The following is a 56,423-nucleotide window of genomic DNA, read 5'->3' as shown; positions in this document are numbered from 1 at the left end:
GCAAGCGACGGATGCCTCCGCGCTCGCCGCGGTGCCGGGCGGGGAGGCGCTCGTGAACCGGCTGCTCGATGAGACGTCGGCGTCCGGCGCGATGGATCCGCCCGACGTGGGCCCCCTGCGCTGGGGGCGGTTGGAGTTCACCACCGGTGATCGCGGCGGTGCGGTGCTGATCGTGCAGTACACGCAGGAGGCGCGCTCGCAGGTCGACGCGGGATTCGCCACGATCGCGTGGGTGGCGCTGATCGGGATCCTGCTCAGCTCCGGCGTCGCCTGGCTCGTCGCCGGGCAGATCCTGGCTCCCGTGCGAGAGGTGTACCGGGTCGCCCGCGACATCGGAGAGCACGACCTCTCGGCGCGCGTGCCGGTCGAGGGCACCGACGACATCGCGGCCGTGGCCACGACCTTCAACCAGATGCTCGACCGCCTCGAGGCCGTGCACGCGACGCAGCAGCGCTTCGTCGACGATGCGGGGCACGAGCTGCGCACGCCGATCACCATCGTCCGCGGTCAGTTGGAACTGCTGAGCGAAGACCCGGAGGAGCGTGCGGCGATCCTGCGTCTCGTCAGCGACGAGCTCGACCGGATGAGCCGCATCGTCACCGACCTGCTCGTGCTCGCGAGGGCCGAGCAGCCCGACTTCGTGCGGGTCGCGAACTGCGACACCGCCGCCCTCACCCTCGACATCGAGGCCAAGGCGCAGAACCTCGGAGATCGTCGCTGGCAGCTCATGGAGGTGGCCGAGGGGACGGCGGCGCTCGATCCCCAGCGGGTGACCCAGGCCGTGCTGCAGCTCGCGGCGAACGCGGTGCAGGTGACCGAGACAGGTGACCGCATCCTCATCGGCTCGCGCTTCGACGGCGAGGGGAGCGAGCGGCGGCTGCGGCTGTGGGTGCGCGACTCCGGTCCCGGGGTCGCCGTGGCCGACGCCGAGCGCATCTTCGAGCGCTTCGCCCGCGGCGACAGCTCTGGTGCGCGACGAGGGTCGGGGCTCGGGCTCGCGATCGTGCGGGCGATCACCGATGGACACGGCGGTTCAGCCTGGGTCGACAGCGTGTTCGGAGAAGGTGCCACGTTCGGCATCGACCTTCCGGCACCCACCACCACGCGGTTCGACACCGCGGCAGAGAGGAGCGAGTGAGATGCGCAGCATCCTCATCGCGGAAGACGACCCGCACATCACCTCGTTCGTCCGCCGGGGCCTGCGCGCGGCCGGCTACGAGACCGCCGAGGCGGCCGACGGCCACACCGCGCTGCTGATGGCCCGCAGCGGCATGTTCGATCTGGTGCTGCTCGACATCGGGCTCGGCGGCATGGACGGTTTCGACGTGCTCGCCAACCTGCGCGGCGAGGGCGTCGCGACACCGGTCATCATCCTCACCGCCCGTGACTCGGTCATCGACACGGTGCGGGGCTTGGAGAACGGGGCGAACGACTACGTCACCAAGCCGTTCCAGTTCGCCGAGCTCATCGCCAGGGTGCGGCTGCGGATCGGCGACGGCGAGGGACGCGCGGCCGGGCCCGTACTCACCCACGGCGATGTGCGGGTGGATGTGCGCGCCCGCACGGTCACGGTCGACGGCGACATGCGCGAGCTCACCTCGCGGGAGTTCGCCCTGCTCGAGGTGTTCCTGCAGAACGCCGGCCAGGTGCTGTCGCGCGACCAGCTGATCGGGCACGTGTGGGGGATGGACTTCGATCCGGCCTCCAACGTGGTCGACGTGTACGTTCGGGCACTGCGCGGCAAGATCGGTGTCGATCGCATCGAGACGGTGCGCGGGGCGGGATACCGATTCCGATGAGTGATCCCACCCATACCCATGCCGAGAACGCGCGCCGGCTGGCCGAGCCGTCGGCGGTCGAGCGCACGCGATTCTCGACGATGCCGCCGCAGCGCCCGACTCCGTTCCCCGGTCGCAACCCGGCCGGAGGTGGCTTCGCGGTGCGCCGGCTCGGGCGTGGGCGCATCCTCAGCCTCCTCGCCCTCGGACTCGTGCTGATCGCGGGGCTCGCCATGGCGCTGTCGTCGCTGTCTCAGGGCGCCGGCCCCGGCCGGGTGACCATGCCGATCGCCGTGACTCTCACCGTGTTCCTGCTCGCGGTGTGGGCGTGGACATCCACCGGCCTCGATGACACGCTCGTCGCCTTCCTCGCCGCGATCGCCCTGATCGTCACCGGCGTGCTGCCGGCGAGCGACTTCTTCGCCTCCCTCGGCGACGAGACCATCTGGCTGCTCATCGGCGCGTTCGTGATCGCCTCCGCAGTGTCGTCCTCCGGCCTCGCTCTGCGCGGTGCCTCGCATCTGCTGCGGTTCGCACGCGGGCCGCGGAGCCTGTTCCACCTGACGACCGTAGCCCTCACGCTCACCGCCTTCGCCGTGCCCGCCACCTCCGGGCGCGCCGCGCTCGCCGTCCCGGTGCACACGGCGGTCGCGGCCGCGCTTCCCGGACGCGAGCGGGTGATCCGCGCCCTCGCCCTGCTGATGCCGACCGTGGTCCTGCTCTCGGCCGTCGGCTCGCTGCTCGGCGCGGGGGCGCACATCGTGACGGATCAGCTGCTGCGGGCCGCGGGCGAGCAGGGCTTCACGTTCCTGAGCTGGCTCTGGCTCGGGCTGCCTCTCGCCACGGTCTCGTCGCACCTGGCCTGCGAGCTCATCCTCTGGCGCTTCACCTGCCGCGACGACCGCAGCACGCCGCTGCGGATGAGCGCGACGGATATCGGTCGCTCCGCATCGACCGCCGTGACCGGACCTCTCAGCACCATGGAGCGACGCGCTGGCGTGCTGCTGGGCGGCGTGATCCTCCTCTGGGCCACGGAACCGCTGCACCATCTGTCGCCGGCATTGGTCGCCCTCATCGGAGCCGTCGCCGCCGTGACGCCCGGGATCGGCTGCCTGACCTTCCCCGCTGCGATCAAGCGCGTGCCGTGGTCGCTGCTGCTGTTCCTCGCCGCGACTCTCGCGCTGGCATCCGCGCTCACCAGCACGGGCGCCGCCGCCTGGTTGAGTTCGTCGGCGCTCGCCCCGCTCCGGGGGCTCGGCGCCGCGGGAGCCGTCGCGTTCGTGCTCGTGGTCATCGCGATCTCGACCGCCGCGCACCTGCTGATCCCGTCGCGGTCGGCCCGCTCCGCCGCGATCGTCCCGGTCGTGATCGCGCTCGCTCCCGCACTCGGCGTCTCCCCGATGGCGGCGGCGTTCGCCTCGACCGCCGCGGCCGGGTTCTGCCACACGCTCCCCAGTTCGGCGAAGCCGGTCGCCATGTTCGCCGACCCCGACATCGTGAGCGGGGGCTTCACCCCGCTGGACCTGCGCCGGCTCTCGGTGCTGCTGGCACCGGCGATGTTCGTGCTCGTGGCCGTCTTCGCCCTGTGGGTGTGGCCTCTGATGGGGCTGCCGCTGCTGCTCTGATCCGCGGCCCCGGCCCATCCCACACCCGCTTCACTCCGCGTGCACCGCCGGTGCACCGGTGCTCGTCGTGCCCGCACACCGGGCGCTCGTCGCCCGTCTCGGGCGCAGAAGGAGGAATCATGTCGATCCACACCCCGCAGCGCATCCTGGTCGCACCCAGTGGCTTCAAGGAGAGCCTGAGCGCCGAGGCCGTGGCCCAGGCGATCGCCGCCGGCGTTCGTCGGGTCATCCCCGGCGTGCAGGTGGACGAGTACCCGGTGCCGGACGGCGGAGAGGGCACGGCCGCCGCGCTCGCCGCGGCGACCGGAGGCGAGCTCATCCCGGCACGGGTGACGGGCCCCGTCGGCGACCCGGTGGACGCGCATTGGGCGCGGCTCGGTGGGCACGCCATCGGGACCGCCATGGTCGAGATGGCCTCGGCAGCGGGTCTGCGGCTCGTGCCGCGCGATCGCCGCGACCCGGGGGAGACGACGACGCGTGGCGTGGGCGAGCTGATCGCCTCTGCGCTGGACGCCGGTGTGGAGCGGATCGTGGTCGGCTGCGGCGACTCCGGCACGAGCGACGGCGGTGCCGGAGCGCTCGAAGCGCTCGGCGTGCGCATCCTCGACCGCGACGGTGTGCCGATCACCGCGGGCGGGCGGCATCTCCGCGATGCGGTGCGCCTCGATCTCGCGGGTCTTCATCCCCGCATCGGCGAGGTCGAGATCGTGCTCGCCTGCAACATCCACAACGTCCTGTGCGGACCGCGCGGCGTGGCCAGGGTGTTCGGTCCGCAGAAGGGAGCGACGTCCGAGCAGGTCGAGGAGCTCGCGGACGCCCTCGACGTCTGGGCCGGTCTGCTTGAGGAGCAGAGCCCGTTCGGAGCGGCGATGGATGTGCGCACCGGCGGCGGCACCGGCGCCTCTGGCGGGCTCGGGGCGGGTCTCGCCGCCGTGCTCGGTGCGCGTCTCGCCCCGCGTTTCGAGGTGCTCCTCGACAGCGGGCTGCTGCCCGAGCCCCTCGATGAGCTGATGGCGGTGGCCGATCTCGTCATCACCGCCGAAGGGGCGATCGACTTCCAGACGCCTCGGGGCAAGGTGCCGGCCGAGATCGCGATGCGCGCCCGAGTCGCCGGCGTCCCGGTGCTCGGCATCGCCGGATCGCTGGGTGTCGGCGCGCCGACCGTGCATGACATCGGCATCGACGCGATCGCCTCGATCATCACCGTGCCGATGCCCCTCGAACAGGCGGTGGAACACGGCGAGGCACTGCTGCGCGACGCCGCGGAGCGCAGCATGAGGATGGTGCTGCTCGGATCGGCGATGTCCGCGCGTGCGGCCTGAACTCCCGGGAGCCGACCCGCGGCCTGGGTCGCCGCCACCCCTCGGTAGGATCGAAGGGTGGCAGTGAACCAAGATCTGGTCGGCCGGGAGTTCCCGCCGACGGCCCCGTACCTCGTCGGCCGCGAGAAGGTGCGCGAGTTCGCTCGTGCCGTCTTCGCCGACGCCCCGCAGCACACCGACCTGAAGGCGGCCCGCGCGGCGGGCTTCTCCGACGTCGTGGCGCCGCCGACCTTCGCGATGGTCATCCAGGACCTCTCGCTCCAGCAGCTCCTGGGGCAGGAGGATTCCGGCATCGTGCTCGCGCGCACCGTCCACGCCGAGCAGCGCTTCACCTACACGCGCCCCATCGTCGCGGGCGACGAGCTCACCGCGCAACTGCGCGTCACCGGCATCCGGATGATGGGCGGCAACGCGATGATCACCAGCGAGGCCGAGATCACCGACCCCGCGGGTGCCCACGTCGTCACCGCCACCAGCGTGCTGCTGGTCGGTGCCGAGCCGAGCGCGGATGAAGGAGAGGCCGCCTGATGGGCTACACCGTCGGAGACGTGCTCGCCGAGCGCACCGTACACCTGACCCGCGGGTCGCTGGTGCGGTACGCGGGAGCGTCCGGAGACTTCAACCCGATCCACTACCGCGATGATGTCGCCGCGTCCGTCGGGCTTCCCGGCGTGCTCGCGCACGGCATGCTCACGATGGGCATCGCCTCGTCGGCGGTCGTCGCGGCTCTCGACCCGGCCACGCGCATCCTCGACTACGGCGTGCGCTTCACCAAGCCGGTCGTGGTCGACCCCGACGAGGGCGCTGATATCACCGTCGTCGCCACGGTCGGCGCCGTCGACGACGAGTCCGCGCGCATCGACCTCAAGGTCACGTTCGGCGACACCACCGTGCTCGTCAAGGCGCAGCTGCGCGTCGCTGTCTGATGAGGGCGAGCTGATGCGGGAGATCGAGCCGGTCCGTCTGGCGGAGCTGACCACGCTGCGCACAGGAGCAGCACCGGAGCGGATGTTCGAGGCGACGACGACGGCGGGTCTCGTCGATGCTCTGCGTGAGACGTGGGCGCGCGGCGACGAGTGGTTCGTCCTCGGTGGCGGCTCCAACCTCTTCGTGGGCGACGAGCCGTTCGAGGGCACGGTCATCCGCGTGCGCACCGAGGGCATCGAGGAGCTGCCGTCCCCGCACGCTGGCCGCATCCGTCTGCGCGCGCAGGCCGGCCACGGGTGGGACGACCTCGTCGCCTATGCCGTCGCCCACGGGTATGCGGGCCTCGAGGCCATGAGCGGGATCCCCGGCACGGTCGGCGCCGCCCCCGTGCAGAACATCGGGGCGTACGGGCAGGAGATCCAGGAGACGCTGGTCGAGGTCGAGCTGATCGACGAGTCGACCGGCGAGATCTCGACGGTTCCCGCTGCCGAGCTCGGGCTGGGTTTCCGCACCTCGGTGCTCAAGCATCACCATGGCAGTGTGCCGCTGCGCCGTGCCGTGATCCTCTCCGTGACCGTCGACCTGCTGATCGCGGGCGAGCGTGTGGTGCGCGGTGAGCAGCTGCGTCGGGCACTGGGTCTGACCGATGAGACACCGGTTCCGCTCGGCTGGGTGCGCGAGCGCATTCTCTCGACTCGCGCGTCGAAGGGCATGCTGCTCGACGCGGATGACCCCGACACCCACGGCGTCGGCTCCTTCTTCCAGAACGCGATCGTGACGGCGGCGGTCGCCGGCTCGTTGCCCCCGGAGTGCCCGCGCTGGCCGGTCGCCCCCGATCTGGACGCCGTGACCGTGATCCCGTTGGCGTCTTATGACGGACAGGTGCCGCTGTCGAAGCCCGCGGCGGTCTCCGACGTGAAGGTGAGCGCGGCGTGGCTGATCGAGCAGGCGGGCATCCGCAAGGGGTTCAAGCTCCCGCGCTCCCGCGCATCCGTGTCGACGAAGCATGCGCTCGCGCTGACCAACCGTGGCGGGGCGACCGCGGGTGAGGTCGCCGAGCTCGCCCGGTTCATCCAGAGCAGGGTGCACGCCGAGTTCGGTCTCGTGCTGCAGCCGGAGCCGGTTCTCGTCGGCGTCGAACTCTAAGGCGTCGAACGCCAAGGCGTCGAACCGCAAGGCGTCGAACCGCAGGACACGTCGGCTGTCGCGGCTACACTCGCGGCATGAGCGGATTGATCCCGTACCTGCTGTTCCCCGGCAACGCCGCGGAGGCGCTGCGTCATTATCGATCGGTGTTCGGCGGTGAGCTCCAGCTGCTCGACTACGCCACCGCAGGGAGGCACGACGGCCCCGGCGATGCGATCGCGCACGGGCAGCTGAGCGGACTGGTCGAGATCGCCGGAGCGGATGCCGGAGCCGATGACGATGCCGTGCAGATGGGCGGCATGTTCCTCTCGCTCCTCGGCACGGCCGACGCCCTCACTCTGACCGACTGGTACGACGAGCTCGCCGCCGGCGGCCGCGTGATCGACGCACTGCAGAAGCGACCCTGGGGTGACTTCGACGGCACGCTCGTCGACCGTTACGGCGTGCGCTGGCTGATCGGCTTCCGTCCCGAGGACTGAGGTGTCCCGCTGCCGAAGTAGGAACGAGACGACGGCAGGAGGATCAACACGACCGCCGCCGTGGTGACGGCGAGGGCCGCGATGGCGACCCAGAACTCCCAGATCGGGGCTGCTACCGCCGGAACATAGAGCGCGAGCGGGAGCGGGAACAGCAGGGTCGCGTATCGGGCCCACGACTTTCGTCTGATCACGAGCACCGTGATGGTCGCGTAGACGACCACCGGTACGAAGGCGAGCGCACTGAGCCACTGACGCGACTCTCCTCCCCAGTACCAGAGGAAGGGAGCGACTGCGAGGGAGAGGAAGAAGACCAGCACGGTCACCGTGATCAGGATGGGGAATGCCACCCGCAGAGTCACCGGCATCCGCTCATACTCCCGCTCGCCGTTCGTCATGCCTCCAGTATCGCTGACCCTCGCCTGAGGGCAGGAGACGTCGTGACGAAGGCCCCTCCCATCTGCAGACGGGAGGGGCCTTCGTCGGGTTCCGCGGGTCAGGCGAACAGACGCTGCAGGCGCTGCACGCCCTCGAGCAGCTGCTCGTCGCCCAGTGCGTATGACATGCGGATGTAGCCGGAGGGACCGAAGGCCTCGCCGGGGACGACCGCGACCTCGGCCTGGTCGAGGATGAGATCGGCGAGTTCGAGCGAGGTGGTCGGGGTCACGCCGCCCCAGGTGCGGCCCAGCAGGCCCTGCACGTCGGGGTACACGTAGAACGCGCCCAGCGGGTTCGGCACGACGAGGCCGTCGATCTTCGACAGCTCCGAGACGATCAGCTGGCGGCGACGGTCGAAGGCCTGGCGCATCTGCTCGGCCTCGTCCTGCGGGCCGGTGAGCGCGGCGATCGCGGCCTTCTGGGCGACGTTGTTCACGTTGCTGGTGAGGTGCGACTGCAGGTTGCCGGCGATCTTGATGGCATCGGCCGGCCCGACCATCCAGCCCACGCGCCAGCCGGTCATGGCGTAGGTCTTCGCGACGCCGTTGACGAGGATCGTCTGGCCGGCGACCTCGGGCACGGCGTCGACGATCGAGGTGGCCTTGACGCCCTCGTAGGTGAGGTTCTGGTAGATCTCGTCGCTGATGATCCAGATGCCGTGCTCGAGCGCCCACTCGCCGATGGCCTTGGTCTCCTCGGCGGTGTAGACGGAGCCGGTGGGGTTCGACGGGGAGACGAACACGAGGGCGGTGGTGCGGGCGGTGCGTGCGGCTTCGAGCTGCGCGACCGTGACCTTGTACTCCTGGTCGGCCCCGGCGAAGACCTCGACGGGGGTGCCGTCGGCGAGGCGGATGGCCTCGGGGTACGTGGTCCAGTACGGGGCGGGCAGCAGCACCTCGTCGCCGGGGTTCACCACGGCCTGGAAGGCCTGGTAGACCGACTGCTTGCCGCCGTTGGTGACGATGACCTGGCTCGGAGACACCTCGAGTCCGGAGTCGCGGAGGGTCTTCGCCGCGATCGCCTCGCGCAGCGCCGGGAGGCCGGGAGCGGGCGTGTACCGGTAGCTCGCCGGGTCGGCCAGAGCCTCGGCCGCCGCATCCACGATGAACTGCGGCGTCGCGAAGTCGGGCTCGCCGGCAGCGTACGAGATGACGTCCTTGCCTTCGGCCTTGAGGGCCTTGGCCTTGGCATCGACCTTGAGGGTCGCGGACTCGGCGATGGCGGACAGCTTGCGGGAGAGGGGAGCGCGTTCGGTCACGATTACGAGCGTACTCGGGTCGGCGCGGCAGGAGAGGTGTGGGATGCCGCCAAGATCCGGAGTTCTTTCGGGTTCGGAAGGTCAGTCGGTCGTGAGTCCGTGCGCCTGTGCGACGGCCGGAAGCGTGATGCGTCCGCCCTGCACGTTCAGACCCGCGGCCAGCGCGGCGTCGTCGGCCGCCGCCCGCTCCCAGCCCTTGCCGGCGATCGCCGAGACATAGGGGAGGGTCGCGTTCGTCAGTGCACGGGTCGCGGTCTCGGGAACCGCGCCCGGCATGTTCGCCACGCAGTAGTAGATCGAGTCGTGCACCGCGAATGTGGGGTCGTCGTGGGTGGTCGGGCGCGAGCCCTCGAAGCACCCGCCCTGGTCGATCGCGATGTCGACGAGCACGGACCCCGGCTTCATCGCGGCGACCATGTCGTCGGTCACGAGCTTGGGGGCCGCGGCACCGGGGATGAGCACGGATCCGATCACGAGGTCGGCGGTCTTGAGCTCTTCGGCGATGTCGTAGCGGCTTGACGCACGGGTCTCGAGGGCGCCGCCGTAGCGGTGCTCGAGCTCGCGCAGACGCGGTAGGGAGACGTCGATCACGGTGACCTTCGAGCCGAGTCCGAGGGCGTTCGCCGCGGCGTGTTCTCCAGCGACGCCGCCGCCGATCACGACGGTTTTGGCGCGCGGCGTGCCGGCGATGCCGCCGAGCAGCATTCCACGTCCGCCCTGGGAACGCAGCAGCGAGTACGAGCCCATGGTGACCGAGAGGCGTCCGGCGATCTCGCTCATCGGCACGAGCAGCGGCAGGCTGCGGTCGGAGAGCTGCACGGTCTCGTACGCGACGGCGGTGGTCCCCGCCTCGACGAGGGCCGTCGTCAGCGCGCGGTCGGCAGCGAGATGCAGGTAGGTGAAGAGGGTGAGGTCGTCGCGCAGGAAGCCGTACTCCTGGGCGATCGGCTCCTTGACCTTGATGACCATATCGGCCTCGCCCCACGCGTCGGCGGCGGTGGCGACGATCTCTGCGCCGGCGGCCCGGTAGTCGTCGTCGGTGATGCGCGAGCCGAGCCCGGCCCCGGACTGCACGAGCACCCGGTGGCCCTCGTGCACCAGACGGTCGGCGCCGGCGGGAGTGAGGGAGACGCGGTTCTCGTTGTTCTTGACCTCGGTGGGGACGCCGATCTTCATTGATCCTCCAGGTTCGATGCGGTGCGGCACCCAGGATCGCAGAAACATCGACAGAACAACAGAATTGGTGAAGATGATTCGTGTGATGCGGAAATCCTGAATAATGCTTCGTATGGAGACCACCTCAGAGGCCCCGGAGCCGAACACCGTTCGGGCCCCCGCCCTGGATGCGATCGACGCCAGGATCGTGCAGCTGCTCACGGCCGACGGGCGCATGACGAATGCCGAGCTCGCCGGGCGTCTGGGTGTCGCGCCCTCGACGGCGCACACCCGGCTGCGGGCGCTCGTGGATCGTGGCGTGATCACGGGCTTCCACGCGAGCGTGGACGAGCGGGCGCTCGGCGCGGGCCTGCAGGCGATCATCGGCGTCACGCTGCGTCCGAGCGGACGCCGGGAGAGCATCGTGGAGTTCGCGGACCGCGTGCGCGTGCTGCCGCCGGTGATTCAGCTCTTCTTCCTCGGTGGCGACGACGACTTCCTGCTGCACATCGCGGTCGCCGACTCGTCGGAGATGCGCGAGTTCGTGCTCGAGCATCTCTCGGCGCAGAGCAGCGTCGCCTCCACACGCACGAGCATCGTGTTCGACTACCACCGCAACTCGGTGGCCGCTTCCTTCCGCTGAGGGCTGCCGCGGGTCAGGCGCCGTAGGACGCGGGCAGTGCGCAGTAGTCGGCGAACCGCCGCGTCGGGTGCGCGGGGTCGGTCACGTCGACGATCGCACCCGCGACCGTGTGCGGTGGCTCGTCGCCGGCCAGCTGCCACACCGCGTAGTTCCACATGCCCCTGGTGCGCTCGCCGAGCAGAGTCGCCGGTCCGGAGACGAGCAGGATGTCGCCGCTCTTCGGGCCTTCGCGGAACGCGGTGACCACGGAGCGGAGCTCGGCCTCGGCACCGTCCGGTGAGTGGTCGCGGATGACCGGCTGCCCTGACGCCGTCAGCGCGGCCGCGAGGTCGTCTGCCGCCTGTCGCGAGCGCCCGGCATCCGCCCCGGCCACCGCGAGCAGTCGTCGGCCGCGCGGGTAGAAGTGCAGGAACTCGGAGGCGATGTCCGCCCAGACGTCGGTCATGCGTCCAGGCTACGCCCGGGGAGGGGTATGGGAGCGGGAACAGAGGGAGCCCCCGGGACCACGGCGGATGCCGCAGTCCCGGGGGCTCCCTCGTCTGCTCAGTCCTCGTCGATCAGGAACCGGCTGTAGGCGCCCAGTGTGAGGAAGGTGGGGAACTCCTCCTGGAGGGCGACCTCGCGGAAGATCTCCGCCGCGTCGTCGTACCGGTCGCCGTGGCTGCGCGTCGCCTGCGCGAGCACCTGGGCGATCAGACCCTCGATGTACTCCGCCGTGATCGGGGTGCCGTCCTGAGTGGTGCGGTCCTGGTGGATCCACTGCCACACCTGCGAGCGGCTGATCTCGGCCGTCGCGGCATCCTCCATCAGGTTGTCGATCGCCACGGCCCCGAGTCCGCGCAGCCAGGCCTCGAGGTAGCGGATGGCGACCGACACGTTGTCGTGCACGCCCTGTGCTGTGATGGGCCGGCCGATGTGCAGGTCGAGCAGGTCGCGGGCCTCGACGTGCACGTCGTCACGCTGGCGGTCGACCTGGTTGGGGCGGTCGCCCAGCACGGCGTCGAACTCGGCCTGAGCCGTGGGGATCAGGTCGGGGTGGGCCACCCAGGTGCCGTCGAACCCGTCGCCGGCCTCGCGCTTCTTGTCGGCGGTGACCTTCTCGATCGCGCGTGCTGTCACCTCGGGGTCGCGGCGGTTGGGGATGAACGCGCTCATGCCGCCGATCGCGAAGGCGCCCCGCTTGTGGCAGGTCTGCACGAGCAGATCGGTGTACGCCCGCATGAACGGCACCGTCATCGTGACCTCGCTGCGATCGGGAAGCACGAAGCGCGCCCCGCGGCCGCGGTAGTTCTTGATGATCGAGAAGATGTAGTCCCAGCGGCCGGCGTTCAGGCCCGCGCAGTGGTCACGCAGCTCGTAGAGGATCTCGTCCATCTCGAACGCCGCCGGCAGGGTCTCGATCAGCACGGTCGCGCGGATCGTGCCGTGCGGGATGCCGATGTACTCCTCGCTGAACGAGAAGACGTCGTCCCACAGCTTCGCCTCCTCGCTGGACTCCAGCTTGGCGATGTAGAAGTACGGTCCGCGACCGCCGTCGATCAGCGCCCGCGCGTTGTGCAGGAAGTAGAGGCCGAAGTCGACCAGGGAGCCGGATGCCGAGGTGCGACGACCGGCGCGGTCGATGAAGGCGATGTGCTTCTCGGGCAGGTGCCACCCGCGAGGGCGCATCACGATCGTCGGCGTGCGCTCCGCCGTGACGCGGTACTCCTTGCCGGGGCCGGATTCAGAGGCGGGCGATGTGAACGACAGCTCGCCGCGGATGGCGTCACGGAGCGACAGCTGCCCCTCTATGACGTTCTTCCAGGTCGGGCTCGTGGCATCCTCCTGGTCGGCGAGCCACACCCGCGCGCCGGAGTTCAGCGCGTTGATCGTCATCTTCGGGTCGGTCGGTCCGGTGATCTCGACGCGGCGATCCTCGAGGCCGGGCCCGGCACCGGCGACCCGCCAGTCGCGATCCTCACGGATGTGGGCGGTGTCGTCGCGGAACTTCGGGTCATGACCGTTGCCGATCTCGAAGCGACGGCGCATGCGGTCGGCGAGGCGGTCGTGGCGACGGGAGGCGAAGCGGTGGTGCAGCTCGGTGAGGAAGGCGACCGCTTCGGGGGTCAGGATCTCCGCGTAGCGGTCGCGGAGGGGACCGGTGACCTCGATCGCGGGACCCTGCTGGGTCGTCTGGATCGGAGCCGTGGTCGGGGGAGCGGTGGGAGTGGTCATGATCGTGAGTCCTTTGAGTCGTGTCGAGTACTGCGACGAATGCGTCGAGCACCGCGACGAAGAGGGGCCACGCGCCCGGAGGCTCCGCGCGGCGCGCCAGCGCCGTGTGGAGGGGGCGTGGGGATCAGTGGAACTGCGCGGCTTCGGTGGAGCCGGCGAGGGCGAGTGTCGCGCTGTCGGGGTTGAGCGCGGTGGAGATGACGTCGAAGTAGCCGGTGCCCGCCTCGCGCTGGTGCTTGGTGGCGGTGTAGCCGTCTGCTTCTGCGGTGAACTCGGCTTCCTGCAGCTCGACGTATGCGCTCATGGCGCGATCGGCGTAGCCGCGGGCGAGGTCGAACATCGAGTAGTTCAGGGCGTGGAAGCCGGCCAGCGTGATGAACTGGAACTTGTAGCCGAGGTCGGCCAGCTCCTGCTGGAAGGTCGCGATCTCGGCGTCCGACAGGTGCTTCTTCCAGTTGAAGCTCGGCGAGCAGTTGTACGCCAGGAGCTTGCCGGGGAACTGCTCGTGGATCGCTGCGGCGAACGACCGGGCGAGCTCGATGTCGGGCTCTCCCGTCTCGACCCACAGCAGGTCGGCATAAGGGGCGAAGGCGAGGCCGCGGCTGATGACCGACTCCAGTCCGGGCCGGATCCGGTAGAACCCCTCGGTGGTGCGCTCGCCGGTGGTGAACTGCTGGTCCCGCTCGTCGACGTCGCTGGTGAGCAGGTCGGCGGCGAGGGCATCGGTGCGGGCGATGATGACGGTCGGCACTCCGGCGACGTCGGCCGCGAGGCGGGCCGCGTTCAGGGTGCGGATGTGCTGCTGGGTGGGCACGAGCACCTTGCCGCCGAGGTGGCCGCACTTCTTCTCGCTGGCCAGCTGGTCCTCCCAGTGGATACCGGCGGCACCGGACTGGATGAGCGACTGCGCCAGCTCGTAGGCGTTCAGGGGCCCTCCGAAGCCCGCCTCGGCGTCGGCGACGATCGGCGCGAGCCAGTCCTGCGTGGTCTCGCCCTCAGCGTGCTCGAGTTGGTCCTGGCGGATGAGCGCGTTGTTGATGCGGCGCACGACCGCCGGCACCGAGTTCGCGGGATACAGCGACTGGTCGGGGTAGGTCTGGCCGGCGAGGTTGCCGTCGGCGGCGACCTGCCATCCGGAGAGATAGATGGCCTTGAGTCCCGCCCGCACCTGCTGCACGGCCTGGCCGCCGGTGTAGGCGCCGAGCGCACGGACGTAGTCCTCGGTGTGCAGGAGGTTCCACAGATTGTCGGCACCGCGATGGGCGAGCGTGGCCTCTTCGCGGACCGAACCGCGGATGCGGATGACGTCTTCGGCCGAGTAGGTGCGCTCGACGCCGTCCCAGCGGGGGTCGGTGTCCCAGATCTCCTGGAGCTCGGCGGCCGTCTGAACCTGGTCGCCGGCTCGCAGACCGGCGGGGCGGGGCGTCGGGGTGTGGGCGGTGTTCGTCATGGTGTCTCCTCGGTGGATCCGGCGGCTGTGCCGGTGTGGCGTGGTTCCACTGTGCGTGAAGTTCGGAGGGCTGATCGACCGAATGTGAGGAGAAGATCGATAGAAATTCTGTTTCTGTGACAGAATCGGCCGCATGAGCACCATCGACGCTGCAGAAGAGGCCGACGCTCTCACGATCGGCCGCCGCATCCGCCAGCTCCGCACGGCGAAGGGCATGACCCTCGACGACCTCGCCTCCGCCGTCGATCGGGCGCCGAGCCAGATGTCGATGATCGAGACCGGGAAGCGTGAACCCAAGCTCACGCAGCTGCAGGCGATCGCCCGGGCGCTCGGGGTCACGATCGACGCCCTGCTGGAGGGCGAGCCGCTCGATGAGCGCAGCGCGGTCGAGATCGCACTCGAGCGGGCGATGAAGGGGCAGACGTTCCAGGCGCTGGGCATCGAGCCGTTCCGCATCGCGAAGAGTCTGCCGACCGACGCTCTGAAAGCACTGCTCGCCCTGCACGGCGAGATCGACCGGCTCAAGGATGAGCGGGCCGCGACACCGGAGGAGGCCCGGCGGGCGAACGTCGAGTTGCGGCACCTGATGCGTCGGCAGGACAACCACTTCGCCGACCTCGAGGCGAAGGCCGCCGAGATCCTCTCCGCGGTCGGTCATCCGGGTGGTCCGCTGACCCAGCGCACGGCGTCCGAGATCGCGGCCTACCTGGGCTTCACCCTGCACTACGCGCCCGACCTGCCGCAGACCACCCGGAGCGTCGCCGACCTCGCGAACGGCCGGCTCTACCTGTCGAGCAGCGTGCCCGCGAAGGGCGATGCCCGCACCGCGGTGCTGCAGGCGCTGTCGAGCCGTATCCTCGGGCACTCCGAGCCGCGCAGTTACGCCGAGTTCCTGCGTCAGCGCGTGGAGACGAACTACCTCACCGGTGCGCTCCTCATCCCCGAGGCGCATGTGGTCCCGGCGCTGAAGGATGCCAAGCAGCGTCGGGCGATCTCGATCGAAGACCTGCGCGACGCCTACTCGGTGTCGTACGAGACGGCCGCGCATCGGTTCACGAACCTCGCGACCCGGCACCTCGACATCCCGGTGCACTTCCTCAAGGTGCATGAGTCGGGCACGATCACCAAGGCGTACGAGAACGACGACGTGAACTTCCCCACCGACCGTCTCGGGGCCATCGAGGGGCAGATGTGCTGCCGCCGGTGGACCTCGCGTGTGGTGTTCGACGAGGACGACCGCTTCAACCCGTATTACCAGTACACCGACACCGGGAACGGCACCTACTGGTGCACCGCCCGGGTGGAGTCGTCGAGCGAGGGGCTGCACTCCGTCAGCGTGGGCGTGCGCTTCGACGACACGAAGTGGTTCGTGGGGCGCGACACCTCGCATCGGGGCGTCTCGAAGCACTCGGTCGAGGTGTGCTGCCGCCGGGCGCCGGCCGACCTGGAGGACCGCTGGCGAGACAACTCCTGGCCGAACGTGAAGACCCCGCGCACGCTGCTGGCGACCCTTCCTACCGGGGCCTTCCCCGGCGTCGACACGACCGACGTGTACGAGTTCCTGGAGGCGCACGCCCCCCGCTGACCCCGCCCCGCCCGTCCCCGCCGTCCGCCCCCGCTCCCGCCCGCTCCGCCCGGCGTTCCGGTCGCAGTTGCTGCCGCCCGGGAGCGGCGAAGGCGACAGGAAGTGCGACCGGAGCGGATGGATCGACTCGCGCGGGCATCCTGCGCAGGCTACGGAGCGGACGGAAGCGGGGGTTGAGCCAACACTGAACACCTGTTAGGTTTTCGCGTGTGGAGTGGCTCCGGTCAGCGGCGCCCGTTCTCGATGAGGAGACGTGATGAAGCGATGGATGAGCACACTGGCCACGGTCGGACTGGTCGTCTCAGGCCTGGCCCTGGCCGGACCGGCGGCGGCGGGAGGCGGCCGTCAGGGCGACGCCGAGCTCACGCGCTGGGCACAGGACACCTGGGGCTCCCTCGCGGCGATGACCGATGAGGAGACGGGCCTTCCGGCCGACAACATCACCGGCGACCTGCAGACCCCCAGCGCATACACTTCTCCGACGAACATCGGCGGATACCTGTGGTCGACCGTCACGGCGCGAGACCTCGGCATCATCGGCGCCGACGAGGCGCGCAGCCGCATGTCCGCCACGCTCGACACCCTCGAAGGGCTCGAGCGCAATGACGCGAGCGGCATGTTCTACAACTGGTACTCGCCCACGACGGGGGAGAAGCTGACGACCTGGCCCGACTCCGGCGATCCGGTGCACCCGTTCCTCAGCACGGTCGACAACGGGTGGCTGGCCGCCGCCCTGCGTATCGTCCGCGAGGCGGATCCTGCCCTCGCGGTGCAGGCGGACGCCCTCTACGACTCCATGGACTTCGCCTCGTTCTTCGATCCCGCGGGTGCCGCCGGCCTCCCCGCCGGCACCAACCGCGGCGGTTTCTGGGACGAGGTGCCGCCGGACTGCAGCGTCGCGGCCCCGATGTACAACGGATCGGGCGAGACCGCCTACTACACCTGCCACCACTACGACACGACCGTGAGCGAGAGCCGCATCGCGACCTATCTCGGCATCGCCAACGGCCAGATCCCGGCGACGGCGTTGTACGGCACGCATCGCACGATGCCGCCCGGCTGCGACTGGGCCTGGCAGGAGCAGCTTCCCGAGGGGGAGTACCGCACCTACGACGGCGTCGAGGTCTGGGAAGGCGCGTACAGCTATGACGGTATGTCGTTCGTCCCCAGCTGGGGCGGCAGCATGTTCGAGTCGCTGATGCCCGACCTGCTCGTCCCGGAGACGAAGTGGGGTCCGAAGTCGTGGAAGCTCAATCATCCGATCACGGTCGCCGTGCAGAAGCAGCACGGGCTCGACGAGGCCGGATACGGGTATTGGGGCTTCTCGCCCGCGAGTGATCCCTTCGGCGGATACGCGGAATACGGCGTCGACATCGCGGGCATGCGGTCTGACGGCTACACGTCCGACATGGAGAAGACCGACGTCGATGTGGACCGTCCGGGCTGTGCGGTGGGCACGAACCCCGCTCCCGAGTTCGGCGACGGCGTGATCACGCCGCATGCGGCCTTCCTCGCGCTGCCCTTTGACCGCAAGGGTGTGCTGCGCAACCTCGAAGGCATCGAGGAGGATCTCGGCGCCTATGGCCCCGGTGGGTTCTACGACGCGGTCGCCGTGAAGAGCGGCACGATCGCCGAGCGCTACCTGTCACTCGACCAGTCGATGATCATGGCGGCGATCGGCAACGAACTCACGAAGGATAAGCTCAAGGACTACTTCGTGGATCGCGAGATGGAGAAGCTTCTGCGCCCCGCGATGCGACAGCAGGAATTCAGCTCGTCGTGGGGTGCGGGTGGCAACGGCCACCAGGGCTGAACTGCCGCTTCCCTCGACGAGGGATGGGAGTGGGCAGTGGGAACGGACGGCCAGCCGACAGCGGGTCGTGGCCCCCGTGGCTCCTACGCCACGGGGCAGGCGCGACGGCAGGCGATCGTCGACGAAGCGCTGGTCGTGTTCTCCCGGACCGGATTCCACGGCGGGTCGCTGCGGGAGATCGCGAAGCGCGTCGGCGTGACGCCTGCCGGCCTCCTGCATCACTTCGCCGACAAGGAGGAGCTGTTCGCCGAGGTGCTGCACCAGCGCGACGAGAAGGTACGAGCGGCCGCGGGCGATCCCGCGGAGCACACCCTCCTCGAGCAGGCGAAGAGAGTCGTCGCCCACAATCAGACCTCGCGCGGCCTCACGTCGTTGTACGCGATCGTCTCGGCCGAGGCGACCGATCCGGAGCATCCGTCGCACGCCGAGTTCGCCGCCCGCTACCGGGCACGAGCCGACGAAGCCGTGGAGATCCTCCGCCGTGGGCAGGAAGCCGGTGAGGTGCGCGACGACATCGACCCCGCGCTCGCCGCACGCCTGATCAGCGCCGTCATGGACGGGATCCAGCTGCAGTGGCTCCTCGACGAATCCGTCGACATGGTCCCGCTCTTCGACGAGTTCGTGCGCCGCTACCTCTACCCTGCCGCTCCTCCTCAGTCCTGACGGCACGCGCTCCGCCCGCGCTCCCGCTCTGTATCGCCGAGTGCACGGCTTCCTGCCGAGTGCACGGCTTCTCGACGTCGACAAGTCGTGCACTCGGCGAGTTCGCGTGCACTCGACGCCCGTCCAGCCCCCGTCCGTGTCGTGCCTGTCGTCAAAAGTTAGTTTGATCTTGCTTAGTCAATCTTGACTATGTTATTTTCATCGAGCCATCAACGACGAACGGCCGAGAAGGGACCCTCATGGCTACTTCCTCTGCGGAAACCCGATTCCGCATCACTGCCACCCTGACGTGCGTTCTCGCCGCCACGCTGACGCTCGGAGCATGCTCCGCGCAGACGCCAGGCGGCGATACCGCCCCCACGAGTGCGAGCGACACCGACGCCTGCAAGCGGAATCAGGATGCCGGCACCATCACCTACATCTCCGGCTACGGCTACTCCGCCAGCGCCGGCCAGCTCGACGTGTTCCTCGCCGAGGAGCTGGGCTACTTCGACGACCTGTGCCTCGATGTCGAGATCAACGCCTCCGGGGCGAACGGGCAGCAGCTCGTGGCATCGGGTCAGGCCCAGTTCACCGCTCTCGGTTCTGCATCCGACGTGATGCTGGCGGCGGCGAACAGCAAGAACCTCACGGCGGTCGCCACCTACGGCACGACCCCGCCGTTCTCGATCTTCGGCAACGAGAAGCTCGAGAGCCTGAAGGACCTCGAGGGCGGATCGCTCGGATACTTCATCAACCTGACGCCGATCGCCTCGGCCATGCTCGACGAGGCCGGCGTCGACGTCTCGAAGGTCGAGATGGTCAAGATGACCAACTACGACCCCACGGTCGTCGTCCGCGAGCAGGTCGACGCGATCGTCGGCTACGCCTCCAACCAGCCGCAGTCGCTCAAGGCTCAGGGCCTGCCGTTCAGCGAGTTCCTCCCCGCCGATCTCGGCGTCGAGGGTACATACAACGTGATGGAGGTGAATTCCCGATTCCTCGACGAGCACCGCGAGGTCGCCGCCGACTTCATGCGGGCGAGCCTCAAGGCGCTGCAGTACTGCCTGGACGAGTCGGATGCCTGCATCGACAAGCTCGCGAAGCTGGCCGAGGACAGCGGTCAGGGCGCAGCGTTCCCCCGCGACCAGCTCGCCCGCACGTGGGAGGTGGAGTCCGCGTGGGTGCGCGAGAGCGCCGGCGGGAACCCCGGCGTGCAGAACGAGTCGATGTGGGAGCCCGAGTACGCCCTCGTGAAGAAGTACGGCGACGTCAAGGAGCTGCCCGCGATCGCCGACATGATGGACGCCGACCTGGTCGCCGACCTCTACGACGGCGACACCCTGATCTGGCAGGAGAAGTGATGACGGTCGCACACGGCGCCGGCGTCGAGGTCAGGAACGTCTCGAAGTCGTTCGGCGTCGACGGCGCGAAGGTCACCGTACTCGATGATGTGAGCCTGACGATCGGCATGGGCGAGTTCGTGTCGGTGATCGGCCCGAGCGGCTGCGGCAAGTCCACACTGCTCAAGGTCGTCGCCGGCCTTCTCGACGCCGACTCCGGAACCGTCACGATCGACGGCGAGAGCGTCACGGCGGCTTCGCGCGACAAGAAGATCGGTCTCGTGCCGCAGTCGCCCGCACTGCTGCCGTGGAAGACGGTGCGCGAGAACGTCGAGCTGCCGGTGCGGATCAACGCCAAGGCCAACGCCGGGCGAGCGCTCCGTGATCCCGCGGAGCTGCTGGCCACCTTCGGGCTCGGCCAGGCGATGAAGAAGTACCCCGGACAGCTGTCGGGCGGCATGCAGCAGCGTGCCGCGATCGCGAGGGCGTTCGTGTTCGACCCGGCCATCATGCTGATGGACGAGCCGTTCTCGGCGCTGGACGAGATGAACCGCGACCTGCAGCGGATCGCGCTGCTGGAGTTCTGGCAGTCCAACCGCAAGGCCGTCATGTTCGTCACGCACTCGGTGCCGGAGGCGATCATGCTCTCCGACCGCATCGTGGTGATGGCCGCGCACCCGGGGCGCATCGCCCAGGTGATCGATGTGAACCTGCCGCGGCCGCGCACCGAAGAGGCCTACGCGACGGACGAGTTCCGCGAACTGGAAGCAGTCGTGCGCGGTGCGCTGCGCGCGCAGACGGAGAAGGCCCATGTCTGAGCTGACGATGAGAGACACGACCGCCACCCTCGCGACCGCCCGCCTGAAGGCCCAGCCACGCCGGGGAGTTCCTTCCTGGCTGCGCTGGGGAGCGTGGGGACCCACGTTGATCACCTTCGTGATCGCCGCTCTCCTCTGGCAGGTCGTGGCCTGGACCAACCCGTACGTGCTGCCGACGCTGGAGGCGATCGGCGCCAGCCTCGTCGATGACGCCGGCATGTACTGGTCGAACTTCCTCGTCACGCTCCTCGAGGTGGTGGTCGGCGCCGCCGCCGGTATCCTCGCCGGATTCCTCCTGGCGGTCGTCATGGCGGAGTTCCAGATCATCGAGCGGGCGGTCATGCCGCTGGTCATCATCGTGATGGTGACCCCGATCGTGGCGATCGCCCCCGCACTGGTCGTGGCCTTCGGCTTCGGCATGGTGCCGAAGTTCATCGTGACGGGGCTCGTGGTGTTCTTCCCGATGCTCGTGAACTCGCTCGCGGGTCTGCGCGACGTCGATCAGAAGGCGCTCGACGTCTTCAAGACGCTGCACGCCTCGCGGTGGGAGATCTTCCGCGAGCTGCGCTTTCCCGGCAGCATGCCCTACGTGTTCGCAGGGCTCCGCATCGCCCTGCCGCTCGCGGTGGTCGGCGCGGCGGTCGCCGAGTTCGTCGCGGCGGGACAGCAGGCCGGTCTCGGCTCGCTCGTCACCACGTCTGCGGCTCAGGCGAACCTCGCGGTCACCTGGGCCAGCATCGCTCTGCTCTGCCTGCTCGGTGTGCTCCTGATCATCGTCCTCGCCCTGGTGCGCAAGCGCGTGCTCTGGTGGAGCGACGGCGAGGTCACGGCCAAGGGCTGACGCGGCACCCTCATCCCGGGACGGGTGCCCCCCAACCCGTCCCGGGGTTCCTCCGGCGTGCCCGGAACCACTCCAGAACCGCTCCGGAACCAGCAGAACGACTCCGGAACCAGCAGAACGAACCACCCACAAGGAAGGCACCCGCACATGACCGATCAGAACACCGTCAAGCAGTTGCGTCTCGGCCTCTTCGAGAACGCCCAGGCGAACGACTCCGGCACCGCCACGTGGCGGCACCCCGACAACGGGCGCTACCTGTTCGACAAGCTCGAGTACTGGCGCGACACCGCGCGCATGGTCGAGGACGCCGGGTTCGACTTCCTGTTCCTCGCGGATGCCTGGGGGTGGGCCGACGTCGCCGGCGAGCGTCCCGACATCTGCTCCCTCGAAGGTCTCGACCTGCCGCGTCTGGACCCGGCGATCATCCTCGCCGCTCTCATCCCCGAGACGACGCGCCTGGGGCTCGTCGCCACCGGCTCGACGCTGCTCGAACCGCCCTATTCGTTCGCGCGACGGATGGCGACGCTCGACATCCTCTCCGGCGGCCGCATCGGCTGGAACGTGGTCACCACCGGCACGGCGGACACGGCTGTGCAGGGCTTCGGCGTGCCGATGGTCGGCCACGACGAGCGCTACCTCATGGCCGACGACTTCATGCAGGTCGTCTACAAGCTGTGGGAGCAGGCGTGGGAGGAAGGGGCTCTGGAGCGCGACAAGTCCGGGCGCTTCGCCGACCCGTCGAAGGTGCACCGCATCGCCCACGACGGCCCGTACTTCCGATCGCACGGCTACGGCAACACTTCGCGCTCGCCGCAGGGTACCCCGGTGCTTTTCCAGGCCGGCGCATCCCCCGCGGGTCGGGAGTTCGGGGGCAAGCACGGCGAGGCGATCTTCGTCGGCAGCGGCTCGGTCGAGCAGCTGCGTGCGCACTCATCGGCGATCCGCGAAGAGGCCGTCAAGAACGGCCGCGGAGCCGACGAGGTGAAAATCATGTCGGCATTCGCCGCGATCGTCGGCAGCACCGAGGAAGAGGCGCAGCGCAAGTACGCCGAGGTCGCCGACGCGCAGAACCCCGACGTCACCGTCGCCTCCTACGCATGGTTCACCGGCCTCGACCTCTCGGCCTATGCGCCGAACACGCCGATGTCGGAGCTGAGCACCGAGCTGTCGCAGACCCAGGTCGCCCGCTTCGCCGACAAGACGGTCGGCGATGTCCTCGGAGATTGGCACGCGCACGGCGTCGGCGCCCGCCCGATCGTCGGCACCCCCGAGCAGGTGGCAGACCGGATGATCGAGCTCGCCGACGGCGCCGACCTGGACGGATTCCTGTTCGCTCCCGTCATCCCGCCGGCGTCGACGGTCGACTTCATCGAGCACGTGCTGCCGATCCTCAAGGAGCGCGGTGCGATCGCCGAACCCTCGGCCGAGCCGCAGTCGCTGCGTGAGCGTCTGATCGGCACGCCGACGCCGGCGCTCGCCGACTCGCACACCGGCTCCCAGTACCGACGGACGATGTCGCGTGTCTGACACCCTCACCGGTGTCGCCGTCGTGGGGAGCGCGAATCTCGATCTCGTGGTCGAGGTTTCGCGCCCTCCCCGCGTCGGCGAGACCCTACTCGGTCGGGCCGGCGGCCGCTTCGCCGGGGGCAAGGGGCTGAATCAGGCCGTCGCCTCCGCACGCAGCGGGGCTCCGACCCGGTTCTGTGCGGTGGTCGGAACGGACGAGGCCGCCGACGTGCTGCAGCAGACGCTGGCGGATGCCGGAGTCGCGGCGGCCCTGCGCCGGAGTGCCGCCGTTCCGACGGGCGTCGCCCACGTGCTGGCCTTCGACGACGGCGACAACAGCATCATCGTCGCGGCCGGTGCGAACGCCGAGCTCGATGTCGACGACGCGGTCGCCGGGATCGCGGGCGCGGCGGTCGTGCTCGCGCAGCTGGAGGTTCCGCTCGCGAGCGTGGCGGCCGCCCTGCGCGCGGGCCGGACGGCCGGAGCCCTGACGATCCTGAACGCCGCGCCCGCACATGCCGAGGCGGTCGAGATGCTCGGCGACGTCGACGTGCTGGTGGTCAACGAGACCGAGTGCACCGCGCTCGGCGGCATCGACCGGCTGCACGCCGCCGGAGCCCCGGTCGTGGTTCTCACCCGGGGTGCCGGGGGAGTGGTGCTGCATCGCGCGGGGAGCGATCCTCTGCAGGTCGACGCGTTCCGGATCGATCCGGTGGATACGACCGGCGCCGGCGATGCGTTCTGCGGAGCCCTGGCCGCCGCGCTCGCCCAGGGAGAAGCAATCGAGACGGCGCTGATCCGGGCCTGTGCGGCCGGCGCCGTGGTGGCGCAGCATCGGGGTGCGACGACGTCGGCCCTGTCGCGCGCGTCGATCGACGCGCTCGTCTCGTCGCGCTGACCTCAGGCCGACGAGGCCGCGTCGGCCGACGCTGCGCCCTCGGTCGTCTCGCCGGCGAATGTGTACTCCCCACCGCGCAGACGTTCCAGCAGGTCGAGCAGCCACTGCTTCTCGGCCGTGAGGCGGGCTGTGGAGAGGTCGAAGATCTCCCGCACGTACTTGGGCGTCGTCTCGGAGCGCAGCGTGTCCTGCACGTCGAAGCCGTTCTGCGTGATGATCGCGTCGCTCTTGATGAGGCGGTGCTCGAGGCCGGCGATCACCTCCTGCCGACTCAGAACGAACATGAACGAGGCCACGGTCATGATGGCCTGGGTGTCGAAGGCTGCGACGTTCCAGAGGTTCTCGCGCAGCATGCGCTGCAGTTCGACCTCGCCGGCCGGGGTGATGCGGTAGGTGGTCCGCGCCGGGCGCTTGCCCTCGGCCTCGGTGCCGCTTTCGGCGATGTAGCCGTCGACCTCGAGGGCGCGCAGGGCGTTGTAGATCGATCCGGGTTGGATATGCGCCCACTCGTCGACGTGCCAGGTCATGAGTTCGCGACGGAGGAAGTACCCGTGCACGGGCTGGAACTGCTTCACGGCGCCGAGGACGACGAGGCGGGTGGTCGACATGCCCCTCATGCTAACGGCTGGCCTTCGCCTTTCCTGTTGTTTGCATGATCAAAGTTGCCTATTATCAAAACTAGTCAAAGTTGACTAACGAAAGGAAGCCGAAATGACGACTGTCGTGACCGACGCGCTGACGAACGATACGGTCCCGCGCGACCTCGCCCTCCGCCGGGCCTTCTCGGTATACCCGACCGGCGTCGTGGCCCTGGCCGCGCACGTCGACGACCGTGCCGTGGGAATGGCGGTCAACTCCTTCACCTCGATCTCGCTCGAACCGGCGCTGGTGGCGATCAGCGCCGCCCGTACGTCGAAGACCTGGCCGGTGCTGCGCACCGTGCCCGAGCTCGGCATGAGTGTGCTCGCCGCGCACCACGAGCCGCTCAGCCGCTCGCTCTCGGCGAGGGAAGGCGACCGGTTCGGCGGCCATGAGTGGCGCCGCACCGATGGCGGAGCCGTGCTGATCGCGGACGCAGCGCTCTGGCTCACGTGTCGCCTGCACAGCACGTTCGACGGCGGCGACCACGAGATCGCGCTGTACGAGATCGCCGACATCACGCTGTTCGACGACGTCGAGCCACTGGTCTTCCATCAGAGCCGCTACCGCTCGATCGCCGCCCCCGAGAACGCGTGAGCGCGTCGCCGCCCGGGACGATCGTCGGACTGGTCGTCCCCGGCGACGGTCGGGGTCGCGAGCTCGGCTTCCCGACGGCGAACCTGGCGCTCGACCACGAAGATCTGCCCGACGACGGGATCTACGCGGCGTGGGTGCGGATCGACGACGACCTGCTGTCGTGGGCGGCGAGTGTCAGTGTCGGGATGAACCCGACCTTCGATGGCGATCGCGAGCGACGCGTCGAGGTGCACCTGCATGATGCCGACATCGACCTCTACGGTCGGCGCCTGTGCGTGACCCTCGTCGCGCGCCTTCGCCCGACGCTGCGGTTCGACGGCGTCGAGGCGTTGATCGCCCAGACTGCCGATGACGTCACGCGGTGCCGGGCGGTGCTGGCTGCGGGAGCGCGCATCCACTCCTGACCCGCTCTTGGCCCGATGTTGGCCCGCTGCTCCGGTTGCAGTTCCTGCCGCTCAGACGTCGCGGGGGCGGCGCGAAGTGCGACCGGAGCGTTCCCGCCGCGCGGGGTGCGAGCAGGAAGCACGTGGATGCTCGGGAGCGTGCAGCCGCCCCGGCTCAGTCGCGGGCGGTCTGCAGGATCGTCCAGAGCTCGGCGCGGGCGGGGAAGGTCGACAGGTCGACGTCGAGCAGCGCGCCCGCGTGGGCGATGCGGGAGCGCAGGGTGTGCCGATGCACTCCGAGCGCGACCGCGGCGGATTCCGCTTTCGCGTCATGCTCCAGCCAGGTGCGCAGCGAGCGTTCGAGCTCGGCGCCGGTACGGGCGTCGTGCTCGCGCACCGGGGCCAGGCGCGATTCGGCGACGAGGCGCGCCTCGTCGGTCGCGAGGGCCGTGAGGATGCTCGACCCGACGGTGTCGGAGTAGCGGGCGACCCCGTGGGTGCCCTGCTGACGCAGCGCCGTGAGCGCCTGCGCGTGTGCCCGGGCGAACGAGTCGTACCCTTCGGGATCGGAGACGCCGATGCGGATGCCGAAGCGGGCGGCGACCTCGTCGAGCAGGGCCTCGTCTCCGGCTGAGACGCACATCGTCACCCCGTCCTCGGATTCGGCGAGGAAGATCGAGGTCCCGTGCTCGGCGCGGTGCCGCTCCCACCAGTCGGCGAGCGGCCCTGCCGGCGCGTCGGCGGCGACGGCCACGAGCACGGGTGCGGTGGGCAGGCTGCCCAGCACCCTCCTGGCCAAGGTGGGGTCGTCGGCGAGGAGCGATCTGAGGAGCTGCGCGTGCAGGCGACGACGGCTGCGGGCGAGCTGCTCGCTCTGCTCCATCGCGAGTCCTGCCATGGCGATCACCGAGGTCACGACCGACCGGGCTTCGGGATCGAGCGTATCGACGGCGAGGGCGATGACGCCCCGCAGATGGCCGCCGCGGCCGACCGTGAACAGCATGAACGAATGGTCTTCGATGCTGAGCGACTGCCCCGCCTCGAGTCCACGGGTCAGGATCTCCACCGCGCGATTCCCGAGCTCGTCGAGCACACGGGCCTCCACCGTTTCCCGAGGGTGGGAGAGGGTGAGCGCTCCGGCGGCGTCGAACATCCCGGCCCAGACGCCGATTCGCCGCCCGAGTTCGGCGATCGTCGCATCGAGGCCGTGCGGACGGAGGGCGGCGAGAGCGAGGGCACGCTGCGTGTCGAGGGCCCAGGACCGTCGGGCATACGCCTGAGCCGCGATCGCCTCGGAGTGCGCGCGGGCGACGGCGATGAACGGGGTGCGGTACGGAACGGCGAACAGCGGCATCCCGTGCGCGGCGCACGCGTCGACGAGCTCTTCCGGGATGCCGGATCGGTGCACCTCGGTGCCGAATCCCAGACCGATCACCCCGCGGTCCGCGAGCCGCCCGACGTACGTGTCGATGCTGACGGCTTCGTCGAACTGGGTTCCGGTGGTCAGCAGCGCCAGGTCTTCGGACAGGAACGGGGTGGGGTCGGCGAGATCGGAGCTGTGCACCCAACGCAGCGGGCGGTCGAGTGCCCCATCGGGGATGTCGCCTTCGCGGGGGATCAGAGAGAGCCCGAGGTCGCGACGCTGCAACAGGGCGCGCAGGGTCGGCTGGGCGGTGACGACCACGGTGACCTCCGGCGAGTTGTACGAGCGGGCGATTTGCTTCTCCAGATTGTACAGACCGGTGAGTGCAGCCGGCTCGGTGGCCGCCGTACGCTCGCGAACATGGCACTCCTCGACACCGCAGCCCCCGCAGTCCCTCTCGGCGGACCCGACCTCCCCCAGGAGCGTCGTCTGGTCACGGATCTTCCCGGCCCCCGTTCCGCCGAGATCCTCGCGCGCAAGGCGGATGCCGTGGCAGCGGGCGTCGGACACACCGTTCCGGTCGCCGCTGTCGCCGCCGGTGGCGGCGTCGTCGTGGACGCCGACGGGAACTCGCTCATCGACCTCGGCTCCGGCATCGCCGTGACCACCGTCGGCAACGCGCACCCCAAGGTCGCCGCGGCCGTCGCCGCTCAGGCCGCGCAGTTCACCCACACCTGTTTCATGATCTCGCCCTACGAGTCGTACGTCGGCGTCGCCGAGGCGCTCAACCGCGTGACCCCCGGTGACTTCGCCAAGAAGAGCGCCCTGTTCAACTCGGGCGCCGAGGCGGTCGAGAACGCGATCAAGATCGCCCGCAAGCACACCGGTCGCCAGGCGGTCGTCGCCTTCGACCACGGCTACCATGGCCGCACCAACCTCACCATGGCGCTCACCGCCAAGTCGATGCCCTACAAGAGCGGTTTCGGCCCCTTCGCGCCCGAGGTCTACCGGGCGCCGATGTCGTACCCGTTCCGCGACGGACTCGATGGACGTGAGGCCGCGGCCCGCGTCATCCTCCAGCTCGAGAAGCAGATCGGCGCCGACAACCTGGCCGCGGTCATCATCGAGCCCATCCAGGGCGAGGGCGGCTTCATCGTCCCCGCCGACGGGTTCCTCCCCGCGATCGTCGAGTGGTGCCGCGCGAACGGCGTCGTGTTCATCGCCGACGAGGTGCAGACCGGCTTCGCCCGCACCGGGCACATGTTCGCGAGCGAGATCTTCGGCATCGAGCCCGATCTGATCACCACGGCCAAGGGCATCGCCGGCGGCCTCCCGCTCGCTGCGGTCACCGGTCGCTCCGAGATCATGGACGCCTCGCACTCGGGCGGCCTCGGTGGCACCTACGGGGGCAACCCCATCGCCTGCGCCGCAGCCCTCGCCTCGATCGACGTGTTCGAGAACGACGGCGTGATCGAGCGGGCGCGCGAGATCGGCACGATCCTCATCGACCGCCTCACCGCGATCCAGCAGAACGACCCGCGCGTCGGCGACGTCCGCGGCCACGGTGCGATGATCGCCGCCGAGTTCGTCGACCCCGAGACCAAGGCGCCGAACGCCGCTCTCACGGCCGCCGTCGCCAAGGCGTGCATCGCGCAGGGCGTCATCGTCCTCACCTGCGGAACCTACGGCAACGTCATCCGCTTCCTCCCTCCGCTCTCGATCGGCGACGACCTGCTGAACGAGGGACTCGACATCGTCGCCGCCGCCCTGGCCGCCGCCGAATAGCATCCGGGCCGCACTCCCGTGCGGCCCGACCCCCTGTCCGGTCGCGACCCCAATCGGGGGATTTCGGGTCGCGACCGGCACTACTTCCCCCAACGAAGGAGTTGCAGATGTCTGAGATCACCCGCGACGTACTCATCATCGGCGCCGGAGCCGCAGGGCTCACCGCCGCGAACGACCTGCGCAAGGCCGGCCTGTCGGTCGCCGTGCTGGAGGCCCGCGACCGCGTGGGCGGACGCCTGTGGACCGACGTCATCGACGGCGCCATGCTCGAGATCGGCGGTCAGTGGGTCTCGCCCGATCAGGATGCGCTCAAGGACGCCATCGAAGAACTGGGCCTCGAGACCTACAGCCGCTACCGCGAAGGCGACAGCGTCTACGTCGGCCCCGACGGGAAGACGCACCGTTTCACGGGGGAGATGTTCCCCGTGTCGCCGGAGACCGAGGCCGTGATCGCCCGGATCACGGGCATCCTCGACGCCCTGGTCGCCGAGATCGACCCCGATCAGCCGTGGGCGCACCCGAACGCCGAGGAGTGGGATTCGATCACCTGGGACGCCTGGCTGCGCTCGCAGACCGATGACGACGAGGCCGTGCGCAACCTGGCCTTCGCCACGGGATCGGCGATGCTCACCAAGCCCACGCACTCGTTCTCGCTGCTGCAGTCGCTGCTGATGGCCGCATCCGCCGGTTCGTACTCGAACCTCGTCGACGCCGACTTCATCCTCGACAAGCGCGTGGTCGGCGGTCTGCAGCAGGTGCCGCTGCGTCTCGCCGAGCGCCTGGGCGACGACGTGCTGCTGAACCAGCCGGTCCGCAGCCTCGAGTGGTCGGACGCGGGGGTCGTCGCCACCACCGACGAGCTCACGGTCCGCGCCCGCCACGCGATCCTCGCGCACGCGCCGGTACTGTACAGCCGTATCTCCTTCGATCCGCCGCTGCCGCGTCGTCAGCACCAGCTGCACCAGCACCTCTCGATGGGCTTCGTCATCAAGGTGCACGCGGTCTACGATCGTCCGTTCTGGCGCGAGCAGGGTCTCAGCGGCACCGCGTTCAGCCCGTACGAGCTGTCGCACGAGGCGTACGACAACACGAACCACGGCGACGAGCGCGGCACCCTGGTGGGCTTCGTCTCCGACGCCAACGCCGACGGCGTGTTCGAGCTCTCTGCCGAGGAGCGCAAGGAGCGCATCCTCGAGTCGCTCTCGCACTATTACGGCCCCGAGGCCAAGAACCCGGTCGTCTACTACGAGAGCGACTGGGGCAGCGAGGAGTGGACGCGTGGTGCCTATGCCGCGAGCTTCGACATGGGTGGCCTGCACCGTTACGGCGCGGACCTGCGCACGGCGGTCGGCCCGATCCACTTCGCCTGCAGCGACATGGCCGGAGCCGGGTACCAGCACGTCGACGGTGCGATCCGGATGGGACACCTCGTCGCATCCAACATCGTCGATGCGAGCCGCGAGTCCGGCGCTGTCGAGAGCAGCAGCTGATGACCGGCTCGGTCGTCGTGGGGTACACGGCGACGGATGCGGGAGCGGATGCCGCGGCGCTGGGCGCGCGCATCGCCCGCAGCCTGGGCGCGACCCTGCACCTGGTGATCGTGCTGCCGAACGAAGGAACACGCAACGCCGCGGTGCCGCCGGAGCGCGCCTATGAGGAGCACATCCGGTCGCAGGCCAGGAAGTGGCTCGCCGACGCCGTCGTCCGGCTGCCGCAGGAGTTGACCCGCAGCGGTCATGTCCGGTTCTCCGAGTCGTTCGCCGAGGGGCTCATCGCCGCTGGCGAGGAGTTCGGCGCCCGGGTGATCGTGATCGGTGCGGCGGGCGGGGGCATCTTCGGACGCCACCGGCTCGGCAGCGTCGCCTCCGAGCTGCTCCATTCGTCGACCATCCCGGTCGCACTGGCTCCGGTGGGCACCGCCCAGCAGGACGACCACGTCATCCCGCGCGTCACGGTCGCCGTCGGATCGAGGCCGGGCGCCGATGCGCTGCTCGACGAGGCTGTCGCCCTCGCCGGCGACAGCGGCGTCGACCTGCGCCTCGTGTCCCTCGTGCCGTTCGATGTGCCCCCGGGGCTCGATACGGGCGCGATCCGCACGGTCGGTGACGACCACGGGCAGGAGGTCCTCGCGATGGCGACAGAGCTGCTCCCCGACGGGCGCACCGCCGCCGTCGAGAAGGCTCCGGGCGACACCGTCGAAGATGCGGTCGCGAACCTCTCCTGGCTTCCCGGCGAGGTGGTCCTGGTCGGCTCCAGCAGGCTGGCGCAGCCCCGTCGTCTCTTCCTGGGCTCCACGGCGGCGAAGATGCTGCACGAGCTGCCCGTCCCCATGATCGTCGTCCCGCGCACCCGCAACGAAGCAGGAGAACGCTGATGAGCAGCACCAACCGGGCGACGGAGCCCGAATCCGGTGTCACGACCGGGATCTCCACCAAGGGCCTGAGCGCCGGAACGGTCGGCCTGATCGGCGCGGTCGTGATCGGCATATCGTGCATCGCACCCGCCTACACCTTCACCGCCGCCGTCGGCCCTGTGGCCTCCACGGTGGGGTCGCAGATCCCCGCGATCATCCTGGTCGGCTTCATCCCGATGCTCCTGGTCGCCTTCGGGTACCGCGAGCTCAACAACCGGATGCCCGACTCCGGCACCTCGTTCACCTGGGCGGCCCGCGCTTTCGGTCCGTGGGTGGGCTGGATGGCGGGCTGGGGCCTGGTCGTCGCCACGATCCTCGTGCTGTCCAACCTCGCGGGCATCGCCGTCGACTTCCTCTTCCTGCTGATCTCGCAGATCACGGGCAACCCCGACATCGCCTCCCTCGCGAGCGTCACCTGGATCAACATCGGCGTGTGCCTGCTGTTCATGCTCGGGGCGACCTGGATCTCGTACCGCGACATGCAGACGACCCAGAAGCTGCAGTACTGGCTCGTCAGCTTCCAGATCCTCGTCCTGCTCTTCTTCGCCGGTGCGGCGATCGTGCAGGCCGTCAACGGCAACGGCTTCGACTACCAGCCCTTCGATCTGAACTGGTTCAACCCGTTCGCGATCTCGTCGTTCAGCGCCGTCGCCGCCGGACTCTCGCTGTCGATCTTCATCTTCTGGGGCTGGGACGTCACCCTCACCATGAACGAGGAGACCAAGGACCCGGAGAAGACCCCGGGTCGCGCGGCCACCGTCACGGTGCTGATGATCGTCTCGCTCTACCTGCTGCTCGCGGTGGCGATGATCATGTTCGCCGGTGTCGGCACCGGTGCGCTGGGTCTCGGGAACGAGGACATCCAGGAGAACGTGTTCTTCCACCTCTCCGGCCCGATCCTCGGCCCGCTCGCCTTCCTGGTGTCGCTCGCGGTGCTGACCAGCTCGGCGTCGTCGCTGCAGTCCACGTTCGTGGGACCGGCGCGCACGCTGCTGGCGATGGGGCACTACGGCGCCCTGCCCAAGTCGTTCGCGAAGGTCAGCCCCCGCTTCTTCACCCCGGGGTACGCGACCATCATCTCCGCCATCGTCGCGTCGGCCTTCTACGCTGTGATGCGCGTCGTGAGCGAGGACACGCTGTGGGACACCATCCTCACGCTCGGCATGATGATCTGCTTCTACTACGGGATCACCGCCTTCGCGTGCGTCTGGTACTTCCGCAAGCAGTGGTTCGACTCGACGAGGAACTTCTTCTTCACGTTCCTCTTCCCGCTCGTCGGCGGTGCGATCCTCGCGGTGCTGTTCTTCACGACGCTGATCGACTCGATGGACCCGGCCTACGGCTCGGGTTCTCAGATCGGCGGCGTCGGCATCGTCTTCATCCTCGGAATGCTGATCGTCGGCGTCGGCATCGTCGTCATGGTCTGGAACGCCATCAGACGGCCGGCGTTCTTCCGCGGTCAGACGCTGAGCATCGACGCACCTCCCAGCCGACGCACGCGCTCCTAGCCCTCCTCACAGAAAGAGAATCATGAGCACTCAGACCGAACAGGCGCTCCTGGACAGCATCCCCACCGGCCTCTTCATCGGCGGTGAGTGGATCGACGGCGAGACCGGCGGCACGTTCGACGTGCAGGATCCCGCGACCGGTGCCGTGATCCGCACCATCGCCGACGCGACGCCCGCAGACGGCATCCGCGCCCTCGATGCGGCCGTCGCCGCGCAGGACGCGTGGGCCGCGACGGCTCCGCGCGTGCGCAGTGAGATCCTCCGCCGGGCATTCGACCTCGTGCAGGAGCACAAGGAGGACCTGGCGCTGCTCATGACGCTCGAGATGGGCAAGCCGCTCGCCGAAGCGCGTGGCGAGGTCGGCTACGGCGGCGAGTTCCTGCGCTGGTTCAGCGAGGAGGCCGTGCGCATCAGCGGCCGCTACGGCATCAACCCCGAGGGCACCGGTCACATGGTCGTGTCGCAGCGCCCGGTCGGACCGTCGTTCTTCGTGACGCCGTGGAACTTCCCGTTCGCGATGGCGACGCGCAAGATCGCTCCGGCACTCGCGGCCGGCTGCACCGTGGTGATCAAGCCCCCGGCACTCACGCCGCTGACGACGATCTACTTCACGAAGCTGCTCGAAGAGGCCGGCCTTCCCGCCGGTGTCGTCAACGTCGTGCAGACCTCGAAGTCGAGCGCGCTGTCGGCGCCGATCATCGCCGACCCGCGTCTGCGCAAGCTCTCCTTCACGGGCTCGACCGAGGTCGGACGCAAGCTCATCGCCCAGGCGGCGGAGGGCGTGCTGCGCGTGTCGATGGAACTCGGCGGCAACGCCCCGTTCGTGGTGTTCGACGACGCCGACCTCGACAAGGCCGTGGACGGTGCGCTGGCCGCGAAGTTCCGCAACATCGGACAGGCCTGCACGGCGGCGAACCGTTTCATCGTGCACAAGGACGTCGCGGGCGAGTTCGCCAAGCGTGTCACCGAGCGCGTCAACGGCATGAAGATCGGCCGTGGCACCGAAGAGGGCGTGGCGATCGGACCGCTCATCGACGCGGATGCCGTCGCGAAGGCCGGCGAACTCGTCGACGATGCGGTCGGTCGCGGTGCGACGCTGCTCGCAGGTGGCAAGGCTGTGGAGGGCACGGGCACGTTCTACGAGCCGACCGTGCTGACCGATGTCGTCGCGGGAAGCGCGATCCTGCGCGAGGAGATCTTCGGACCGGTGCTCGCGATCGCGACCTTCGAGACCGAGGAAGAGGCCGTGCGCCTGGCGAACGACACCGAGTACGGACTCGTGTCGTACGTCTTCACCGAGAACCTGCAGCGCGGTCAGCGGATGATCGACGGGCTCGAGACCGGCATGATGGGTCTCAACGTGGGCGTTGTCTCGAACGCGGCCGCACCCTTCGGCGGCGTCAAGCAGTCCGGCGTCGGCCGCGAGGGCGGCTTCGAGGGCATCCACGAGTACCTGTCCACCAAGTACACGCTGATCCCGGTCTCCTGATTTCCGATGCGGGGCCCGCGCGTCGGGCCCCGCACCACCACACGAGAGGACATGTCATGACCGACTACGCCGTCATCAACCCCGCCACCGGAGAGACGCTGGCGTCCTTCGACACGTTCACGGATGCCCAGATCGATGAGGCGGTCGCCGCCGCCGACGAGGCCCACCGCGAGTGGTCGCGCTCGTCGACGGTCGCCGAGCGCGCGGCCCTCGTCCGGCGTGCCGCCGAGCTGCACCGCGAACGCCGCGAAGAGCTCGCCGACATCTTCGTGCGTGAGATGGGCAAGCCCCGCGAGGCCGCCCTCGGCGAGGTCGACTTCGCCGCCGACATCGCCGAGTACTACGCCGACCAGGCGGAGTCGATCATGGCCGACCAGCCGATCGCGATCCTGGGGGAGGGGTCGGCCATCATCCGCCGTTCCTCGCTCGGCCCGCTCGTCGGCATCATGCCGTGGAACTTCCCGGCGTACCAGATCGTGCGCTTCGCCGCTCCCAACCTGATCGTGGGCAACACGATCCTGCTCAAGCCCGCCCCGCAGTGCCCGGAGTCGTCGACCGCGATCGAGAAGATCTATCACGATGCCGGATTCCCGAAGGGCGCCTACCAGAACGTCCTCGCGACGAACGAGCAGATCGCGACGATGATCGCCGACCCGCGCGTGCAGGGCGTCTCGCTCACCGGATCCGAGCGCGCCGGTGCCGCGGTCGCCGAGATCGCCGGACGCAACCTCAAGAAGGTCGCACTCGAGCTCGGCGGCTCCGACCCGTTCATCGTGCTCTCCACCGACGACCTCGACGCCACGGTGCAGGCCGGCGTCGATGCGCGCCTCGACAACAACGGGCAGGCCTGCAACGGCGCGAAGCGCTTCATCATCGTCGACAGCCTGTACGACGCCTTCGTCGAGAAGTTCACGGCGGCGATGGCGGCCGTCGAGGCGACCGATCCCATGCTCGACGACACGGTCCTCGGTCCGGTGTCGTCCGAGACGGCTGCGGTCAACCTGCAGAAGCAGATCGACCAGGCGGTCGAGCAGGGAGCGACGCTCCTCACCGGCGGCACCCGTGACGGCGCGTTCTTCGCTCCGACCGTGCTGGCTGACGTGACGCCCGAGATGAACGTCTACCGCGAGGAGCTCTTCGGCCCCGCCGCCGTCGTCTACCGCGTGGCGGATGAGGACGCGGCGGTCGAGCTCGCGAACGACACCACCTTCGGTCTCGGCTCCTACGTCTTCACGACGGATGCCGCGCAGGCCGAGCGCGTCGCCGACAAGATCGAGGCGGGCATGGTCTACGTCAACCTCGTGCTCGCCGACAGCCCCGAGCTGCCGTTCGGCGGCGTCAAGCGCAGCGGCACGGCCCGCGAACTGGGTCACCTGGCCGCGGACGAGTTCGTCAACAAGAAGCTCATCCGCATCGGCTGAGCGCACGATGAACGGCCCCTCGCAGAACGCGGGGGGCCGTTGTCGCATCCACCACCGAATGCGGGACGGATGCCCTGTCGGTGGGGACATCGAGTGGGAGACAATGGCGGCATGAGCGCGCACACCGACCCCATCGAGATGCTGACCACCGACCGGAGCCGGGAGCTGCTCGGCACGCAGGAACTGGGAAGACTCGTCACCCACGTCGGGGACACGATCGACATCTTCCCGGTGAACTACGTGGTCGACGGCGACGGCATCCTGTTCCGCACGGCGCCGGGCAGCAAGCTGTTCGAGCTGACGGTGAACACCGAGGTGCTGTTCGAGGTCGACGATCATACCGACACGGACGCCTGGAGCGTCATCGTCCGCGGGCACGCGACCGCTCTGGAGGCGGATGCGGACGTGCACCGCGCGGATGCCGCGGGCCTTCGCCCCTGGATCCCCACCCTCAAGCGCGTCTACGTGCGCATCGACCCGACGTCGGTCTCCGGGCGGGCGTTCCGTCGCAGTGCAGAGCCGGACCGGGATGGTGCTCAGGAGTACTGAGCGCCGCTCGTCGCCCTCAGGCGGAGAAGAGCTTCAACTCCTCGGAAGTGAAGTAGTTCTGGGTCACGTCCGTGATGCGCACGAGGTACTTTCCCCGCTTCCCGTCGATCGAGACGACGGTTCCGACATTGCCGGTCATCGTCGGTCCGGTGATCTGCACGGTGTCTCCGATGGCGAAGTCGCTCATTCTGCATCCTCTCGTCGTGCCGTGACCCGGATGAACCGGCGAGCGTCTCGGCTTCTTCTGATGCCTCGAGGCTAGATCGCGCGCCGAAGCGCGGACAGTGTCGGATGTCGGCAGTTCGAGTGACATCTGTCACGGTCGTCCGACGAGCCTCAGCCCCCTGCCTCGGGCGTAGGGTCGAAGCATGGCAAACGTCGCTGAGAACATCGTCAAGACTCTGCACGCCAACGGGATCGACCGTGTCTACGGCATTCCCGGGGACTCGCTGAACGGCTTCACGGATGCGCTGCGCAAAGACGGCACGATCCGATGGGTGCATGTGCGGCACGAGGAATCCGCCGCGTTCGCCGCCGCCGCCGATGCCGCAACCACCGGCGAGCTCGCCGTCGTCGCCGGATCCTGCGGGCCCGGGAACCTGCATCTGATCAACGGCCTCTACGACGCCAACCGCTCACGTGTTCCCGTGCTCGCGATCGCCGCCCACATCCCCACCACCGAGATCGGAACCGGATACTTCCAGGAGACGCATCCGCAGGAGCTCTTCCGCGAGTGCAGCGTCTACGTCGAGTACGTCGCCGATCCGAAGCAGATGCCGCGCCTGATGGAGATCGCCATGCGTGCTGCCATCGAAGAGCGCGGGGTCGCGGTGCTCGTGATCCCCGGTGACGTCGCCCTGGCAGACATCGCCGACGACCGTGCCGTCGTGATCGAGCGCACCCGCCCGGTGGTCGTGCCCAATCCGGCGGAGCTCGAGAAGGCGGCGACGCTGTTGAACGCCGCGAAGAAGGTCACGATCCTCGCGGGAGCCGGCGTCGAGGGCGCGCACGACGAGGTCATCGCGCTCGCCGACACACTGGGTGCTCCCATCGTGCATGCGCTCCGCGGCAAGGAGTTCATCGAGTACGACAACCCCTTCGACGTGGGGATGACGGGGCTTCTCGGCTTCGCTTCGGGCTTCCGGGCCATGGAGGCCGCCGACGCGCTGCTGGTGCTGGGCAGCGACTTCCCGTACGAGCAGTTCTACCCCGACAACGCGACGACGATCCAGGTCGACATCCGTGGTGCCCAGCTCGGCAAGCGGCATCCGCTCGATCTGGGGCTGGTCGGCGATGTGCGTGCCACGGCGGACGCACTGCTGCCTCGACTGGCGCGCAAGGACGACCGCACGCACCTCGACGATGCCACCGCGCACTACCGCAAGACTCGCAAGAAGCTCGACGAGCTGGCGGTGCCGGCCAAGGGCAAGCGTCCCATCCACCCGCAGTACCTCGCTCGTCTCCTGGACGAATACGCGGCCGACGATGCGATCTTCACGGCCGACGTGGGGTCGCCGACCGTGTGGGCGGCCCGATACCTCTCGATGACCGAGAACCGGCGACTGATCGGCTCGTTCACGCACGGCTCCATGGCCAATGCGCTGATGCACGGCATCGGGGCCCAGGTCGCACACCCCGACCGTCAGGTCGTGGCGCTCGCGGGTGACGGCGGCCTCTCGATGATGCTCGGCGAGCTGCTGACCCTGACGCAGAACAAGCTGCCCGTGAAGACCGTCGTGGTCAACAACTCATCGTTGAACTTCGTCGAGCTCGAGATGAAGGCCGCCGGTTTCGTGACGTACGGGACGGGGCTGGACAACCCCAGCTTCGCTGCGATCGCCGAGGCGATGGGGATCTTCGCACGCCGGGTGGAGCGGAGCGAGGACCTCCCCGACGCCGTCCGCGAAGTGCTGGCCCATGACGGTCCCGCTCTGCTCGACGTGGTCACCGAACGGCAGGAGCTCTCCATGCCGCCCGCGATCGAGGCGGCGCAGGTCAAGGGCTTCGCGCTCTACGCGATCCGCACGGTCATGTCCGGGCGCGGCGACGAACTCCTCGATCTCGCGAAAGCCAACTGGCGCCAGCTCTTCTGAGACGGCGCCCCCAGCGACGGCGCCGTCTCGCCGGCCCTGCGCTCAGCTCTCCAGGTGCGCGCGGATCTCGGCGGCTTCGCCGTGACGGCCGAGTGCCTCGAGCACGTTGCCGAGCTCGAGGGCCGACACCTGCAACAGCGGCGGGTGTCCGGCCGCGTGCTCGATGGCGCTGCGGTAGACCGGGACCGCGTCGGCTGAGCGCTCGTTGCCGGCGAGCACCCGTGCCGCGAACAACTCCGAGCCTCCGGCCGAGCCCAGGTCTCCGAGCGCTGCGAAGCCGTCGGCCGCGGTGAGAGCAGCCGAGACGGCTTCATCGACACGGCCGAGCTCGGCCAGCGCCCGTGCGCGCGAGTCGGTCACATCCGCGAGCAGCCACTCGGCCTCGTGCTGCTGCGCGAGGGCGGCGACCTCGTCGAAGAGCCCGAACGCCCGCTCATCGCCGCGTCCGCCGTAGGCCTGGCCGAGACTGTGCAGAACCTCGGTGAGCGCGCCGACGGCTTCGGGCGCGCGCCGCACGATCTCGGCGGCGGACTCGAGCAGGGCGATCGCATCGTCGTGCTCGTCGAAGCGCGCGAGGATCTTGGCCTGCTCCGTCATCGACATCGCCTGGTCCGCGTGCTCCTCGGCCTGCCCGAACAGTTCGGAGGCATAGCCGTGCGCACCGACCGACTGACCGAACTCGCCCGCGGCGCTCAGGGCGCGCGCGAGCATCGACACGGTCATGGCGCGCGAGCCGGCGGGGACGTCGGCCTCCTCCTCGCGCTGCAGCACGTCGCCGAACAGCTCTGCGGCTTCTTCTGCATCGCCGACACGCAGCATCGCGCGCGCGAGACGGAAGTCGAGTCCGGTCGTGTCCGCTCCGGCTTCGCCTCCCAGGCGCGCGGCGAGGCGGTAGCGCGAGACGGCTTTCTCCGGCTCGTCCGCGTCCTCCCAGAGGGCTCCGGCGAGCAGGTGCGCGTCACCGAGCGCGCGGGTCGCTCCCAGTTCGGCGAGCAGGCGGCAGGCCTCGTCGGCATCGGCCGCGCCCTCCAGGTATGTGTTCCCGCCGCCGCGCACGCGTGCGCGGGTCTGCAGCGCCTGGGCCCGGTGGCCCGCGCTGAGGTCGTCCTGAGCGAGGAAGCGGTCGAGCAGCGCGCTCCCCGCTTCGAGGTCGCCCTTGCTCAGCACGGCCGAGATGGCCAGCAGCGTAGTGGTGTTCGTCAGACGGGTGTCCTCGGCCTCGGCGAACGACCGCGCCGCCACCTCGGCGTGATCGAGCGCGGCGTCGGGTTCGCCGGACTGCAGGTGCAGGGCGGCGCGGCTGATCGCGAGGTCGCCGCGCGTCCAGGCGGGGAGATGCTCGGAGGCGCCGATCTCCTCCTCGAGGGCGGCGGTCGTCTCCGGGGTGTTCAGCCCGAACGTCGCGAGGCCGAGACGTTCTTCGAGATTGGCCTGCACATCGCGACCGGCCGCGCGCAGTGCGGCGACACGCTCCGGGAGGAGCTGCAGAGCCTCGTCGGCGCGATCGAGGGCGATCAGGATGCCCAGGCGCATCGAGAGCAACTGGGCGCGCTTCGCGGGGTCCTCGACCTCGAGAGCCCGGGGCAGGGCCTCGAGCGTCTCGTGCTCGGCGCCGAACTGGGCGAGCTGCATCGCCCGCTCGAACCATCCGTCCGCGTCGACCGGTGTGGTGGTGGGTGCCGCGGCGACGAACGCGTCGGAGCGGATCGGAACGTCGTACCGCTCGTCCGCCAGCGCCCGCATCCGTTCCAGGCTGCGGGCGTGCCCGTCCGTCCCGTCACGCCCGTCGAAGCCCGCTCCGATCCGGTCCGCAGCGGTCCACGCGGCTGCCGCGAGCTCGGCGGCGCTCCAGGTGCCGTCGTGCTCGCCGAAGAACGGGACGAGGGCGGCCGACTCCGCGCCGCGCACGGGAGTGTCGCCGTGTCCGACGGCCGTCACCCGGTCCAGCGCCACGGCGAGGGCCGCGAGCGCCGCGAAATGGGCGTCGACGTTCAGGCCGTCGTGCGCGAGCCAGGAGATGTGCTTCTCGACCAGTGCGAGCGCGCGCGCCTCGTTGCCGGTGAGGGCTGCGAACACGATGTTGTTGGCGACGATGCGAAGGTTGTCGGGGTTGTCCTTGGCCAGTCGGTAGCTGCGCAGATGCGCGGTCTTCGCCTCGTCGAGGCGTCCGGCACGCAGGTAGGGCAGGAGCACGCGCGAGAGGGCGTGCTCGGGCTCCTCTCCACAGGAGAATCCGCCCTCGATCATCTCCTCGACGAGCACGATCGCCTCGGCGTCGCGGTCGGTGTCGGCGAAGAAGCCCGCGATCTGACTGCGTCCGCAGGCGTCGCAGTGGCTGTGGTCGTCGCGCGGCGTCGCCTCCAGCTGCACGCGCAGCGCCTCGGCCTCGTCCATGCGACCGGCGTCCCAGGCGTCCTCGAAGCGCGCGGTGAGCACGCCGCTGACGCCGAGCCCCGCGGCGCGGTAGTGCGACTCCATGTCGTCGAGCACGGCGGCGATCTGCTCCTGCGAGAACGCGGGGGAGGACCGCAGCGACGAGGCCATCCACTTGAACTGCCACATCAGATCGGCGCCGCCGTTGTCGAGATCGGCCGGGAAGCGCTGCGGGTCGGCATCATGATGGGAGAGGCACCACGCGAACGAGTTGAGCATCACGTCGGTGGCGCCGTTCATGTTCGCCGACGCGGTCTGACGCATCCGAGCCTCGTACTCGAGCCGCTCGTCGCCGATCTCGATCGCCAGGGCGACGGCCTCGGAGACCAGCGCCTGCTCTGCGGGCCCCCAGGGGGTGCGATCGATCTCCTCGATCAGCTGCTGGAAGCGCTTCTTCGGACGTGCCATGGAGGGGACCTTTCGGTGGAGAGTCAGCGGGCGTCGCCGAAGGGGATGGTGTCGCCCTCCAGGCCGGCCGAGAGCGAGACGAGGTCGGCGAGGGCGCTGGTCATCAGCGTCCGATCGGCGTCCGCGAGCGGATGGTGCCCGGCGAGAAGCGCCTGGATGTAGAGGAGCTGCACGGTGCGCGCGAAGACGGCGTCGTCCTGCACGCGCACCAGGGCGCGCACGACCCGATTGGACCAGTTCAGGCACAGGCGCGCGCGCAGATCGTCGTCGCGGGCGGATGACAGGGTCTGGTCGATGCGATCCAGCACACCGCCCCACAGGGCCCCGGTGACGCCCTTGGTGCGTCCGCGGTCGATCGCCCGCAGCACCTCGGGGTCGGCCACGTAGAGCCCGGCGAGATCGGGGCGGTCGATCGACCGGACGACCACGGAGCAGTCGGATGCGGCGAGCACGGCACCGGCGCGCGCTTCGAGGGCGACGGCCGCATCGCGGTCGTCGAGGGGTGGCGGATCGAGACGATCGAGTTCGCCCGTGACATCCACCTTTTCGACGGAGACGTGCGGGTAGAGGTCGGGCAGCATCCGGATCAGATCGGCGTCGTAGAGGTAGCCGCCGTTGACGAGCACCTCATCGGAGGGGGAGATGCCGGCCACCTGGCGGAATTCGTCCACGCTCTGCGCGTAGCGGATGTGCGGGTATCTCTCGACGAGGTCGCCGATCCGCACCGTGCCGTGCGTCGTCTCGACCGTCAACCAGCGGGAGATGAAGTGGGCGAGCTCCTCGTCGTGGCGCACCAGGGATTTGAGGCCGACCTCGTGCACGGCGACGAACTGCGCGAGACGATGGGGTTCGCGCAGCCCCAGCTCGAGCACCCAGCGGCGGATGCCGGCGCCCAGCTGCTCGCGCACGCGTTCGAGCGCCGCGTCCTCGACGAGCGATTCCCTGCTCGCGGTGGGAGCGAGGCCGGTGGAATCGATCACGGCGCGCACGAAGAAGGCCCAGTCGGGGAGCACGTCGTCGACGCGCTCGGAGAGCAGCATCCGTCCCAGGTACATGCGCGTGGCCTGGCGTGCACCGGGAGGAGGGGCGAACGGCAGCACGTACGCGAGGCCGCGCGTGCCCGTCGCGGGCTCGCTCAGCTCGATGACGTCGAGCGGACTCGCGCCGAGGAGATCCCGACCGTAGCCGACCGCCGCTTCGGGGTCCTGCGCGGCGTCGAGGAACGGAGCGTCTCGGGTGATGTCGATGTCGCCGGCGGCGGCGTCGATCGTGACGCGTACCGGCAGGAACTCCCCGAACGTCGTCGCCAGCTCGTGCACGGCGGCGGGGCGCAGCAGCTCGTCGGCGTCGAAGCGCGGGACGAGGTGCACACTGGTGCCGATCGGCAGCTCCTCGTCGATCTCGGCCACCTGGAACGTGCCGTCGGCACTGCCGGTCCACTCGACCGAGGCGCCGCCGCGGGCGCTGCGCGAGCGGATGACGATCGTGTCGGCGACCATGAAGCAGCTGAGCAGACCGATGCCGAACTGCCCGAGGTAGTCGCTGCGGGGGAGGTCGAAGATGTCCCGCTTGGAGCTGCGGCCGACCGTCGCCAGCAGATCGGCGACCTCCGTGGCGGTCAGTCCCACGCCGTCGTCGCGCAGCACGAACTCGCCGGTCTCGGCGGTCAGCGGAGTGATCCGGATGCGGCCGCCCCCACCGTCGACCTCGCGGCGGGCGGTGATCGCGTCGCGGGCGTTCTGCAAGAGCTCTCGCAGGTACACGCGAGGACTGGAGTAGATGTGCCGGCTGAGCAGATCGACGACTCCGCGCAGATCCACCTGGAACTGCTGCACTTCAGCGCTCACCGGCGCTCCCTCCTCCTGCATACGCTCGCTGAGCCTAACAAGAACACGCCATCGCGATCCCGGTTCGGCGCGACCGGATCGATGCCGTATGCTTGTGGGGCAGTTGTTGTCTGCATTCTTTCGCCATGCCTGGGGTCTTTTGATCGCGGCTACGGTGGCAGAGTGGGGAGAACACCCCGAGACCTCCCGGTCTCTAGGGCGGTAGCTCAATTGGCAGAGCAGCGGTCTCCAAAACCGCAGGTTGCAGGTTCGATTCCTGTCCGCCCTGCGCGTCAGCGCAACGCTGACACACGAAAGGTACATTCAGGATGGATCAGGACGAACCGCGCGGCGAGGTCGTCGCGGCCGGCGCCACCCGCGAGAAGAAGGGCAACCCCTTCTCCCGGTTCTTCGGGAGCATCGCCCTGTTCATCCGCCAGGTCATCGCCGAGCTCCGCAAGGTCGTCACCCCGACTCGCAAGGAGCTGTTCAAGTTCACCGGGGTGGTGCTCGTCTTCGTGATCATCGTCATGGGCATCGTCTACGGCTTGGACTTCGCCTTCGGGCTCTTGGCGCACTGGGTGTTCGGAATCCCTGGCTGATGACCCCCGCGGCTCGCGCCGCAGCTATGGAGAAAACAACGTGTCTGAACGATATTCCGACGACGCCGACTGGGCGACCGCCGCAGAGCAGTCCAGCGAGGAAGACGAGGCCCAGGAGGGCAACGTCCTCGCTGAGGAAGAGCTCTCGGTCACCTCGGCCGAACACGTCGCGGTCCACGTCGAAGATGAGGACGGCGAAGAGGATGACACGGCTGACATCGACATCGACATCGACGACCCGGAGGCGGACGCGATCGTGAACGACGCTCTCAACCTGGACGAAGCGGCTGAGTCTGAGGCTGCCGCTGAGGTCCTCAACGAATCAGTGGCCGAAGAGGTCGCCGAGCAGGAGGCGGAGGCGGCCGACGAGGTCACTCCCTACGACGGTCCCGAGCTCGGCGCCGACGACGCGCAGGCCGACGAGGACTCCTCGACGGACGAAGACGACGAGGACGCCGAGGAAGACCCGTACGAGGCCTTCCGCATGGACCTCCGCATGCTCCCGGGCAAGTGGTACGTCATCCACTCCTACGCCGGTTTCGAGCGCAAGGTGAAGGCCAACATCGAGCAGCGCAAGTCGACGCTCGAGGTCGAGGACGAGATCTACCAGGTCGAGGTCCCGATGGAAGACGTGGTCGAGATCAAGAACGGCCAGCGCAAGATGGTCACCCGCGTGCGCATCCCCGGCTATGTGCTGGTGCGCATGGAGCTCACGGAAGACACCTGGTCGGTCGTGCGGCACACCCCGGGTGTCACCGGCTTCGTGGGCAACGCCCATAACCCGACGCCGCTGCGCTTCGAAGAGGCCTTCAACATGCTGAAGTCGCTCGTCGAGGTCAAGGACGTCCCCACGGCCAAGAACATCGCGTCGAAGGGCGGCGTCGCCGTCGCTCGTCCCCTGCCGGCCGAGGTCGACTTCGAGGTCGGCGAGACCATCACGATCAAGGAGGGCTCGTTCGCGGGTCTTCCCGGTTCGATCAGCGAGATCAAGCCCGAGAGCGGCAAGCTCACGGTCCTCGTCTCCCTCTTCGAGCGCGAGACCCCGGTGGAGCTGTCGTTCGACCAGGTCACCAAGATGGTCTGACACACATTCACACGAGAACGGCCGTCCCTCTCGGGGCGGCCGTTCTTGCGTCGGGCAGGCGCCTCTTGCGTCGGGCAGGCGTCCGTTGCGCCGCTGAGCGGCCGTGGCCGGCAGGACTCCTTCTGATCGGGTAGACTTGTGTGGTTTGTGCGACGCTTCGGCGTGCGCGGAGACGACCACGTTCCGGAACCGCCGGATCTGTGGGAGAAGCGGATGCTCCGGCATCCGATTCGATGAAAGGAAAGAGAATGGCACCGAAGAAGAAGGTGACCGGCCTGATCAAGCTTCAGATCAACGCCGGTGCAGCCAACCCGGCGCCGCCGATCGGCCCCGCGCTCGGTCAGCATGGCGTCAACATCATGGAGTTCTGCAAGGCGTACAACGCCGCGACCGAGTCGCAGCGCGGCAACGTCATCCCCGTCGAGATCACCGTCTACGAGGACCGCAGCTTCACCTTCGTCCTGAAGACCCCGCCTGCTGCGGAGCTCATCAAGAAGGCCGCCGGCGTCCCCAAGGGCTCCGCGACCCCGCACACCGTCAAGGTCGCGAAGATCACCAAGGACCAGGTCCGTCAGATCGCCGAGACCAAGCAGGCCGACCTGAACGCGAACGACATCGAGGCCGCGATCTCGATCATCGCCGGCACCGCCCGTTCCATGGGCATCACGGTCGAGGGCTGAGGAGAATAATCATGGCTACCAAGTCCAAGGCTTACAAGGCTGCCGCCGAGAAGATCGAGGCAGACCGTTTCTACACCCCCACCGAGGCTGTCGCCCTCGCGAAGGAGACCGGCTCGACGAAGTTCGACTCGACCGTCGAGGTCGCGCTGAAGCTCGCCGTCGACCCCCGCAAGGCAGACCAGATGGTGCGCGGCACCGTCATCCTGCCCCACGGCACCGGTAAGACCGCCCGCGTCATCGTCTTCGCCACCGGCCCCGCGGCCGAGGCTGCGATCGCCGCAGGTGCAGATGAGGTCGGCGGCGCCGAGCTCATCCAGAAGGTCGCCGATGGCTGGACCAACTTCGACGCCGCTGTCTCCACCCCGGAGCTCATGGGCCAGGTCGGTCGTCTCGGAAAGGTGCTCGGACCGCGTGGTCTGATGCCGAACCCGAAGACCGGCACCGTGACTCCGAACCCGGCCAAGGCCGTCGAGGAGATCAAGGGCGGAAAGATCGAGTTCCGCGTCGACAAGCACGCCAACGTGCACTTCGTCGTCGGCAAGGCATCCTTCACCGCAGAGCAGCTGAACGAGAACATCGGCGCAGCGCTCGAGGAGATCGTCCGCCTCAAGCCGTCGAGCTCGAAGGGCCGTTACATCCAGAAGGGTGCGGTGTCGACCACGTTCGGCCCCGGCATCCCGCTGGACGTCAACTCCATCTGAGTCTGACTCTCTGAAACGCCCCCGGGTTCGCCCGGGGGCGTTTCTGCGTCCTGCTGGCGCGAGAGCGGGGTGGGACCCCGAGAGGGCCGGCCAGCCCGCGAAACGCAACGTCATCGGATGCGGCGAACCGCCGAGCGCCACGTACTGTGGGGGAGTTCCCGCGTCGGTCGCGTAAACTCGCACCGCGCTTCACACCCCAGGAGGGTTCATGTCCCGTCGTCTCATCGCCGTCACCGCACTCGTCGTCGCCGCCGCAGCCCTGACCGCCTGCAGCGGGTCGAGCACGCCCGCGAGCACCTCGGGCAGTGGCGAGAGCTCCGCGAGTTCGGAGTACGGTCTCGCGAAGGACGGCACGCTCACCGTCGGAACCGAGGGCACGTATCGCCCGTTCAGCTTCCACGGCGACAACGGCGCCGGTGACCTGACCGGATACGACGTGGAGATCATCGAAGCCGTCGCCGACAAGCTCGGCCTCGAGGTGAAGTTCGAAGAGACCCAGTGGGATGCAATCTTCGCGGGCCTCGACGCCGGACGCTTCGACGTGATCGCCAACCAGGTCACGATCAACGACGAGCGCGAGGCGAAATACCTCTTCAGCACGCCCTACACGGTCTCGCCCGGCGTGATCGTCGTGAACGAGGACGACGACTCGATCTCGTCGTTCGCCGACCTCGAGGGCAAGACCACCGCACAGTCGCTCACGAGCAACTGGAACGACCTCGCCACCGAATCGGGTGCCAAGGTCGAGGGCGTCGAGGGCTGGGCGCAGGCCGTCGAGCTCCTGCGTCAGGGCCGCGTCGATGCGACCATCAACGACAAGCTGACGTTCCTCGACTACGAGACGACCAACAGCCCGACCGGTCTGAAGATCGCCGCCGAGACCGACGATGCCGGCGAGCAGGCCTTCGCGTTCACCAAGGACAAGGAAGCGCTCGTCACGGCGGTCGACGGGGCGCTCGACGAGCTGCGTGCGGACGGAACTCTGGCCGAGATCAGCAAGAAGTACTTCGGCGAAGACGTCTCGCAGTAATCGATGGAGAACCCCTGGCAGCTGTTCCTCGACTCGCTCGGGCCGATCGCCTGGGCGGGGCTGACGGCGACGGTGCCGCTCGCACTGGCATCGTTCGCGCTGGGACTCGTCATCGCCATCGGCATCGCGCTGATGCGGATCTCCGTGAACCCGCTCCTCTCTGGCGTCGCGCGGTTCTACATCTCGGTGATCCGGGGGACGCCGCTGCTGGTGCAGCTGTTCGTGATCTTCTACGGCATGCCGTCGATCGGGATCACGATCGATCCATGGCCGAGCGCGATCATCGCGCTTTCGCTCAACGTCGGCGGCTACGGCGCCGAGGTGGTGCGTGCGGCCATCCTCTCCGTCCCGCAGGGGCAGTGGGAGGCCGCGTACACCGTGGGGATGAACCGCACGCGCACGCTCACGCGCATCATCCTGCCGCAGGCGGCGCGGGTGTCGGTGCCGCCGCTGTCGAACACGTTCATCTCCCTCGTGAAGGACACCTCGCTCGCGTCGCTGATCCTCGTGACCGAGCTGTTCAAGGTGGCCCAGCAGATCGCGTCGACGACCTACGAGTTCATGGTGCTCTACCTCGCCGCGGCGCTGGTCTACTGGGTGTTCTGCCTGGTGCTGTCGTTCGGACAGAGCGCCCTCGAGAGGAGGCTCGACAGTCGTGTCGCGCACTGACAACACTTCAGAGGCTCTGCTCACCGCCCGTGGCCTGCACAAGAGCTTCGGTGACAACGAGGTGCTCCGCGGCATCGATCTGACTCTGCACCGTGGCGAGGTCGTCGTGCTCATCGGCCCCAGCGGCTCGGGCAAGACGACGGTGCTCCGTGCGCTCAACGGGCTGGAGACGCCCGACGCCGGCACGATCGTCGTCGCGGGCGGCCCGGAGATCGACTTCTCGCCCGCCGTGCAGCCGAAGCCCCGCGTGCAGAAGCAGAAGCGACTCGCGCTGCGCGACCGCTCGGCGATGGTGTTCCAGCACCACAATCTCTTCCCGCACCTGACGGTGCTCGAGAATGTCATCGAGGGGCCGTGGCGGGTGCAGGGGCGGCCGAAGACCGAAGCGGTCGCCGACGCACTCGCGCTGCTCGACCGGGTCGGCCTGGCCGACAAGGCGGATGCCCGCCCGCACCAACTCTCCGGTGGGCAGCAGCAGCGCGTGGGAATCGTGCGCGCGCTCGCGCTCAAGCCCGACCTGCTGCTGTTCGACGAGCCGACCAGTGCGCTCGATCCGGAGCTCGTCGGCGAAGTGCTGCTCGTGATCAAGGAGCTCGCGGACGAGAACTGGACCATGGCGGTCGTCACCCACGAGCTGAGCTTCGCGCGCGAGGCCGCCGATCACGTGCTGTTCATGGACGGCGGCGTCGTCGTGGAGCAGGGGCCGCCGGCCGAGATCTTTAGCGCGCCGAAGCACGAGCGCACGCAGCGATTCCTCACCCGCATCATGCGGCCGCTCGACGGGGCCTGATCCGGCGATCTCCTCGCCCTGTGCGCCGATCGGTGGCAGGATGCCCTCGTGGGAACCATCGACGACTACCTCGCAGATCTCGCCGTTGCCGATCGTGATGCGATCGACCGCGTCTATGCGGTCGCCCGTCGGGAGGCTCCGGATGCGGAGCAGGGCACGGGCTACGGCATGCCCGCGCTCGTGCACGGCGGCAAGCCGCTGCTCTCGGTGATGCGCGCCAAGAAGCACATCGGCATCTACCCGTTCAGCCCGGATGCCGTCGCCGCCGTCGCCGACATGCTCGACGGGCATCCGGGAGTCAGCGTCGACAAGGGCACCATCCGGTTCCAGCCCGAGCATCCGATCCCGGGCGAGGTGCTCGAGACGCTCGTCCGCGCCCGGCTCGCGCAGATCGACAGCGTCTGACTCCGCTCAGATTCCTAGCACCGGCAGCACGAGGCTGATCGCGATCGCGATCATGACCACCGCGATCACGGCGTCGAGGATGCGCCACGACCGCGGGGTGCGCAACCAGCGCCCCAGATAGCGGGCGCCGAACCCCAGCGCCGTGAACCACAGGATGCTGGCGGCGATCGCCCCGCCCGCGAACAGCCAGCGCTCGTCGCCGTGGGTGGCCGCGATCGATCCGAGCATCAGCACGGTGTCGAGATAGACGTGAGGGTTGAGCCACGTCAGCGCGAGCGTCGTCAGGATCACGGGTGTCAACCGCGTGCGAGTGAGCGTCGCCGTCACGCCGCTCGATGCGAGCGATGCGGAGGGCGAGGAGTCGGAGGTCTCGACGACCAGCTCTTCACCTCCACGCCAGGCCCGGCGTGCGGCCAGGATGCCATAGGTCAGCAGGAACAGCGCCCCCGCCCATCGTGCGACGACCACCAGCCACGGCGCGGCAGAGATCACGAAGCCGAGCCCGGCGACGCCCGCCGCGATCAGCGCTGCGTCGGAGAGCGCGCAGATGGCCACGACGGCGAGGACGTGCTCGCGGCGGATCCCCTGACGCAGCACGAAGACGTTCTGCGCGCCGATGGCGACGATGAGGGAGAGACCGAGGCCGAGGCCGGCGAGAACCGTGAGCATGGATACAGCCTAGGAACGGCCGGACATCAAGAGAAGCGAAGATTTCTACCGAACCATTAGCATTGCTGATGTGCGAATCGATCCCGAACTCGCGGCCACCCTCGCCGCCATCGTCGACGAGGGGACACTGGATGCCGCCTCGAGGCGACTGCAGATCACTCCTTCCGCGGTGAGTCAGCGGTTGAAGACTCTCGAGCAGCAGCTGGGGCGCATCCTGGTCGTGCGCACCAAGCCCGCACGGCTGACGCAGGCGGGGGAGGCGGTCGTCCGTCTGGCGCGGCAGGTCGCTCTGCTGGAGCATGATGCGCTGGCCGGGGTGGGTATCGACGAGGCCGGCGCGGCGCGCAGGATCAGCATCCCCCTCGCGGTCAACGCCGACTCGATGGCGACCTGGTTCCTCGCTCCGCTCGCGCGCCTGTCCGCAGCGCACGACATCGACTTCGACCTGCATCGAGATGACCAGAACTTCACCGCCCGTCTGCTGGAGTCGGGGACGGTGATGGCGGCCGTCACGAGTGAGGAGACTCCGGTCTCCGGCTGCTCCGTGTCGCCGCTCGGAGTGCTCGAGTATCGGGCGATGGCAGAGCCGGGGTTCGCCGCCCGATGGTTCCCCAAGGGAGTGACATCGACCGCGTTGACGGCCGCGCCGTTCGTCGACTTCGACCGGAGGGACACCCTGCAGCACGAATGGCTCAGGGCGATGTCGGTCGCGCAGGAGGGCGTGCCGCGGCACTACGTCCCGGCATCCCACGATTACGCCCTCGCGGTCACCCTCGGACTCGGCTGGGGCATGGTGCCGCTGCTGCAGGAGTCGGCTGGGCTCGTGCCGTTGGGGGGACCGACCCTGCGCGTGCAGCTCTATTGGCAGCAGTGGAACCTGCGCTCGGAATTGCTCGACACGATCGCCGCGGAGGTCGCCACCGAGGCCCGGCGCGTCCTCGGCAGCGTCCCGGTCAATCGGCCGCGGTCGACCCCGGTGTCACTCCGGAAGCCAGGGCGTGCAGCAGCCGGGTGAGGTTGCCGATGTCGGTGAGGCTCCACTGCTCGAGCGTGCGCAGCAGCAGGCCCTCCTGCGGCAGTCGAGCCGCTGACAACCGCTCCGTGCCGAGGGGCGTGAGCTCCAGGAGGGACGAACGGCCGTCGGCGGGGTCGGCGGTGCGTTCGATCAGACCGAGTTCCTCCAGCTCGCGCACCGTGCGGCTGACCTGTCCCTTGTCCATGAGCATCCGCTCGGACAGCGTCGACACGGTCACCCGTTCGCATCGGGCGATCGTCGTGAAGATCTTGTAGCCGCCGGGCAGCAGACCGGGGCTCACCCGATGGGCGTTCTCAGTGATGACGCGGCGGAAGTGCGTGATCAGCTCACTGAACTCCGCCTCGAGGGCGCGGACCGCTTCGGCCCGCGCCTCCGGGGTGTCGATGTCTTTCTCAGCGTCGGACATCGGAGGCGCCGTCCCCACGGTCACCTGCGCGGTCGACGACCGTCACGGTACCGGTCGTCGGGGCACCGGAGAGCGCAGTCGCGTCGGCGATCGCCACGTCGACCGCGCCGTCGACGCTGCCGTCGACGGGCTTCTTCTTCGCGGCGTCCGCCTGGGCGCGCTCCGTCGTGGTCATCGTCGTCAGCGGTCGGTTCGGCAGGAACAGGATCGCGATGAGGCTGATCACCGCGAGCGGGATGCCGATCAGGAACGCGTGCGAGATGGCCTGGGCGTAGAAGTCCTCGATGATCGAGCGCACCGGTTCCGGGAGGAGGCGGACCTCCGGCAGCGTTCCGCTGGAGAGCTGTGCGGCGACTTCGGCGCCCTTGTCGCCGAGCTGGGCGATCGCTGCCCCGATGCGCTCCTTGCCGTCGCTGAACAGACCGGTGAGGCTGTTCGCGAGCACGGCGCCCATGACGGAGACGCCGATCGTGCCGCCGAGGCTGCGGAAGAAGGTCACGCCCGAGCTCGCGACGCCCATCTCGCTGGGCTTCGCGACGTTCTGCACGATGAGCACGAGATTCTGCATGGTCATGCCGACGCCCGCGCCCATCACGAACATGTAGATCGAGACGAGGACGAAGTTCGTGTCGTAGTGCAACGTGGACAGCATCACGGAGCCCGCGATCAGCAGCACGGACCCGAGGATCAGGTAGCCCTTCCACTTGCCGAAACGGGTGACGAGCTGGCCGATGACCATCGACGAGATCAGGAGGCCGGCCATCATCGGCAGGGTCATGAGCCCGGCCTCGGTCGGCGTCGCACCGCGGGAGAGCTGCATGTACTGCGCGAGGTACACCGAGGTGCCGAACATCGCGACGCCGATCGAGATCGACGCGAGCACCGAGAGGGTGAAGGTGCGGCCGCGGAACAGCGTGAGCGGGATGAGCGGCTCGCGCACCTTGAGCTCGACGATGATGAAGGCGATGGCCGAGACGATCGCGCCGCCGACCATGAGCACGGTCTCTGTGCTCCACCAGTCGAACGTCGAGCCGGCGTTGGTGATCCAGATGAGGATCAGCGAGACGGCGGCCGACAGCAGCACGATGCCGATGTAGTCGATCGACACCTTGCGGGTGCGCTCGGTGCTGATGTGCAGAGTCTTCTGCAGGATGATCAGTGCGGCCACGGCGAAGGGGAGGGCGACGAAGAAGTTCCAGCGCCAGTTGGCGACGTCGGTGATCCATCCGCCGAGCAGCGGGCCGCCCACGGTGGCGACAGCCATCACGGCACCGAACAGACCCATGTAGCGGCCGCGCTCGCGCGGGCTGATGATGTCGGCCATGATGACCTGGCTGAGGGCGGCGAGCCCACCGCCGCCGATGCCCTGGATGGCGCGGAAGGCGATGAGGGTGTTGGTGTCCTGCGCGAATCCGGCCGCAGCGGTCGCTCCGACGAAGACGATGATCGCGATCTGGATCAACAGCTTGCGATTGAACAGGTCGGCGAGCTTGCCCCAGATCGGGGTCGAGATCGCGGTGGTGAGGAGCGTCGCCGTGATGACCCAGGTGTAGGCGGCCTGGTCGCCGCCGAGGTCGTGCACGATGACCGGCATCGAGGTGGAGACCACCGTGGTCGCGATCATCGAGACGAACATGCCGAGGAGGAGGCCGGTGAGGGCTTCGAGCACCTGGCGATGCGTCATCTTGACGGGGGAATCCGTGGTCATGCGTGACCTTTCGCAGAAGGGTGGTGGAGATGCTGCGACAGCTCTGGCGCGCACGAGATGGTTGAACTGCGTCAACTATACGCCGATCGTTGATATACGTCAACGATCTTCGAGAGGGATTCGGATCTGCGCGGGATGAGCGAATGTCGTGCGCGAAATCGCCTTGTTCTGCGGATGAGGCGGGGAGAGGATGGCGCAAACGCGCGGATGCGGGGTCGTTGAGGGGCGACCGGACGACAGGCATTCGCGTGGTTCACGAATTCCTGAGGGGGAAGCGACATGGCAACCAAGGCAACCCAGCGCAAGGTCCTGGCGGTACTGGCCGGTGGACTCGTGCTCGGCATCGGCGCCGCAGTGACGCTCGCGGTCTGGAACGACTCCGAGTTCGCGAACGGCACGTTCACCGCGGGCGCATTCAATCTGCAGGGGTCCACCGACGGCACCGCGTACGCCGACCACAACTCCGCTGGCTCCGCGGCGACTCTCGCCTTCACCCTGCCGGCGGGGCTCGTGGGCAACATGTCGCCGACGAGTTCGGTCTACGCCGGATTCTGGGTGCGCCTCGCAGCCGGCACCACGAGCGGAGCGAACCTCGTCGCCGACGGCACGACGGCCGACCCCGCCGCGAGTTCGAACACCGGTCATCTGTCGTACTCGATCTACCAGCTCGCGCCGGGCGCCACGTGCAACGCGGCGAGTGCCACGGGCACGCCCATCGCGACCGGAGCGACGCTCGATGTGCAGACCGGCGTGACGCAGGTTCCGCTCACGGCCGGCGGCACATCGGCCGTGCCCGGCACGGCGGTGCAGTTGTGTTTCAAGGTGACGGCGGATGCGTCGCTCACGCCGAGCCTGGTGACCAACGCCACCTGGAAGTTCACGGCCACGTCGACGAACTGAGCATGTGATGGTCACCCGCAGAGATGTGCGGGAGAGGCGGCGGCTGCGCTCCCGTCGGCTGAGAGCCGTCCTCGCGGGCGGGCTCGTACTCGGCATCGGCGTCGCCGCCACCCTCGCCGCCTGGAATGACTCCGAGTACGGATCCGCCAGCTTCACGGCCGGGAGATTCGACATCGTCGGAGCGGTCGACGGTTCCACGTTCTCGAGTCACGCCACCACGGGCGCGGCGGCGACCCTGAACTTCCAGCTCGCGCCCACCGCGATGGCGCCGGGGAACGCGACGTATGCGCTGTTCAGCGTGAAGACGGCGAACCCCTCGGTGGCGGGAACCCTCCAGCTGACCGCGGGAACACCCGGCGGCACGGGGCTCGCGACGTATCTCACCTACGGTGTGCGCACCATCGCGGGCACCACCTGCAACGCGACCACGTACGCGGCGGGGACGGCCGTCGTCGCGGACGGGTCGGCGCTCACCGCCGGGGGTTCGGGGATGCAGGCGGTGACGGCGAACGGTGCGGCTCAGGTCAACTACTGCTTCGCGGTCACTCTCCCGACGACGGCCCCGAACGCCGCGCAGGGACTCACGATGACGCAGACCTGGCAGTTCCTCGGAACGTCGTCGTAGGCGCGGATGGCAGGGAGGAGGACGAGATGACGACCCCCATGACGCGAAGGAGCCTGCGCGAGAAAGAGACGTCCCTCGCCGCGGTCGAACCCCACGCGACCGCGGCGAGGGTACATACCGGCATGCGGCCGGGGCGTGTGATCGGCGACGCGCTGCTCTGGATGGCTGCGGTCGCCGGGGCGATCTGCATCCTGCTCGTCGTGCTCGCCTTCACGGCGCAGATCACGCTCATCATGTTCCGCACCGGGTCGATGTCCCCGACGATCCCCGCGGGCTCCGTCGCGGTGGTGCAGCGCGTCCCGGCGACCGAGATCGAGGTCGGCGACGTCGTGACCGTCGACCGCGAAGGGGAGCTGCCGGTGACCCACCGCGTCACCACGATCGTCCGGGGTGCGAGCGCGGATGAACGGGTGATCTCGATGCGTGGCGACGCGAACGCCGCAGACGATCCCTTCCCCTGCTCGGTGACATCGGTGCGGAAGGTGCTGTTCTCCGTTCCCGGTATCGCGCTCGTCGTCGCGGGTATGGGGAACCCGATCGTGCTGGGAGCCCTGACAGTTGCGGCGACGTCGTTGGTCGTCTGGGCGTTCTGGCCGCGCGGGCAGCATCGGTCCGGGCGCGATCCCGACGGGAACGGCCCATGAGGCGCGCGCTCGCCGTCGTCCTGCTCTCCGTCCTCGCGGTCACGATGCCGGTGGTCACGATGCCGACGGCCGCATGGGGTGCGCCGACGACGCAGATCATCCAGGGGTCGGTCCTGCGCCTCGTCTCCGTCGCGGACTGGACGGCAGCCGGCAGTCTGCTGCCGGGACAGCCGGTGGAATGGGACATCGCGGTGAGTGCCGATGCCCCGGATCCGGGGGTCGTGCGGATCGCGGTCAGCGCGACGGGTGATGCACAGCTGCTCCTCGACGTCGCCCTGTGCCTGCAGGAATGGACCGACGCCGGGTGTCCCCATGGCGCCGCCACGCTTCGCACGTCGTGGAGCATCCCGCGCGACGGGGTCGAGATCCCGCTCGCACAGGTCGCCGACACCGAGACGGCGCATCTTCGCCTCGCGATCTTCCTGGATCCCTCCGGGGGTGCGGGTGCGGGCAGTACCGATGTGCGCGTGCACGCGCAGGGGGCGGGCGAGACGGTGATCGTGGGGTCGGACGGCGGCCTCGCGACGACGGGGCTGCCACCGGGCATGCCGTGGGCGGTCATGGCCGGCTCGGCGCTGGTGGCGTCGGGCATCGCACTCGCGGGTCGGCGTCGACGCGCGACGTCAGAGACGCGGAGTCGACGATGAGGCGGCCGACGCGCGCACGCATCCTGGCAGGGGCCCTCGGCATCGTCGTGCTTGTCGGCGTCGCCTCGACGCCCGCTGTGCAGGTCACCGACGCCGCGTTCACCGACAGCGAGTATGCGACGCGCACGTTCACCGCGGCGACCCTGGCCGCCCCCGTGGTCACCTCGTGCACGGTGACGAGCTTCCTCGGCACGTTCACCGGCTTCACGATCACGTGGACATCGCCCTACCTGACCGTGCAGCAGCGGCTGTCGATCAACAACGTCGTCGTCGACAACAGCAACGTCACGCAGAGCGGATCCGGCCCCTACACCTACTCGTCCACGATCAGCTCCGGATTGCTGAACACGCTGCTGGGGAGTCTTCTCGGATCGTCCAACGCGGTGAAGGTCGAGACGATCTACGCGGGAACGTCGTGGGTCTCACCGGCCGCGACACGCACGCTCTCGGTCGGTGGTCTGCTCGGTCTCGGTGGCAACAACACCTGCACGTGAGGGCGGGCTCGGCCTCGGCGGGGTCGGATCAGTCGGCGAGGGCCAGCGCGCGGAACGCGTCGCGTTCACGGAGCTGTTCGCGCCGGCTCGCGGCGGCATCCATCACCCGGCTCGGAACCTGCTGGCCGGTGGTGCGTCGGTAGAGCTCATCGATGAGATCCGTGGCGAGGCCGACGAGCTTCGCGATCTCGCGGTCGTCGCGGTCGATCCACACGCAGCGCGGCTCATCGTGGATCGGGGCGAAGTCGACGTGCTCTTCCCAGACGAACAGGGTCCGCTCGGCGCCGAGCACGTGCTGCTGCCACCACACCTGACGGAGGTAGGTGCGCGGGATGCCCCGGAACGCCTTGTTCGTGGTCTTGATCTCGGCGAGCTTCACGCGTCCGTCGGCGTCGACCGCGATGCCGTCGGGGGTGGCCAGGTGCCGGTGCTCGACCTCGGCGCGGAACAGTGCGGAGGAGGGAAGGATGCCATGGGTGGCCGCGACCCATGCCGCGATCTCGGGCTCGCGTCGTCGACCATGATCGGTGTAGGCGCTGTCTCTTATA

General features: G+C 69.0%; 56 protein-coding genes and 1 tRNA gene (1 of these 57 running past the window's edge). 42 read left to right on the top strand and 15 right to left on the bottom strand.

The genetic code is table 11. The features are described from left to right. From L687_RS38050 to L687_RS38015, 8 genes are all read left to right on the top strand, one after another. Positions 1-1,138 carry the 3' portion of a sensor histidine kinase gene (locus tag L687_RS38050; protein WP_084487451.1) on the top strand. 422 nt of this gene lie to the left of the window's left edge, so the window shows 1,138 of its 1,560 coding nt (coding positions 423-1,560); the start codon falls outside the window, past its left edge; its stop codon occupies positions 1,136-1,138. Between the two features lies 1 nt (position 1,139). After that, entirely contained in the window at positions 1,140-1,799 is a 660-nt protein-coding gene (locus L687_RS38045; RefSeq protein ID WP_021201102.1) for a response regulator transcription factor, read from the top strand. Further along, entirely contained in the window at positions 1,796-3,403 is a 1,608-nt protein-coding gene (locus L687_RS38040) for an SLC13 family permease (protein ID WP_021201101.1), read from the top strand. Before L687_RS38045 ends, L687_RS38040 begins: the two co-directional genes overlap by 4 nt. Before the next feature lie 119 nt (positions 3,404-3,522). Further along, entirely contained in the window at positions 3,523-4,725 is a 1,203-nt protein-coding gene (locus tag L687_RS38035; protein WP_021201100.1) for a glycerate kinase family protein, read from the top strand. 57 nt (positions 4,726-4,782) lie between these two features. Further along, the gene (locus tag L687_RS38030; RefSeq protein ID WP_021201099.1) at positions 4,783-5,253 is read left to right on the top strand and encodes an FAS1-like dehydratase domain-containing protein; all 471 of its coding nucleotides are present in this window, start codon (positions 4,783-4,785) and stop codon (positions 5,251-5,253) included. Beyond that, positions 5,253-5,651 (top strand): MaoC/PaaZ C-terminal domain-containing protein, encoded by a 399-nt coding sequence (locus L687_RS38025; protein ID WP_021201098.1) that lies wholly within the window; start codon positions 5,253-5,255, stop codon positions 5,649-5,651. The genes L687_RS38030 and L687_RS38025 overlap by 1 nt, the downstream gene beginning before the upstream one ends. A 13-nt stretch (positions 5,652-5,664) precedes the next feature. Beyond that, positions 5,665-6,798, top strand: a complete 1,134-nt coding sequence (locus L687_RS38020) for a UDP-N-acetylmuramate dehydrogenase (protein WP_021201097.1) — start codon at positions 5,665-5,667, stop codon at positions 6,796-6,798. Positions 6,799-6,875: 77 nt separating this feature from the next. Then, the gene (locus L687_RS38015) at positions 6,876-7,277 is read left to right on the top strand and encodes a VOC family protein (protein ID WP_021201096.1); all 402 of its coding nucleotides are present in this window, start codon (positions 6,876-6,878) and stop codon (positions 7,275-7,277) included. On the opposite strand, the gene L687_RS38010 is transcribed toward L687_RS38015, so the two are convergent. From L687_RS38010 to ald, 3 genes are all read right to left on the bottom strand, one after another. Next, positions 7,235-7,672 (bottom strand): hypothetical protein, encoded by a 438-nt coding sequence (locus tag L687_RS38010; protein ID WP_021201095.1) that lies wholly within the window; start codon positions 7,670-7,672, stop codon positions 7,235-7,237. The two genes, L687_RS38015 and L687_RS38010, sit on opposite strands and share 43 nt — an antisense overlap. A gap of 98 nt (positions 7,673-7,770) precedes the next feature. Further along, positions 7,771-8,970: a pyridoxal phosphate-dependent aminotransferase gene (locus L687_RS38005; RefSeq protein ID WP_021201094.1), complete on the bottom strand. Its 1,200-nt coding sequence runs from the start codon at positions 8,968-8,970 to the stop codon at positions 7,771-7,773. Between the two features lie 81 nt (positions 8,971-9,051). After that, on the bottom strand, positions 9,052-10,146 hold the full coding sequence (gene ald / locus L687_RS38000) for an alanine dehydrogenase (RefSeq protein ID WP_021201093.1): 1,095 nt from the start codon (positions 10,144-10,146) through the stop codon (positions 9,052-9,054). A gap of 103 nt (positions 10,147-10,249) precedes the next feature. On the opposite strand from ald, the gene L687_RS37995 reads away from it, so the two are divergent. Next, entirely contained in the window at positions 10,250-10,768 is a 519-nt protein-coding gene (locus L687_RS37995; RefSeq protein WP_029258929.1) for an Lrp/AsnC family transcriptional regulator, read from the top strand. 13 nt (positions 10,769-10,781) lie between these two features. Here L687_RS37995 and L687_RS37990 read toward each other — a convergent pair whose 3' ends face one another. The 3 genes from L687_RS37990 to aceA all read right to left on the bottom strand — a co-directional run bounded on the left by L687_RS37990 (position 10,782) and on the right by aceA (position 14,432). After that, on the bottom strand, positions 10,782-11,213 hold the full coding sequence (locus L687_RS37990; protein ID WP_021201091.1) for a hypothetical protein: 432 nt from the start codon (positions 11,211-11,213) through the stop codon (positions 10,782-10,784). A gap of 98 nt (positions 11,214-11,311) precedes the next feature. Continuing rightward, on the bottom strand, positions 11,312-12,982 hold the full coding sequence (aceB, locus tag L687_RS37985) for a malate synthase A (RefSeq protein WP_021201090.1): 1,671 nt from the start codon (positions 12,980-12,982) through the stop codon (positions 11,312-11,314). A 124-nt stretch (positions 12,983-13,106) separates the two neighbouring features. Further along, entirely contained in the window at positions 13,107-14,432 is a 1,326-nt protein-coding gene (gene aceA, locus L687_RS37980) for an isocitrate lyase (RefSeq protein WP_021201089.1), read from the bottom strand. 133 nt (positions 14,433-14,565) lie between these two features. Between aceA and L687_RS37975 the strand changes: the two genes are divergently transcribed. The 8 genes from L687_RS37975 (at position 14,566) to L687_RS37940 (ending at position 23,878) form a co-directional block, all read left to right on the top strand. After that, a complete protein-coding gene (locus tag L687_RS37975) occupies positions 14,566-16,017 on the top strand; it encodes a helix-turn-helix domain-containing protein (protein ID WP_021201088.1) in 1,452 nt (483 codons plus the stop codon). A 268-nt stretch (positions 16,018-16,285) separates the two neighbouring features. Then, a complete protein-coding gene (locus L687_RS37970; RefSeq protein ID WP_373695053.1) occupies positions 16,286-17,830 on the top strand; it encodes a glucoamylase family protein in 1,545 nt (514 codons plus the stop codon). A 36-nt stretch (positions 17,831-17,866) separates the two neighbouring features. Beyond that, positions 17,867-18,493 (top strand): TetR/AcrR family transcriptional regulator, encoded by a 627-nt coding sequence (locus L687_RS37965; protein ID WP_021201086.1) that lies wholly within the window; start codon positions 17,867-17,869, stop codon positions 18,491-18,493. A 239-nt stretch (positions 18,494-18,732) separates the two neighbouring features. Continuing rightward, on the top strand, positions 18,733-19,836 hold the full coding sequence (locus L687_RS37960; RefSeq protein ID WP_021201085.1) for an ABC transporter substrate-binding protein: 1,104 nt from the start codon (positions 18,733-18,735) through the stop codon (positions 19,834-19,836). After that, the gene (locus L687_RS37955) at positions 19,836-20,633 is read left to right on the top strand and encodes an ABC transporter ATP-binding protein (RefSeq protein ID WP_021201084.1); all 798 of its coding nucleotides are present in this window, start codon (positions 19,836-19,838) and stop codon (positions 20,631-20,633) included. Before L687_RS37960 ends, L687_RS37955 begins: the two co-directional genes overlap by 1 nt. Then, positions 20,626-21,474 (top strand): ABC transporter permease, encoded by an 849-nt coding sequence (locus tag L687_RS37950; RefSeq protein ID WP_021201083.1) that lies wholly within the window; start codon positions 20,626-20,628, stop codon positions 21,472-21,474. The genes L687_RS37955 and L687_RS37950 overlap by 8 nt, the downstream gene beginning before the upstream one ends. Positions 21,475-21,621: 147 nt before the next feature. Continuing rightward, on the top strand, positions 21,622-23,001 hold the full coding sequence (locus L687_RS37945; RefSeq protein WP_021201082.1) for an NtaA/DmoA family FMN-dependent monooxygenase: 1,380 nt from the start codon (positions 21,622-21,624) through the stop codon (positions 22,999-23,001). Next, on the top strand, positions 22,994-23,878 hold the full coding sequence (locus L687_RS37940; RefSeq protein ID WP_021201081.1) for a ribokinase: 885 nt from the start codon (positions 22,994-22,996) through the stop codon (positions 23,876-23,878). Before L687_RS37945 ends, L687_RS37940 begins: the two co-directional genes overlap by 8 nt. 2 nt (positions 23,879-23,880) lie before the next feature. Here L687_RS37940 and L687_RS37935 read toward each other — a convergent pair whose 3' ends face one another. After that, positions 23,881-24,486 (bottom strand): PadR family transcriptional regulator, encoded by a 606-nt coding sequence (locus L687_RS37935; protein WP_021201080.1) that lies wholly within the window; start codon positions 24,484-24,486, stop codon positions 23,881-23,883. Between the two features lie 103 nt (positions 24,487-24,589). Here L687_RS37935 and L687_RS37930 point away from each other — a divergent pair, with 103 nt between their 5' ends. Further along, positions 24,590-25,114, top strand: a complete 525-nt coding sequence (locus tag L687_RS37930; protein WP_021201079.1) for a flavin reductase family protein — start codon at positions 24,590-24,592, stop codon at positions 25,112-25,114. Further along, a complete protein-coding gene (locus L687_RS37925) occupies positions 25,111-25,518 on the top strand; it encodes a riboflavin kinase (protein ID WP_021201078.1) in 408 nt (135 codons plus the stop codon). The genes L687_RS37930 and L687_RS37925 overlap by 4 nt, the downstream gene beginning before the upstream one ends. A gap of 154 nt (positions 25,519-25,672) precedes the next feature. Here L687_RS37925 and L687_RS37920 read toward each other — a convergent pair whose 3' ends face one another. After that, positions 25,673-27,181, bottom strand: a complete 1,509-nt coding sequence (locus L687_RS37920; protein ID WP_029258917.1) for a PucR family transcriptional regulator — start codon at positions 27,179-27,181, stop codon at positions 25,673-25,675. Positions 27,182-27,280: 99 nt separating this feature from the next. Between L687_RS37920 and gabT the strand changes: the two genes are divergently transcribed. The 7 genes from gabT (at position 27,281) to L687_RS37885 (ending at position 36,025) form a co-directional block, all read left to right on the top strand. Then, entirely contained in the window at positions 27,281-28,645 is a 1,365-nt protein-coding gene (gene gabT / locus L687_RS37915) for a 4-aminobutyrate--2-oxoglutarate transaminase (RefSeq protein ID WP_029258916.1), read from the top strand. Between the two features lie 107 nt (positions 28,646-28,752). After that, on the top strand, positions 28,753-30,135 hold the full coding sequence (locus tag L687_RS37910) for a flavin monoamine oxidase family protein (RefSeq protein ID WP_021201075.1): 1,383 nt from the start codon (positions 28,753-28,755) through the stop codon (positions 30,133-30,135). Further along, complete coding sequence (locus L687_RS37905; protein ID WP_021201074.1) at positions 30,135-31,019, top strand: universal stress protein; 885 nt, start codon at positions 30,135-30,137, stop codon at positions 31,017-31,019. The genes L687_RS37910 and L687_RS37905 overlap by 1 nt, the downstream gene beginning before the upstream one ends. Then, positions 31,019-32,566 carry an APC family permease gene (locus L687_RS37900; RefSeq protein ID WP_021201073.1) on the top strand — a complete coding sequence of 516 codons (1,548 nt, stop codon included), beginning with the start codon at positions 31,019-31,021 and terminating at the stop codon, positions 32,564-32,566. Before L687_RS37905 ends, L687_RS37900 begins: the two co-directional genes overlap by 1 nt. 22 nt (positions 32,567-32,588) lie before the next feature. Continuing rightward, entirely contained in the window at positions 32,589-34,055 is a 1,467-nt protein-coding gene (locus L687_RS37895) for an NAD-dependent succinate-semialdehyde dehydrogenase (protein ID WP_021201072.1), read from the top strand. 56 nt (positions 34,056-34,111) lie between these two features. Continuing rightward, the gene (locus L687_RS37890) at positions 34,112-35,476 is read left to right on the top strand and encodes an NAD-dependent succinate-semialdehyde dehydrogenase (protein ID WP_021201071.1); all 1,365 of its coding nucleotides are present in this window, start codon (positions 34,112-34,114) and stop codon (positions 35,474-35,476) included. 111 nt (positions 35,477-35,587) lie between these two features. Beyond that, positions 35,588-36,025 carry a pyridoxamine 5'-phosphate oxidase family protein gene (locus L687_RS37885; protein ID WP_021201070.1) on the top strand — a complete coding sequence of 146 codons (438 nt, stop codon included), beginning with the start codon at positions 35,588-35,590 and terminating at the stop codon, positions 36,023-36,025. Between the two features lie 16 nt (positions 36,026-36,041). Here L687_RS37885 and L687_RS42900 read toward each other — a convergent pair whose 3' ends face one another. Beyond that, on the bottom strand, positions 36,042-36,212 hold the full coding sequence (locus tag L687_RS42900) for a hypothetical protein (protein WP_021201069.1): 171 nt from the start codon (positions 36,210-36,212) through the stop codon (positions 36,042-36,044). A 181-nt stretch (positions 36,213-36,393) separates the two neighbouring features. On the opposite strand from L687_RS42900, the gene poxB reads away from it, so the two are divergent. Beyond that, positions 36,394-38,118 (top strand): ubiquinone-dependent pyruvate dehydrogenase, encoded by a 1,725-nt coding sequence (gene poxB, locus L687_RS37880; RefSeq protein WP_021201068.1) that lies wholly within the window; start codon positions 36,394-36,396, stop codon positions 38,116-38,118. A 42-nt stretch (positions 38,119-38,160) separates the two neighbouring features. Here the strand turns inward: poxB and L687_RS37875 are convergent, their stop codons facing one another. Both L687_RS37875 and L687_RS37870 read right to left on the bottom strand, forming a co-directional pair. Then, on the bottom strand, positions 38,161-40,959 hold the full coding sequence (locus L687_RS37875; protein WP_021201067.1) for a hypothetical protein: 2,799 nt from the start codon (positions 40,957-40,959) through the stop codon (positions 38,161-38,163). A gap of 23 nt (positions 40,960-40,982) precedes the next feature. Then, entirely contained in the window at positions 40,983-42,806 is a 1,824-nt protein-coding gene (locus L687_RS37870; protein WP_040569822.1) for an HSP90 family protein, read from the bottom strand. 195 nt (positions 42,807-43,001) lie between these two features. Between L687_RS37870 and L687_RS37865 the strand changes: the two genes are divergently transcribed. From L687_RS37865 to L687_RS37825, 9 genes are all read left to right on the top strand, one after another. Then, positions 43,002-43,074 (top strand) — tRNA-Trp (locus tag L687_RS37865). Positions 43,075-43,114: 40 nt separating this feature from the next. Continuing rightward, positions 43,115-43,387, top strand: a complete 273-nt coding sequence (gene secE / locus L687_RS37860; RefSeq protein WP_021201065.1) for a preprotein translocase subunit SecE — start codon at positions 43,115-43,117, stop codon at positions 43,385-43,387. A 40-nt stretch (positions 43,388-43,427) separates the two neighbouring features. Next, positions 43,428-44,471 carry a transcription termination/antitermination protein NusG gene (gene nusG, locus L687_RS37855; protein WP_021201064.1) on the top strand — a complete coding sequence of 348 codons (1,044 nt, stop codon included), beginning with the start codon at positions 43,428-43,430 and terminating at the stop codon, positions 44,469-44,471. A 248-nt stretch (positions 44,472-44,719) separates the two neighbouring features. Beyond that, on the top strand, positions 44,720-45,151 hold the full coding sequence (gene rplK / locus L687_RS37850) for a 50S ribosomal protein L11 (protein ID WP_017829145.1): 432 nt from the start codon (positions 44,720-44,722) through the stop codon (positions 45,149-45,151). Positions 45,152-45,162: 11 nt separating this feature from the next. Next, positions 45,163-45,852, top strand: a complete 690-nt coding sequence (gene rplA / locus L687_RS37845) for a 50S ribosomal protein L1 (RefSeq protein WP_021201063.1) — start codon at positions 45,163-45,165, stop codon at positions 45,850-45,852. Positions 45,853-46,060: 208 nt separating this feature from the next. Beyond that, on the top strand, positions 46,061-46,882 hold the full coding sequence (locus tag L687_RS37840) for an amino acid ABC transporter substrate-binding protein (protein ID WP_021201062.1): 822 nt from the start codon (positions 46,061-46,063) through the stop codon (positions 46,880-46,882). Between the two features lie 3 nt (positions 46,883-46,885). Further along, on the top strand, positions 46,886-47,551 hold the full coding sequence (locus tag L687_RS37835) for an amino acid ABC transporter permease (RefSeq protein ID WP_021201061.1): 666 nt from the start codon (positions 46,886-46,888) through the stop codon (positions 47,549-47,551). After that, entirely contained in the window at positions 47,538-48,341 is an 804-nt protein-coding gene (locus tag L687_RS37830; RefSeq protein WP_021201060.1) for an amino acid ABC transporter ATP-binding protein, read from the top strand. Before L687_RS37835 ends, L687_RS37830 begins: the two co-directional genes overlap by 14 nt. 48 nt (positions 48,342-48,389) lie before the next feature. Beyond that, positions 48,390-48,746 carry an iron chaperone gene (locus L687_RS37825; protein ID WP_021201059.1) on the top strand — a complete coding sequence of 119 codons (357 nt, stop codon included), beginning with the start codon at positions 48,390-48,392 and terminating at the stop codon, positions 48,744-48,746. A gap of 6 nt (positions 48,747-48,752) precedes the next feature. Here the strand turns inward: L687_RS37825 and L687_RS37820 are convergent, their stop codons facing one another. Next, positions 48,753-49,415, bottom strand: coding sequence for a LysE/ArgO family amino acid transporter (locus tag L687_RS37820; protein WP_021201058.1), 663 nt, complete (start codon positions 49,413-49,415; stop codon positions 48,753-48,755). Positions 49,416-49,485: 70 nt separating this feature from the next. On the opposite strand from L687_RS37820, the gene L687_RS37815 reads away from it, so the two are divergent. Beyond that, positions 49,486-50,430 carry a LysR family transcriptional regulator ArgP gene (locus L687_RS37815; protein ID WP_021201057.1) on the top strand — a complete coding sequence of 315 codons (945 nt, stop codon included), beginning with the start codon at positions 49,486-49,488 and terminating at the stop codon, positions 50,428-50,430. Here L687_RS37815 and L687_RS37810 read toward each other — a convergent pair. Further along, positions 50,369-50,857 (bottom strand): MarR family winged helix-turn-helix transcriptional regulator, encoded by a 489-nt coding sequence (locus L687_RS37810; RefSeq protein WP_031207956.1) that lies wholly within the window; start codon positions 50,855-50,857, stop codon positions 50,369-50,371. The genes L687_RS37815 and L687_RS37810 overlap by 62 nt on opposite strands. Then, positions 50,844-52,565 (bottom strand): MDR family MFS transporter, encoded by a 1,722-nt coding sequence (locus tag L687_RS37805; RefSeq protein WP_021201055.1) that lies wholly within the window; start codon positions 52,563-52,565, stop codon positions 50,844-50,846. The genes L687_RS37810 and L687_RS37805 overlap by 14 nt, the downstream gene beginning before the upstream one ends. 279 nt (positions 52,566-52,844) lie before the next feature. Between L687_RS37805 and L687_RS37800 the strand changes: the two genes are divergently transcribed. From L687_RS37800 to L687_RS37780, 5 genes are read left to right on the top strand one after another with little or no spacing between them, the layout of a single operon-like run. Continuing rightward, a complete protein-coding gene (locus L687_RS37800) occupies positions 52,845-53,465 on the top strand; it encodes a SipW-dependent-type signal peptide-containing protein (RefSeq protein WP_021201054.1) in 621 nt (206 codons plus the stop codon). A gap of 7 nt (positions 53,466-53,472) precedes the next feature. Further along, positions 53,473-54,090, top strand: a complete 618-nt coding sequence (locus tag L687_RS37795; RefSeq protein WP_021201053.1) for a SipW-dependent-type signal peptide-containing protein — start codon at positions 53,473-53,475, stop codon at positions 54,088-54,090. A gap of 26 nt (positions 54,091-54,116) precedes the next feature. Further along, positions 54,117-54,734, top strand: coding sequence for a signal peptidase I (locus L687_RS37790; RefSeq protein ID WP_021201052.1), 618 nt, complete (start codon positions 54,117-54,119; stop codon positions 54,732-54,734). Next, positions 54,731-55,381 (top strand): hypothetical protein, encoded by a 651-nt coding sequence (locus tag L687_RS37785; protein WP_021201051.1) that lies wholly within the window; start codon positions 54,731-54,733, stop codon positions 55,379-55,381. Before L687_RS37790 ends, L687_RS37785 begins: the two co-directional genes overlap by 4 nt. After that, the gene (locus tag L687_RS37780; protein ID WP_021201050.1) at positions 55,378-55,875 is read left to right on the top strand and encodes a hypothetical protein; all 498 of its coding nucleotides are present in this window, start codon (positions 55,378-55,380) and stop codon (positions 55,873-55,875) included. The genes L687_RS37785 and L687_RS37780 overlap by 4 nt, the downstream gene beginning before the upstream one ends. Before the next feature lie 28 nt (positions 55,876-55,903). Here the strand turns inward: L687_RS37780 and L687_RS37775 are convergent. Continuing rightward, positions 55,904-56,423: hypothetical protein (locus tag L687_RS37775; RefSeq protein WP_021201049.1), on the bottom strand; the 520-nt coding region annotated here is incomplete at its 5' end.

The organism is Microbacterium maritypicum MF109 (assembly GCF_000455825.1).
Classification (GTDB): Bacteria; Actinomycetota; Actinomycetes; order Actinomycetales; family Microbacteriaceae; genus Microbacterium; species Microbacterium maritypicum_A.
Note: the sequence above shows the minus strand (reverse complement) of the source record. Positions and strands in the feature narration are given on the sequence as shown.

Excerpts from the sequence above, each read along its gene's own strand:
- L687_RS38045 (WP_021201102.1), top strand. The coding sequence starts at position 1,140 with ATGCGCAGCATCCTCATCGCGGAAGACGACCCGCACATCACCTCGTTC.
- L687_RS38040 (WP_021201101.1), top strand. The coding sequence starts at position 1,796 with ATGAGTGATCCCACCCATACCCATGCCGAGAACGCGCGCCGGCTGGCC.
- L687_RS38035 (WP_021201100.1), top strand. The coding sequence starts at position 3,523 with ATGTCGATCCACACCCCGCAGCGCATCCTGGTCGCACCCAGTGGCTTC.
- L687_RS38025 (WP_021201098.1), top strand. The coding sequence starts at position 5,253 with ATGGGCTACACCGTCGGAGACGTGCTCGCCGAGCGCACCGTACACCTG.
- L687_RS38020 (WP_021201097.1), top strand. The coding sequence starts at position 5,665 with ATGCGGGAGATCGAGCCGGTCCGTCTGGCGGAGCTGACCACGCTGCGC.
- L687_RS38015 (WP_021201096.1), top strand. The coding sequence starts at position 6,876 with ATGAGCGGATTGATCCCGTACCTGCTGTTCCCCGGCAACGCCGCGGAG.
- L687_RS38010 (WP_021201095.1), bottom strand. The coding sequence starts at position 7,672 with ATGACGAACGGCGAGCGGGAGTATGAGCGGATGCCGGTGACTCTGCGG.
- ald (WP_021201093.1), bottom strand. The coding sequence starts at position 10,146 with ATGAAGATCGGCGTCCCCACCGAGGTCAAGAACAACGAGAACCGCGTC.
- L687_RS37995 (WP_029258929.1), top strand. The coding sequence starts at position 10,250 with ATGCTTCGTATGGAGACCACCTCAGAGGCCCCGGAGCCGAACACCGTT.
- L687_RS37990 (WP_021201091.1), bottom strand. The coding sequence starts at position 11,213 with ATGACCGACGTCTGGGCGGACATCGCCTCCGAGTTCCTGCACTTCTAC.
- aceB (WP_021201090.1), bottom strand. The coding sequence starts at position 12,982 with ATGACCACTCCCACCGCTCCCCCGACCACGGCTCCGATCCAGACGACC.
- aceA (WP_021201089.1), bottom strand. The coding sequence starts at position 14,432 with ATGACGAACACCGCCCACACCCCGACGCCCCGCCCCGCCGGTCTGCGA.
- L687_RS37975 (WP_021201088.1), top strand. The coding sequence starts at position 14,566 with ATGAGCACCATCGACGCTGCAGAAGAGGCCGACGCTCTCACGATCGGC.
- L687_RS37970 (WP_373695053.1), top strand. The coding sequence starts at position 16,286 with ATGAGCACACTGGCCACGGTCGGACTGGTCGTCTCAGGCCTGGCCCTG.
- L687_RS37960 (WP_021201085.1), top strand. The coding sequence starts at position 18,733 with ATGGCTACTTCCTCTGCGGAAACCCGATTCCGCATCACTGCCACCCTG.
- L687_RS37955 (WP_021201084.1), top strand. The coding sequence starts at position 19,836 with ATGACGGTCGCACACGGCGCCGGCGTCGAGGTCAGGAACGTCTCGAAG.
- L687_RS37950 (WP_021201083.1), top strand. The coding sequence starts at position 20,626 with ATGTCTGAGCTGACGATGAGAGACACGACCGCCACCCTCGCGACCGCC.
- L687_RS37945 (WP_021201082.1), top strand. The coding sequence starts at position 21,622 with ATGACCGATCAGAACACCGTCAAGCAGTTGCGTCTCGGCCTCTTCGAG.
- L687_RS37935 (WP_021201080.1), bottom strand. The coding sequence starts at position 24,486 with ATGTCGACCACCCGCCTCGTCGTCCTCGGCGCCGTGAAGCAGTTCCAG.
- L687_RS37930 (WP_021201079.1), top strand. The coding sequence starts at position 24,590 with ATGACGACTGTCGTGACCGACGCGCTGACGAACGATACGGTCCCGCGC.
- gabT (WP_029258916.1), top strand. The coding sequence starts at position 27,281 with ATGGCACTCCTCGACACCGCAGCCCCCGCAGTCCCTCTCGGCGGACCC.
- L687_RS37910 (WP_021201075.1), top strand. The coding sequence starts at position 28,753 with ATGTCTGAGATCACCCGCGACGTACTCATCATCGGCGCCGGAGCCGCA.
- L687_RS37905 (WP_021201074.1), top strand. The coding sequence starts at position 30,135 with ATGACCGGCTCGGTCGTCGTGGGGTACACGGCGACGGATGCGGGAGCG.
- L687_RS37900 (WP_021201073.1), top strand. The coding sequence starts at position 31,019 with ATGAGCAGCACCAACCGGGCGACGGAGCCCGAATCCGGTGTCACGACC.
- L687_RS37895 (WP_021201072.1), top strand. The coding sequence starts at position 32,589 with ATGAGCACTCAGACCGAACAGGCGCTCCTGGACAGCATCCCCACCGGC.
- L687_RS37890 (WP_021201071.1), top strand. The coding sequence starts at position 34,112 with ATGACCGACTACGCCGTCATCAACCCCGCCACCGGAGAGACGCTGGCG.
- L687_RS37885 (WP_021201070.1), top strand. The coding sequence starts at position 35,588 with ATGAGCGCGCACACCGACCCCATCGAGATGCTGACCACCGACCGGAGC.
- L687_RS42900 (WP_021201069.1), bottom strand. The coding sequence starts at position 36,212 with ATGAGCGACTTCGCCATCGGAGACACCGTGCAGATCACCGGACCGACG.
- poxB (WP_021201068.1), top strand. The coding sequence starts at position 36,394 with ATGGCAAACGTCGCTGAGAACATCGTCAAGACTCTGCACGCCAACGGG.
- L687_RS37875 (WP_021201067.1), bottom strand. The coding sequence starts at position 40,959 with ATGGCACGTCCGAAGAAGCGCTTCCAGCAGCTGATCGAGGAGATCGAT.
- secE (WP_021201065.1), top strand. The coding sequence starts at position 43,115 with ATGGATCAGGACGAACCGCGCGGCGAGGTCGTCGCGGCCGGCGCCACC.
- rplK (WP_017829145.1), top strand. The coding sequence starts at position 44,720 with ATGGCACCGAAGAAGAAGGTGACCGGCCTGATCAAGCTTCAGATCAAC.
- rplA (WP_021201063.1), top strand. The coding sequence starts at position 45,163 with ATGGCTACCAAGTCCAAGGCTTACAAGGCTGCCGCCGAGAAGATCGAG.
- L687_RS37840 (WP_021201062.1), top strand. The coding sequence starts at position 46,061 with ATGTCCCGTCGTCTCATCGCCGTCACCGCACTCGTCGTCGCCGCCGCA.
- L687_RS37835 (WP_021201061.1), top strand. The coding sequence starts at position 46,886 with ATGGAGAACCCCTGGCAGCTGTTCCTCGACTCGCTCGGGCCGATCGCC.
- L687_RS37820 (WP_021201058.1), bottom strand. The coding sequence starts at position 49,415 with ATGCTCACGGTTCTCGCCGGCCTCGGCCTCGGTCTCTCCCTCATCGTC.
- L687_RS37810 (WP_031207956.1), bottom strand. The coding sequence starts at position 50,857 with ATGTCCGACGCTGAGAAAGACATCGACACCCCGGAGGCGCGGGCCGAA.
- L687_RS37805 (WP_021201055.1), bottom strand. The coding sequence starts at position 52,565 with ATGACCACGGATTCCCCCGTCAAGATGACGCATCGCCAGGTGCTCGAA.
- L687_RS37800 (WP_021201054.1), top strand. The coding sequence starts at position 52,845 with ATGGCAACCAAGGCAACCCAGCGCAAGGTCCTGGCGGTACTGGCCGGT.
- L687_RS37795 (WP_021201053.1), top strand. The coding sequence starts at position 53,473 with ATGGTCACCCGCAGAGATGTGCGGGAGAGGCGGCGGCTGCGCTCCCGT.
- L687_RS37790 (WP_021201052.1), top strand. The coding sequence starts at position 54,117 with ATGACGACCCCCATGACGCGAAGGAGCCTGCGCGAGAAAGAGACGTCC.
- L687_RS37785 (WP_021201051.1), top strand. The coding sequence starts at position 54,731 with ATGAGGCGCGCGCTCGCCGTCGTCCTGCTCTCCGTCCTCGCGGTCACG.
- L687_RS37780 (WP_021201050.1), top strand. The coding sequence starts at position 55,378 with ATGAGGCGGCCGACGCGCGCACGCATCCTGGCAGGGGCCCTCGGCATC.